49 protein-coding genes (1 of these 49 running past the window's edge) are annotated in these 57,671 nt (G+C 40.7%); 25 read left to right on the top strand and 24 right to left on the bottom strand.

Translation table 11 applies throughout. The features are described 5' to 3' along the window. The 4 genes in view from recC to HCZ11_RS15560 are tightly spaced (each overlapping or abutting the next) and all read left to right on the top strand, a layout consistent with a single transcriptional unit that may run on beyond the window. Window positions 1–739, top strand: partial view of an exodeoxyribonuclease V subunit gamma gene (recC, locus tag HCZ11_RS15575; protein WP_167658847.1) — the end only. The gene continues 2,585 nt to the left of window position 1, outside the view; the window shows 739 of its 3,324 coding nt (coding positions 2,586–3,324); the start codon falls outside the window, past its left edge; it ends in the stop codon at window positions 737–739. Continuing rightward, the gene (gene recB, locus HCZ11_RS15570; protein ID WP_167658846.1) at window positions 726–4,301 is read left to right on the top strand and encodes an exodeoxyribonuclease V subunit beta; all 3,576 of its coding nucleotides are present in this window, start codon (window positions 726–728) and stop codon (window positions 4,299–4,301) included. The genes recC and recB overlap by 14 nt, the downstream gene beginning before the upstream one ends. Beyond that, window positions 4,298–6,400 carry an exodeoxyribonuclease V subunit alpha gene (gene recD, locus HCZ11_RS15565; RefSeq protein WP_254869164.1) on the top strand — a complete coding sequence of 701 codons (2,103 nt, stop codon included), beginning with the start codon at window positions 4,298–4,300 and terminating at the stop codon, window positions 6,398–6,400. Before recB ends, recD begins: the two co-directional genes overlap by 4 nt. Beyond that, entirely contained in the window at window positions 6,387–6,842 is a 456-nt protein-coding gene (locus HCZ11_RS15560; RefSeq protein WP_167658845.1) for an N-acetyltransferase, read from the top strand. Before recD ends, HCZ11_RS15560 begins: the two co-directional genes overlap by 14 nt. Here HCZ11_RS15560 and HCZ11_RS15555 read toward each other — a convergent pair. Continuing rightward, window positions 6,839–7,468, bottom strand: coding sequence for a trimeric intracellular cation channel family protein (locus tag HCZ11_RS15555; protein ID WP_130051689.1), 630 nt, complete (start codon window positions 7,466–7,468; stop codon window positions 6,839–6,841). The two genes, HCZ11_RS15560 and HCZ11_RS15555, sit on opposite strands and share 4 nt — an antisense overlap. Before the next feature lie 117 nt (window positions 7,469–7,585). Further along, window positions 7,586–8,875, bottom strand: a complete 1,290-nt coding sequence (locus tag HCZ11_RS15550; protein WP_167658844.1) for an amidohydrolase — start codon at window positions 8,873–8,875, stop codon at window positions 7,586–7,588. Window positions 8,876–9,192: 317 nt separating this feature from the next. On the opposite strand from HCZ11_RS15550, the gene HCZ11_RS15545 reads away from it, so the two are divergent. The 6 genes from HCZ11_RS15545 to HCZ11_RS15520 all read left to right on the top strand — a co-directional run bounded on the left by HCZ11_RS15545 (window position 9,193) and on the right by HCZ11_RS15520 (window position 15,234). Beyond that, window positions 9,193–9,855 (top strand): Crp/Fnr family transcriptional regulator, encoded by a 663-nt coding sequence (locus tag HCZ11_RS15545; protein ID WP_167658843.1) that lies wholly within the window; start codon window positions 9,193–9,195, stop codon window positions 9,853–9,855. Between the two features lie 54 nt (window positions 9,856–9,909). Next, complete coding sequence (locus tag HCZ11_RS15540; protein WP_167658842.1) at window positions 9,910–10,314, top strand: hypothetical protein; 405 nt, start codon at window positions 9,910–9,912, stop codon at window positions 10,312–10,314. A 105-nt stretch (window positions 10,315–10,419) separates the two neighbouring features. Then, window positions 10,420–10,923 (top strand): DUF962 domain-containing protein, encoded by a 504-nt coding sequence (locus tag HCZ11_RS15535; RefSeq protein ID WP_167658841.1) that lies wholly within the window; start codon window positions 10,420–10,422, stop codon window positions 10,921–10,923. Window positions 10,924–10,944: 21 nt separating this feature from the next. Beyond that, a complete protein-coding gene (locus HCZ11_RS15530) occupies window positions 10,945–11,733 on the top strand; it encodes an SDR family oxidoreductase (protein WP_167658840.1) in 789 nt (262 codons plus the stop codon). Window positions 11,734–11,911: 178 nt separating this feature from the next. Then, window positions 11,912–12,913: a branched-chain amino acid aminotransferase gene (locus HCZ11_RS15525; RefSeq protein ID WP_256854557.1), complete on the top strand. Its 1,002-nt coding sequence runs from the start codon at window positions 11,912–11,914 to the stop codon at window positions 12,911–12,913. A 167-nt stretch (window positions 12,914–13,080) separates the two neighbouring features. After that, the gene (locus tag HCZ11_RS15520; RefSeq protein ID WP_167658839.1) at window positions 13,081–15,234 is read left to right on the top strand and encodes a prolyl oligopeptidase family protein; all 2,154 of its coding nucleotides are present in this window, start codon (window positions 13,081–13,083) and stop codon (window positions 15,232–15,234) included. A gap of 73 nt (window positions 15,235–15,307) precedes the next feature. On the opposite strand, the gene HCZ11_RS15515 is transcribed toward HCZ11_RS15520, so the two are convergent. Then, on the bottom strand, window positions 15,308–16,366 hold the full coding sequence (locus HCZ11_RS15515) for a DUF481 domain-containing protein (RefSeq protein WP_167658838.1): 1,059 nt from the start codon (window positions 16,364–16,366) through the stop codon (window positions 15,308–15,310). Window positions 16,367–16,500: 134 nt separating this feature from the next. After that, window positions 16,501–17,796, bottom strand: a complete 1,296-nt coding sequence (locus HCZ11_RS15510; protein WP_167658837.1) for an anti-phage deoxyguanosine triphosphatase — start codon at window positions 17,794–17,796, stop codon at window positions 16,501–16,503. A 214-nt stretch (window positions 17,797–18,010) separates the two neighbouring features. Here HCZ11_RS15510 and HCZ11_RS15505 point away from each other — a divergent pair, with 214 nt between their 5' ends. The 8 genes from HCZ11_RS15505 (at window position 18,011) to ttcA (ending at window position 23,842) form a co-directional block, all read left to right on the top strand. Continuing rightward, a complete protein-coding gene (locus HCZ11_RS15505) occupies window positions 18,011–18,829 on the top strand; it encodes a glucosaminidase domain-containing protein (protein WP_130051658.1) in 819 nt (272 codons plus the stop codon). After that, entirely contained in the window at window positions 18,822–19,490 is a 669-nt protein-coding gene (locus HCZ11_RS15500; protein WP_130051657.1) for a DUF2987 domain-containing protein, read from the top strand. The genes HCZ11_RS15505 and HCZ11_RS15500 overlap by 8 nt, the downstream gene beginning before the upstream one ends. A 498-nt stretch (window positions 19,491–19,988) precedes the next feature. Next, window positions 19,989–20,882: a polyphosphate kinase 2 gene (gene ppk2, locus HCZ11_RS15495; RefSeq protein ID WP_167658836.1), complete on the top strand. Its 894-nt coding sequence runs from the start codon at window positions 19,989–19,991 to the stop codon at window positions 20,880–20,882. A gap of 11 nt (window positions 20,883–20,893) precedes the next feature. Next, window positions 20,894–21,205, top strand: coding sequence for a hypothetical protein (locus HCZ11_RS15490; RefSeq protein ID WP_167658835.1), 312 nt, complete (start codon window positions 20,894–20,896; stop codon window positions 21,203–21,205). 119 nt (window positions 21,206–21,324) lie between these two features. Further along, on the top strand, window positions 21,325–21,747 hold the full coding sequence (locus tag HCZ11_RS15485; protein ID WP_167658834.1) for a hypothetical protein: 423 nt from the start codon (window positions 21,325–21,327) through the stop codon (window positions 21,745–21,747). Between the two features lies 1 nt (window position 21,748). After that, complete coding sequence (locus HCZ11_RS15480; RefSeq protein ID WP_167658833.1) at window positions 21,749–22,264, top strand: demethoxyubiquinone hydroxylase family protein; 516 nt, start codon at window positions 21,749–21,751, stop codon at window positions 22,262–22,264. A 21-nt stretch (window positions 22,265–22,285) separates the two neighbouring features. Next, a complete protein-coding gene (locus tag HCZ11_RS15475; protein ID WP_167658832.1) occupies window positions 22,286–22,699 on the top strand; it encodes a hypothetical protein in 414 nt (137 codons plus the stop codon). A 249-nt stretch (window positions 22,700–22,948) separates the two neighbouring features. Beyond that, window positions 22,949–23,842 carry a tRNA 2-thiocytidine(32) synthetase TtcA gene (ttcA, locus tag HCZ11_RS15470; protein ID WP_130051653.1) on the top strand — a complete coding sequence of 298 codons (894 nt, stop codon included), beginning with the start codon at window positions 22,949–22,951 and terminating at the stop codon, window positions 23,840–23,842. A gap of 43 nt (window positions 23,843–23,885) precedes the next feature. On the opposite strand, the gene uspE is transcribed toward ttcA, so the two are convergent. The 10 genes from uspE to ccoN all read right to left on the bottom strand — a co-directional run bounded on the left by uspE (window position 23,886) and on the right by ccoN (window position 32,812). Further along, complete coding sequence (gene uspE, locus HCZ11_RS15465; protein WP_130051652.1) at window positions 23,886–24,809, bottom strand: universal stress protein UspE; 924 nt, start codon at window positions 24,807–24,809, stop codon at window positions 23,886–23,888. A gap of 102 nt (window positions 24,810–24,911) precedes the next feature. Then, a complete protein-coding gene (locus HCZ11_RS15460) occupies window positions 24,912–25,646 on the bottom strand; it encodes an FNR family transcription factor (protein ID WP_130051651.1) in 735 nt (244 codons plus the stop codon). 38 nt (window positions 25,647–25,684) lie between these two features. Beyond that, window positions 25,685–26,356 carry a sulfite exporter TauE/SafE family protein gene (locus HCZ11_RS15455; protein ID WP_167658831.1) on the bottom strand — a complete coding sequence of 224 codons (672 nt, stop codon included), beginning with the start codon at window positions 26,354–26,356 and terminating at the stop codon, window positions 25,685–25,687. Continuing rightward, window positions 26,349–26,516, bottom strand: coding sequence for a cbb3-type cytochrome oxidase assembly protein CcoS (gene ccoS / locus HCZ11_RS15450; RefSeq protein ID WP_058551123.1), 168 nt, complete (start codon window positions 26,514–26,516; stop codon window positions 26,349–26,351). The genes HCZ11_RS15455 and ccoS overlap by 8 nt, the downstream gene beginning before the upstream one ends. Beyond that, complete coding sequence (locus HCZ11_RS15445; protein WP_167658830.1) at window positions 26,513–28,888, bottom strand: heavy metal translocating P-type ATPase; 2,376 nt, start codon at window positions 28,886–28,888, stop codon at window positions 26,513–26,515. The genes ccoS and HCZ11_RS15445 overlap by 4 nt, the downstream gene beginning before the upstream one ends. A gap of 9 nt (window positions 28,889–28,897) precedes the next feature. After that, window positions 28,898–29,389 (bottom strand): FixH family protein, encoded by a 492-nt coding sequence (locus HCZ11_RS15440; RefSeq protein ID WP_130051648.1) that lies wholly within the window; start codon window positions 29,387–29,389, stop codon window positions 28,898–28,900. Between the two features lie 149 nt (window positions 29,390–29,538). Further along, window positions 29,539–30,504: a cytochrome-c oxidase, cbb3-type subunit III gene (ccoP, locus tag HCZ11_RS15435; RefSeq protein ID WP_130051647.1), complete on the bottom strand. Its 966-nt coding sequence runs from the start codon at window positions 30,502–30,504 to the stop codon at window positions 29,539–29,541. Then, complete coding sequence (locus HCZ11_RS15430) at window positions 30,501–30,686, bottom strand: cbb3-type cytochrome c oxidase subunit 3 (protein WP_062569269.1); 186 nt, start codon at window positions 30,684–30,686, stop codon at window positions 30,501–30,503. Before HCZ11_RS15430 ends, ccoP begins: the two co-directional genes overlap by 4 nt. A 5-nt stretch (window positions 30,687–30,691) precedes the next feature. After that, window positions 30,692–31,366: a cytochrome-c oxidase, cbb3-type subunit II gene (ccoO, locus tag HCZ11_RS15425; protein ID WP_130051646.1), complete on the bottom strand. Its 675-nt coding sequence runs from the start codon at window positions 31,364–31,366 to the stop codon at window positions 30,692–30,694. Window positions 31,367–31,378: 12 nt separating this feature from the next. Continuing rightward, the gene (ccoN, locus tag HCZ11_RS15420) at window positions 31,379–32,812 is read right to left on the bottom strand and encodes a cytochrome-c oxidase, cbb3-type subunit I (protein ID WP_130051645.1); all 1,434 of its coding nucleotides are present in this window, start codon (window positions 32,810–32,812) and stop codon (window positions 31,379–31,381) included. A gap of 345 nt (window positions 32,813–33,157) precedes the next feature. On the opposite strand from ccoN, the gene HCZ11_RS15415 reads away from it, so the two are divergent. From HCZ11_RS15415 to HCZ11_RS15405, 3 genes are all read left to right on the top strand, one after another. Next, a complete protein-coding gene (locus HCZ11_RS15415; protein ID WP_167658829.1) occupies window positions 33,158–33,577 on the top strand; it encodes a hypothetical protein in 420 nt (139 codons plus the stop codon). Between the two features lie 591 nt (window positions 33,578–34,168). Continuing rightward, window positions 34,169–36,760: a TonB-dependent siderophore receptor gene (locus HCZ11_RS15410; protein WP_130051643.1), complete on the top strand. Its 2,592-nt coding sequence runs from the start codon at window positions 34,169–34,171 to the stop codon at window positions 36,758–36,760. Window positions 36,761–36,868: 108 nt separating this feature from the next. Then, the gene (locus HCZ11_RS15405) at window positions 36,869–38,254 is read left to right on the top strand and encodes a hypothetical protein (protein WP_130051642.1); all 1,386 of its coding nucleotides are present in this window, start codon (window positions 36,869–36,871) and stop codon (window positions 38,252–38,254) included. A gap of 33 nt (window positions 38,255–38,287) precedes the next feature. Here the strand turns inward: HCZ11_RS15405 and HCZ11_RS15400 are convergent, their stop codons facing one another. From HCZ11_RS15400 to HCZ11_RS15365, 8 genes are all read right to left on the bottom strand, one after another. Further along, complete coding sequence (locus tag HCZ11_RS15400) at window positions 38,288–38,551, bottom strand: DUF3862 domain-containing protein (RefSeq protein WP_130051641.1); 264 nt, start codon at window positions 38,549–38,551, stop codon at window positions 38,288–38,290. A gap of 11 nt (window positions 38,552–38,562) precedes the next feature. After that, window positions 38,563–39,396 (bottom strand): CsiV family protein, encoded by an 834-nt coding sequence (locus HCZ11_RS15395; RefSeq protein WP_130051640.1) that lies wholly within the window; start codon window positions 39,394–39,396, stop codon window positions 38,563–38,565. Then, window positions 39,396–42,869 carry a transcription-repair coupling factor gene (mfd, locus tag HCZ11_RS15390; protein ID WP_167658828.1) on the bottom strand — a complete coding sequence of 1,158 codons (3,474 nt, stop codon included), beginning with the start codon at window positions 42,867–42,869 and terminating at the stop codon, window positions 39,396–39,398. Before mfd ends, HCZ11_RS15395 begins: the two co-directional genes overlap by 1 nt. A 29-nt stretch (window positions 42,870–42,898) precedes the next feature. After that, complete coding sequence (locus HCZ11_RS15385; RefSeq protein WP_130051638.1) at window positions 42,899–43,792, bottom strand: carbon-nitrogen hydrolase; 894 nt, start codon at window positions 43,790–43,792, stop codon at window positions 42,899–42,901. Further along, window positions 43,785–44,843, bottom strand: a complete 1,059-nt coding sequence (locus tag HCZ11_RS15380) for an agmatine/peptidylarginine deiminase (RefSeq protein ID WP_167658827.1) — start codon at window positions 44,841–44,843, stop codon at window positions 43,785–43,787. Before HCZ11_RS15380 ends, HCZ11_RS15385 begins: the two co-directional genes overlap by 8 nt. Window positions 44,844–44,927: 84 nt before the next feature. Further along, window positions 44,928–45,521, bottom strand: coding sequence for a PilZ domain-containing protein (locus tag HCZ11_RS15375; protein WP_167658826.1), 594 nt, complete (start codon window positions 45,519–45,521; stop codon window positions 44,928–44,930). Window positions 45,522–45,625: 104 nt separating this feature from the next. Beyond that, the gene (locus HCZ11_RS15370) at window positions 45,626–48,799 is read right to left on the bottom strand and encodes an efflux RND transporter permease subunit (RefSeq protein ID WP_130051635.1); all 3,174 of its coding nucleotides are present in this window, start codon (window positions 48,797–48,799) and stop codon (window positions 45,626–45,628) included. A 14-nt stretch (window positions 48,800–48,813) separates the two neighbouring features. After that, the gene (locus HCZ11_RS15365; RefSeq protein ID WP_130051634.1) at window positions 48,814–50,019 is read right to left on the bottom strand and encodes an efflux RND transporter periplasmic adaptor subunit; all 1,206 of its coding nucleotides are present in this window, start codon (window positions 50,017–50,019) and stop codon (window positions 48,814–48,816) included. A gap of 437 nt (window positions 50,020–50,456) precedes the next feature. Here HCZ11_RS15365 and HCZ11_RS15360 point away from each other — a divergent pair, with 437 nt between their 5' ends. Genes HCZ11_RS15360 through HCZ11_RS15350 form a run of 3 tightly spaced genes read left to right on the top strand, consistent with a single transcriptional unit; the run spans window position 50,457 to window position 55,116 of the window. Beyond that, a complete protein-coding gene (locus tag HCZ11_RS15360) occupies window positions 50,457–51,017 on the top strand; it encodes an RNA polymerase sigma factor (protein ID WP_130051633.1) in 561 nt (186 codons plus the stop codon). Next, a complete protein-coding gene (locus HCZ11_RS15355) occupies window positions 51,014–52,084 on the top strand; it encodes a FecR family protein (protein ID WP_130051632.1) in 1,071 nt (356 codons plus the stop codon). Before HCZ11_RS15360 ends, HCZ11_RS15355 begins: the two co-directional genes overlap by 4 nt. A gap of 8 nt (window positions 52,085–52,092) precedes the next feature. Next, complete coding sequence (locus HCZ11_RS15350) at window positions 52,093–55,116, top strand: TonB-dependent siderophore receptor (protein WP_167658825.1); 3,024 nt, start codon at window positions 52,093–52,095, stop codon at window positions 55,114–55,116. 59 nt (window positions 55,117–55,175) lie between these two features. Here HCZ11_RS15350 and HCZ11_RS15345 read toward each other — a convergent pair whose 3' ends face one another. Then, the gene (locus HCZ11_RS15345) at window positions 55,176–55,574 is read right to left on the bottom strand and encodes a biopolymer transporter ExbD (protein ID WP_167658824.1); all 399 of its coding nucleotides are present in this window, start codon (window positions 55,572–55,574) and stop codon (window positions 55,176–55,178) included. A 289-nt stretch (window positions 55,575–55,863) separates the two neighbouring features. Between HCZ11_RS15345 and HCZ11_RS15340 the strand changes: the two genes are divergently transcribed. After that, window positions 55,864–56,841 carry a catalase family peroxidase gene (locus tag HCZ11_RS15340; protein WP_167658823.1) on the top strand — a complete coding sequence of 326 codons (978 nt, stop codon included), beginning with the start codon at window positions 55,864–55,866 and terminating at the stop codon, window positions 56,839–56,841. A 224-nt stretch (window positions 56,842–57,065) separates the two neighbouring features. Here HCZ11_RS15340 and HCZ11_RS15335 read toward each other — a convergent pair whose 3' ends face one another. Then, window positions 57,066–57,551 carry a VOC family protein gene (locus HCZ11_RS15335; RefSeq protein ID WP_254869163.1) on the bottom strand — a complete coding sequence of 162 codons (486 nt, stop codon included), beginning with the start codon at window positions 57,549–57,551 and terminating at the stop codon, window positions 57,066–57,068. Window positions 57,552–57,671 lie beyond the last annotated feature (120 nt).

The raw sequence follows: 57,671 nt of genomic DNA, 5'->3' as shown, positions 1-57,671 counted from the left end.
AGATGAAGAGCCGTTTAGCTTAGACGCGTTACGTCGCTACTTTTATCTAGACGAAATTCTCGAAGCCAGTATTCAAGAAATGCCCCTAAACCAAGCGCAAATTATGCAGCGTGGTGAATTACCGCAAGCACACGTTGGTGACTTAGTGTTCGAAAGTATGCAGCACCGAGTCGATGCTCTTGCAGGGCAAGTAAAAGCGCATATTCAAGGTGATGAAGCATTACCCGTTGAAGTAAATATTAAAATTGCCAACACCAGATTAGAAGGTTGGTTAAATCATATATATGGTCAAAAACAGGTGTTTTATCGCACCGCCAGTATTAAAGCAAAAGATGTTATTAGGGGCTTTGTGCATCATTTAGCGGCGCAAATAATGGGTCAGTCAGTTGAAACCCTTATTCTTGGTTTAGACAAGCAAATTAGTTTTTCACCTTTGTCAGAAGACGATGCCCGCAAGTATTTAAACGATTGGTTCTCGCTCTATGAAACGCTTTTAACTCGCCCAGTGGCGTTTTTCCCAGTCAGTGGCTACGAGTATATAAAAACAGATAAAGATATGGTCAAAGCAAACAATAAATTCGCGCCGCAATACATAGGCATGGGTGAAGGCGAAAACCCGTATATTCGTTTAACCATAAAGAGCCTAAAAGACTGTGAAGAGGAGTTTATTAAATGGAGCGAGCTGCTGTTATCGCCACTAGTTGAATTAGCACAGGAGGCAGATCATGCAAACGCTTAATCCAATGAGTATGGCGCTGTGTGGGCAAAGCCTTATTGAAGCCAGTGCTGGTACGGGTAAAACTTACACCATCACTGGTTTGTATTTACGGTATTTGTTGGGCTTACAAAAAGCGACCGGTGAAGATGAACAATTAAATACGCCGCTGAGTGTTGAGCAAATACTGGTGGTGACCTTCACAGAGGCCGCAACGCAAGAAATTAAAGACCGTGTGCGGGCGCGTATAATCAATGCCAGAGATGCTCTGCTTGGTAAAAAGCCCGATGATGAGCTGATTGAGCAAGTAATTAATGAGGTGACTGATAAACACGCGGCATTTGATTTGTTAGACGCCGCGGCAAAGTCGATGGATGAAGCCGCTATATTCACTATTCATGGCTTTTGTCAACGAATGCTGAAACAACATGCTTTTGAATCAGGTGTGGCGTTTAACTTAGAGTTTATTTTAGATGAGCGTGAGCTTATTCAAGAAACCCTCAATGACTTTTGGCGTGCCTTTGTCTACCCACAATCAAAAGAGCGCACGCAAGCAATTACCGATATTTTCCCAGTGCCTGCATCACTGTATTCACAGGTAGTGAGTTTACTAAACAAGCAAGGGGCAACAATCACCCCTGAGTACGACCTTGACGATATATGGCAAGCGCGCGACAACTTTGTGGCAAAAGTACCGGCATTTAAAAAGGCGTGCCTTGAGAGTGAGTTTATTAATGCAGTAAAAGCATCTGATTTAAGTGGCTCAAAAACCCCAGGTCGAAAAAACAGCCTTGCAGCGCTTGAAGAATACCTAAACAATGATGAGTTGTTTTTTGTATTTGGTACCAGTAAATACTCGTTTGAAGTATGGGGCTCTGATAATTTAAACGATCCTGCAAATTACAAGAAAAACGGTAGTTTACTTAGTCATGCAATGGTGGCTCAGTTTGATGAAATGGCCAAACTGAGTAGCCTTATCAACAACGGATTGAATATTGCGATAGTGCAATATGCTGCTAAATGGGTGGCAAATGCATTAGTTAAACGTAAGCAAGAGCAAGGCGTGATCACCCCTGATGACTTATTAAGTAACTTGCATCAGGCGCTTTTAAGTGAGCAAGGCAAAGCGTTAAGTGAAAAAATTGCCGCCTTGTTTCCGGTTGCCATGATAGACGAATTCCAAGATACCGACCCCGTTCAATATGGCATTTTTAGCCGCATTTATGGCATTAAAAACACCACCCTTGCCATGATAGGCGACCCTAAACAGGCTATTTATGGTTTCCGTGGTGCAGATATTTTTACTTATATAGGCGCAAAACAAGCTGTTTCAGAGGACAAACAATACACCCTAGACACCAACTACCGCTCAAGTGAAGGGGTTGTTGATAGCGTAAACCGCTTATTTGCTAAAAATGACAATAGCTTTATTTACAACGACGCAATCCCATTTCAAAAGGTTAATGCAAAAGGAAAACAGCAAGACAAAGCGTTTTTAATAAACGGTGAAATGCCCAGTGCGTTTGAATTTTCGGTTTTTGTTGATGAATACGCAGAAGCGAACAACAAGCCAACTAGCAAAGGGGTGGCTCAACAGGCATTAGCTTTGCAGTATACGAAAAAAATCACTGAGCTACTCAAGCAAGCTGATGCAGGCGATGCGACTATTGCAGGAAAACCACTTACTGCTTCCGATATCTGTGTGTTAGTGCGAGATCGAAACGAAGCACAGCTGATGAAAGCCGCACTTGCAGAAGCTACCATTGCCAGCGTGTATTTGTCGCGTGATAGTGTGTTTAACCAAGAGCTTAGTCACCATTTACTTAACTTTTTAACAGCATTACATGGTCAGTATGATGAGTCATTACTGCGTGGTGTACTTGCCGGGCCATTGTTTTGCTTAAGCTACAACCGCATTTATGAACTTCACGAAAATGAAAGTGCATGGCAAGAGCATCTAAACTTTTTTGCTCAGCTTGCCCATATTTGGCATAAACAAGGCGCCATGGCGATGCTCGAGCGTTTATTAAGCCATAATCAACTCGCAGCGCGTTGGCAAGGCTTAGGTTACAATGTTGAACGCTGGCTTACCGATTTCCGCCATTTAGGGGAAATTTTACAGCAAAAGCAAATTGAGCTTGAGGGAACCCATAGATTGCTGCGTTGGTTTGCGCAAAAAGTCAGTCAACAAGATGGTGAAGCGGTGCAAGTACGCCTAGAAAGCGATGCTAATTTGGTGAAAATTGTCACCATGCACGCCTCAAAAGGCTTAGAGTACCCGATTGTATTCATGCCGTTTGCCTGTGGTTATCGCGAAAGCAAAGAAGCCCTTTATCATAAAGACGGTAAGTTGATTTATGATCTTGCTAAAAGTGATGATGCAATGCAAAAAGCAGAGCAAGAGCGCTTGGCCGAAGATTTACGATTGCTCTATGTGGCGCTGACTCGTGCCGTGCATTTTTGCTCAGTGGGGATGTATAACATTGCGCAAGGTCGCAGTGCTCGTCCGGGCATTCAAAGTACTAGCATTGGCCACGTATTATTTGCAGGGTTAGATGTTAAATCGGGCGATGAATGGCGAGCATTGTTACAAGAATTTTGTAATGGCTCAGCGCACATGCACTATGAGGTATTTACCCAAGCAGATGAGCTTGAAAAGCTAAGATTAGGCAGTTCTGACAGAGAACCAGTCTATAAAGTAAATACTGTTAAAGCAGAGATCCAGCGTGATTGGCGCTCAACCAGCTTTAGTAGCTTAACGCTGAAAAAGCATACTGACCACATTGAACTTGGGCGCAGTGATGAAGACCACGCAAAAGATGAGTTTTTAGCCCAAAATGCAAATGCTATAACACCTTACAGCTTTCCTAAAGGCGCAAAGCCGGGTAGTTGTTTACATGAAATATTTGAGCAATTGGACTTTACCGACCCTTATGCGTTAAAGCGTCCAGCCACTGAGCAAGACGACCATGCACTTGATAAAGTGATCAAAAAATTATTTGAAAAATACCATATTGATGATAGCTGGCAGGAAATGACAGAGCAGTGGATCCTAGCAGCATTGAACTGCCCATTAAACGATAAAGGGCTTAGTTTATCAGTACTTGAACCTGATACGTGTTTGGTCGAAATGGAATTTAATTTACCGTTGTTATCGCTTTCAAGCGATAAGCTTAATCAAGTGTTGGTGCAACATTTTAAATTACCAGGACAGCTTGATTTTAGTGAGGTGCAAGGCTTACTAAAAGGCTTCATAGATTTAATATTTTGCTGGCAGGGTAAGTATTATATTCTTGATTATAAATCGAACTTTTTAGGTAATAGTGCGGCTGACTACCAACATGAGCAACTAGAGCAAGCTATGACCAGTCATCAGTATCATTTGCAGTATTTAATTTATACCGTGGCACTACACCGTTTATTAAAGCAACGTATTCAAGATTACGATAGCGACACGCATTTAGGCGGTGTTTACTACACCTTCTTACGTGGTATGAGCGAAGGGCAAGGGGTGTACTTTAATCAGCTAACGAAACAGCAAATAACTGAGCTTGATAGCTTATTCGCACAAGGAGCCATGCTATGAGTCAAATGACATTCGGCTTTGATGATCATGAACCCCACGAGCCTATGAATAAGCAATCAAACAGTAATGAACAGGCTAGTAAAAATCAACAAGTAGAACAATCAACGAAACATGTTGAAAACGATTCAGCGTTGCCTGCTATAGAAGTTAAAACTCAGCCTCTATTGAGTTATTTGCTTGAGGCAAAACGTATTCGCTTGGTTGATGTTAAGCTCGCAGAGCTTTTAACCGGTTCACAAACACTGATAGAGAATAACGATACAGCGCACAGTGAGGTTTTTTACCTGATTTTATTGCTTGCGGCAGCGCAGCAAAGTCAGCACAGCTGTTTAGAGCTGGCTAATATAAACTGGCAAAATCCGTTTGAAATTAAACAGCAAAGCTTAGCTGATGCCAGTATCGCAGCCCCTGAGGTTTTAACGCCGTTTGATATGGAATTTGGTCTTACTGAGGCCGTTAATAGACTAATGCATGCTGAGTGCGTAGGGGACGACAAGCCACTGCTATTGTTTGCTAATAAACTTTACTTTGCCCGTTTGGCAGAGTACGAAACCACACTGGCATCGCGTTTACATCATTTAGCAACGAAAGAGCTCACCCTTGATGAAGCTGCATTAAAGGCATTACTTGAGGTGTATTTTCCAAACAGTGAACATACAACCAACCCAAGCGATCCTATTAAAACATTAAACTGGCAAAAAGTAGCCTGTGCGATAGCTGCAACAAAAGGCTTTAGTGTGATCACTGGCGGCCCGGGTACCGGTAAAACCACCACGGTAACTAAGCTACTAGCCATATTACAATCTTTGTATGCCAGTGCACCGCTAACAATAAAGCTGGTTGCACCGACAGGTAAAGCGGCAGCTCGTTTAACCGAGTCGATTTTAGGGGCGAAGCAAAAGCTCAGTATGATCCCTGAGAATATCGCGCCACTTATTCCAGACAGTGCGCAAACGATTCACCGCTTACTTGGCGTTATTCCGCATACTAATAAGTTTCGCCATAACAAGCGTAACCCGCTGCATTTAGATGTTCTGATTATTGATGAAGCATCGATGGTTGATTTGTCGCTTATGGCAAAACTAATCGAAGCACTACCTAGTCATGCAAGGCTTATTTTACTTGGCGATAAAGACCAATTAGCTTCGGTTGATACGGGCAGTATTCTAAGTGACCTATGCCAAGGGTTAGAGCTTGGCAAAATGCCTGATTACAGCAGTGAAAGAGCTGCGCAGCTTAATCGCGTTTGTTTTAATAATCAGAGCGCTATACCCGCGGCGAGCAGCCATTTTGTACTTAACGATTGTATTGCGTTTTTACAGCAAAGTTATCGTTTTGATGGCAGCAGCGGTATTGGTCAATTAGCACAAGCTGTAAATACCAATAACAGTGGGTTACTGGGCTACGTTGAGCAAACGATTAATCAAGGCGGTTTTAAAGACCTTAAACTTAATTACAGTGTAATCAGTAAACCTATTGAGTATTTTGTGCAGCAAGCGGCCTTGCAATACCACGATTATTTGCATCTTATCCAGCAAGGGGCAAGTGTTGCCAGTGTGCATAAAGCATTTGCGCACTATCAGTTACTAGCTGCCGTCAGAGAGGGAGATTATGGAGTAAATAGCCTTAATCAGCGTATTGAAAAAGCACTTACTCAACAAGGCTTAATTGCGCCATATCAAAGGCACTATGTGGGTATGCCAATAATGATCAGCCAAAACGACTATCAGTTAAAACTGTTTAATGGCGACATAGGTATTTTAATGCATGATGAGCAAGGTCAGTTAAAAGCCATGTTTATTGATGAACAAGAAAACATTCGTGCCTTTTCACCAGCACGTTTACCCGCTCACGATAAAGTATATGCAATGACTATTCATAAGTCGCAAGGCTCAGAGTTTGCTTACACCGCGATGATTTTACCGCCAATTAAACAGGCTAATCAGGGGATTAACAGACAGTTGGTTTACACGGGGATCACCCGCGCGAAAACCACATTTGAGCTGGTGGCCGATAAAAATGTATTGCTAATGGCAATGAATAAATCTGTTACTCGTGCATCAGGTTTATACGATAGGTTAAAACATGAAGCTCGTTAAAGTAACCGACGTCCAACTTAACCAGTTAATGGATTGGTTTAACACAGAGGCAGAACTGCGTATTTGGTCAGGGCCATTTTTTAACTATCCATTTGATACACAAAGCTTTAAAAAAGATTTAAACCTAGATGCGCTGAATTCCTACGCGTTGGTTAATGGCGATGGCCAGATGCTTGGGTTTGGTCAATACTATTTACGTGAAGGGCGTTGTCATTTAGGGCGGTTAGTTATCGCGCCAAGCGAGCGTGGCAAAGGTCTTGCAAAAGTGCTGATAAATTTACTGGGAGAGCAGGGTAAACAGCAGTTGCAGTGCGATAGCTTGTCTTTGTTTGTGTATACCCACAATACCCTTGCTAAAACGGCCTATGAGAAACTGGGTTTTATACAAACCCAGTACCCAGCTGACATGCCACTCGACGGGTGTATTTATATGACCTGCTAAGAGCGTTTAAAGCTGCTTTTACGAAACAGGTTAGGTTGCCAACCAAAATGGATGGCGCCTAATCTTAAAAATACCGTCACAGCAAATGCGCCAATAATGCACCAAATATAACTTACCTCAAGGGTGAATAAGGCAGCATAGGTTAACCCTCCCGATAAGCAAGCGGTTGAATAAAGCTCTTCACCCATAACTAGAGGCACTTCTCGGCAAATTACATCGCGCATCAAGCCACCAAAAATACCAGTGGTCATGCCCATAGTAATTGCAACAACCATATCAGCTCCTTCTATTAGTGCCTTTTCTATACCGATAATATTGAAAATTGCCATACCTACGGCATCCATTAACAACATGGTGGTGTTACTTAAATCGGGTAAATGACGAATCGATAAAATGGAGGCAAAAATGGCAATGTAAGTAGCATATAAATAATCTGGTTGGGCTATCCAAAAGACCGGCTTATTGAGCAAAATATCGCGTAATGTTCCACCTCCTATTGCTGTTACCGTGGCAACCACCACTACACCAAAACCACCGACACTTTTTTCATGACCTAGTAAGGTGCCAGAGATTGCAAAAAATGCTACACCGATAATGCTTAAAAAGTGAAAGTATTCTGATGTCATGAGGCTTCCTTACCTATTTGATAGTAAGTTAACCTTAGCAAAATGAACTTTATTGATGCTGAACAGATAAGAAAATAGGGCGGGTAATGATGTTACCCGCCGGTATGAGAGTATTGATTATTTAAGGTAATCAATCACTAATTGCGTCATTGCATTTACTCCAAGCTGTAAAGCTTTCTCGTCTGCAAAAAAGTGTGGTGAATGATTACTTGGCGCTGTAACAGCATCTTGACCTTTTGGTGTTACACCTAAGAAAAAGAACATTCCTGGTGTTTCTAAGGCGTAGTAACTAAAGTCTTCTGCACCTGTGATAAGTGGGGTTGTGATCAGGTTTTCTTTGCCAACCACACCTGCAAGTGTTGGGGCCATTTTCTTGGTAAGTTCAACATCGTTCACTGTTACTGGGTAACCATGGTCAATGTGAACATGCGCTTCTGCGCCACCAGATTCAGCCACCATCTCAGCGGTTTTAGCTAAACGTTTTTTAATGTCAGCGCGCATTTCTTGGTCAAAGGTACGAATTGTGCCAACCATTTCAACTTGATCTGGGATGATGTTGTTACGTATACCACCATTAATGGCACCAAATGAAACCACTGAAGGCGCTTTGGTTACATCAACTTGGCGTGAAGCAATGGTTTGAGTTGCCATAATAATTTGTGATGAAGCTACAATTGGGTCAACACCATTCCAAGGACGAGAACCGTGAGTTTGGCGGCCTTTTACTGTGATTGTAAATTTATCGGCGCTGGCCATTAACGGTCCTTCACGAAAACCAATTTGTCCGGTATTAAGTGAGCTGGTTACGTGTAAACCAAATACGGCTTCTGGCTTTTCTTTAAATAAGCCTTCTTTAAGCATAAGCTCAGCACCGCCTTCTTCGCCCTCTGGAGCACCTTCTTCAGCAGGTTGGAAGACAAATAGAATATCACCTGCTAGTTGGTCTTTAATTTTAAATAAAGACTCCGCTGCCGCCATTAAAATAGCCACATGGTTATCATGACCGCAGGCATGCATTACGCCAACTGTATTACCTTTGTATTCAGCTGTTTGAGTTGACGCGAATGGTAAATCTACTTGCTCTTTAACAGGTAATGCATCCATATCAGCACGCAGCGCAATAAGCGGACCTTTTTTACCACCTTTCAGTTTGGCAACGACACCTGTATGAGCAACACCTGTTTGTACTTCAAGGCCTAAAGAGCGTAAATGCTTAGCTACGTATTTGGCAGTTTCAAACTCACGGTTACTAAGTTCTGGGTTTTGGTGTAAATGACGGCGCCATTTAATGACTTTTTCGCTGACGCTTTTATTTGCAGATTTAAGTTCAGTATTAATATCACTAGCAAATGCAGGGGTAGAAATAGCACTGAGAAGTAGGCTGGTCGAAAGTAGTTTGTTTAACATCCCGTATCCTTTTATTATTTAGAAATCCAAACAACCTCAAAATACGAGTTTCAGTTGGAAATAAAAGCGGTTTAGGCAAGGCATTGATTGCAAGTAATAGATGTTCTATTGTTAAAATCAATAACGCAGTATAAATCGCTTTTAAACCAATCCTTTGGGCGCTTCGCAGGCACTTACTCTCATCGTTGTTACTTCTTAAAAGGAAATGCCATTCTTGCAAAGTAACGCCTTGATATTAAGCACCTGTGAAACGCTGAATTCTGCATTTTGAGGTGGCTTGGATATATGCACACTACACTAATGTAAAGGATAAACACTTGAATGAACAAGACCTTTCGGTTATTAACCAAGATAAATGGTTTAAAAATCGAACACAATTATTTAGGGACAAGCTAGTAAAAAATGCTAAATTAATCACCTTAAATGCCGGTGATGCATTGTTTTTGCGTGGTGATGAAAATAATGGTCTGTATTGTGTTATTAATGGCGTGCTTAGAGTTTCTGGCGTTAATAACCAAGGCAAAGAAGCTGTACTCAGTTTTGTAACCAGTGCAATGTGGTTTGGTGAAGTTGCTTTGTTTGATGGTGGTCAACGCACCCACGATGTGTATGCACAAACTACGGTAAGGCTTTTACACGTATCAGAACGGGCATTAACTCAGTTATTACAAGATCATCCCGCTTATTGGCATGATTTTGGGCTGTTGCTTACTAACAAAGTGCGAAATCTGTTTGATTCATTAGAAGATCACGCATTACTAACTGCAAAGCAAAAGGTGATTAAGCGCTTATACATGCTTTATCAGTCATCACTGCAAAACTGTTTGCCGCTTACCCAGCAACAACTTGCCGATATGACCTATCTAACACGGCAAACTGTTAATCAAATTTTGCAATCCCTGCAAGCTGATTCAATTATTAATCTTAAATATCAAACGATTGAAATAATTGATATCGATAAATTGCAATCTCAATGCTAATTTGGAACTAAAATTGCTACAAAGCTGTAATCAAGCTTAAACGGAAGACAACTTGTGGCAATTACGTTTCATAATCAATATAACCCTTATCACACTTCGGCTGCTACTAAGCTTTCGCAAACGGCCCGCCCTGAGGGTGTGAAGGCCATGCATACGCCTGCATCTTCAGCACACCAACTTTTACAAAAGCAGTCTGAGCCCAGTTCTTTTTTAGTACAGGCGCAAGAAGCCTTGGTTTATCAGCGACTCGGGGTTGATAAAGAGAAAATTGACGAAATAAAAGCGCAAATAGAAAAACTTGCCGAACAAATGCAGCAACAAGGTGCCGACACCAAAGCACTGCAAGAAAAAATGAATGAGCTGCAAGCGATGCTTGATGAAGAATATCAAAAAGGACGCGAACGCATGGATATGCAGCCAGAGGCCGACAAAGGCAAGATAATTGATGCGCTGATTTGATATGCGAGTTTAATAGAGCTAGTTAAAATGTCGGATAGTTGACATTCTTGCTAGTAAATTATCTGCTAATCTGAGTTTTGAACACAGTTTTGGCAGGAAAATATAATGAAAACATTAAAACAACAACTGACAAATTACGCCCTTTATCACCGTTCTAAACGCAATATTTACACCCACTTTATTGGCATTCCATTAATTGTGTTTGCAATTATTTGTTTATTGCAACGCGTCACGCTTATCTCTGAGCCTGTTGTCATCTCTTTAGCAACCGTGGTGATTGGGCTCACTTGTCTCTATTACTTAATGCTTAGTTTATCGATGGGGTTAATTATGGCTGTATGCTTAAGTGTGTTAAGCATTGCTGCTGAGCCTGTGGTGTCGCTTTCAACACAATTATGGCTAGCCTTAAGTATTGGCAGTTTCGTTGTTGGTTGGGTTTTTCAGTTTATTGGTCATTATTTTGAAGGTAAAAAGCCAGCCTTTGTTGACGATTTAATTGGTTTGATAATAGGGCCTTTATTTGTATTAGCCGAGTTCTTGATTATGCTTGGTTTTTATAAAGATATTGCTGATTATATCGAACAACATGCTGGGCCTAACAAAGCATAACAACAATAATAAGGAACACATATGCAATTAAATGGTAAAAAAGTTTGGGTAACTGGGGCATCTTCTGGAATTGGTGAAGCACTTTGTGAGCAACTGGCGGCAAAAGGGGCAACGCTAATATTGTCTGCCCGCAATGAAGATAAACTCAATAAGCTAAATAAACGACTCGGTGGTAATCATCACGTAGTCCCCCTTGATTTGGCAAAACCCGAAACCTTACTTGAAGATATGCCTGCGGTGATAGAGCGACTTGGACAAGTTGATGTGCTTATCAATAACGGTGGGGTGTCGCAGCGTAGCTTATTTTTAGAAAATGAATTTACGGTTTATCGCCAACTGATGGAAGTGAATTACTTTGGTTTAATTGCCTTAACTAAGGCGGTCGTACCGCAAATGGTGAAGCAAGGTATGGGGATGGTGGTCTCAATTAGCAGTGTCGCAGGTAAAGTTGGTTCGAAGTTTAGAACTGGTTATTCGGGCTCTAAGTATGCGGTAGTCGGCTTCATGGATTGCTTAAGAGCAGAATTAGCTGATAAAAACATTAATTGCCTGACCATTTGCCCAGGTTCAATTAAAACAGCCATTGCACATAACTCATTAGATGGCCAAGGTAAGCCACAAAATAAGCCAGAGCATTCAATTGAGAACGGCATGGATGTCGCTAAAGCCGCTGCAAAAATGATTAAAGCCATTGAAGCTGAAAAAGATGAGGTTGTAATTGGTGAAGGCATAAGTGGTTTAGCACCGACCATTAAGCGCTTCTTTCCGAGCTTCTTTAATCGGCTAACGGCAAAAATGAATTACCGATAATTCGCTATTATTTATTAGTAAATGATTCTCAGTAAACAATGTGCAACTTGGCTTGCACATTTTTTGTACCAAACGGTCGAATTATTATCACTATAATCTATAAAAGGCACTAGTTTGCTATGGTTAAACGGGGATAGATTAGCTTACAATGGGGTAAAAGTAGTCCAAACAAGAGAGAATAACAATGGCCGCATTTGGTACTGTATTTATGCCACAAATGATCCAAGCACGTTTTGCTGATAACTCATGGAGTGAAAGCGCGCTGGTCCCATCTGATAAAATCGAATTACATGCGGGTGCTCACGTATTACATTACTCAAGCACCTGTTTTGAAGGATTAAAAGCATTTCGTCACGAAGATGGCTCGGTCTATATCTTTCGTATGGATGCTAACATTGCTCGTATGAAACAAAGCTCTAAGTTACTAAACTTACCTGACTTTGAAGAAAGCATGCTCGAGCAAATGATCAAAGACATTGTAAAAGAGTACGCAGACGAAACACCAACACCTCCGGGTTCTATGTATATTCGCCCAACTCACATTGGTACAGAAGCAGCAATTGGTAAAGCCGCTGCACCGTCAATGAGCTCACTTCTTTATGTATTACTTTCGCCAGTGGGTGATTATTTTTCAGGTGGTGCAACGGCATTACGCGTATTACTTGAAGAAGACGGCATGCGCTGTGCTCCACACATGGGTATGGTTAAAAGTGGTGGTAACTACGCAAGTGCATTAGGCCCAATCTTAGAGGCTCGTTCAGAACATCAAGCAGACCAAATTTTGTTCTGCCCAGGTGGCGATGTTCAAGAGACTGGTGCTGCAAACTTTATTCTAATTGATGGTGATGAAATCATCACAAAAGCGCTTGATAGCACATTCTTACACGGCGTGACGCGTAATAGTATTTTAACGATTGCGAAAGATTTAGGTATGACGGTATCTGAGCGTAATTTTACCGTTTCTGAGTTGCTTGAAAGAGCTGCTAAGCCAGGAACTGAAGCAGCGTTATCGGGTACTGCTGCGGTACTTACTTCGGTTGGTACGCTTATTCATAACGACCAAGAGTTTAAAGTAGGTTCGGGTGAGCCGGGTGAGAAAGTCGCTAAATTACGTCAAGCACTGAATGATATTCAATGGGGTAAATCAGCAGATACACATGGTTGGTTAACAAAAGTATAATCTCAAGAGTGTTTACTTGTGTAAGTTTATAAGAGCCACGCCAATGCGTGGCTTTTTGTTTTTACATTGGTTTACAGCGCATTTCGTGATTAACCGCAAATAACTAGACATTCTAATGTATTAATTTTACTTTCATTTCATTAACAATAACTAAAAGTAAAGTGATTATGATTAAGAAAACATTAGCATGTGCAATTGTTGTTGCATTGGCGGGTTGCGGTGAGTCTACCCCTACAAAAACAGAACAAACAGTAAAAACTGCAGAGGTTAAAGCTGCTGTGAATTATCCAGAAACTAAAAAAGGCAATGTTGTCGACGAATACTTCGGTGAGAAAGTAGCCGATCCATATCGTTGGTTAGAAGACGATATGAGCGACGAAACTGCACAGTGGGTAAAAGCCGAAAATGACGTTACTTTTTCTTATCTAAAAAATATTCCTTATCGCGATGAACTTAAAACTACACTCGAAAAGTTAATGAATTATGAAAAAGTGACAGCCCCATTCAAAGAAGGTGAGTACACTTATTTTTATAAAAACGATGGCCTGCAAAATCAGTACGTGGTGTATCGTAAAAAAGGTGACTCAGAAGCTGAAGTTTTCTTAGATCCTAATACCTTCAGTGCTGATGGAACAACATCAATGTCGGGCTTAACTTTTACAGAAGACGGCACCTTAGCTGCCTATCAAATTTCTGAAGGTGGTAGTGACTGGCGTAAAATCATTATTATTGATACGGCAACAAAACAGCCTATTGAAGAGGCATTAGTCGATGTTAAATTCAGCGGTATCTCTTGGTTTGGTAATGAAGGCTTCTATTACTCAAGCTACGATAAGCCAAAAGGAAGTGAGCTTTCTGCAAAAACGGATCAACATAAAGTTTATTATCACAAATTAGGCACAGCGCAAGCTGATGACCAATTAATTTATGGTGGCACAGAAGCACAGAAACATCGCTATATTGGTGCTGAGGTTACTCGTGACAATCGCTATTTAATTATTGCTGCAAGCACTTCGACATCAGGTAATAAGTTATTTATCAAAGATTTAACTAAGCCTGATAGCAAGTTAGTGACAATTTTAGATAATACAGACTCAGATACATCAATTATAGATAATGACGGTACAAAGCTTTATTTAGTGACTAACTTAAACGCACCAAATAAGCGTGTTGTTACTGTGGATGCTGCTGATCCAAGTCCTGACAACTGGCAAGATTTAATCCCTGAAACTGAGAATGTATTGAGCATTTCAAAGGGCGGTAATTACTTCTTTGCTAAGTATATGGTTGATGCTATATCGCAAGTAAAGCAATACGATAAATCAGGTAAACTTGTGCGTGATATCAGCTTACCAGGTGTGGGTACCGCGTATGGCTTTAGCGGTAAACATGATGCACCAACACTGTATTATTCATTCACTAATTACACCACTCCAGGCAACATTTACTCGTTTAATGTTGAGTCTGGCGAGTCTGATGTGTATCGCAAGTCAGGCGCTAAATTTAACAGCGAAGAATATACTTCAGAACAAGTGTTCTACACATCGAAAGATGGCACTAAAGTTCCGATGATTATTTCGTACAAGAAAGGCACCGAGCTTAATGGTAAAAATCCAACTATCTTATATGGCTACGGTGGTTTTAATGTAAGCTTAACGCCAAGTTACAGCCCGACAGTTGCTGCATGGCTTGAGCATGGTGGTGTTTATGCTGTTGCTAATATTCGTGGTGGTGGCGAATACGGTAAAGAATGGCATGTAAATGGCACACAGCTTAAGAAACAAAATGTATTTGATGACTTTATTGCTGCGGCTGAGTACTTAAACGAAAAACAATACAGCTCACCTGATTATCTGGCGGTACGTGGTGGCTCTAATGGTGGCTTGTTAGTTGGTGCGGTTATGACACAGCGCCCTGAGTTATTTAAAGTCGCGTTACCTGCTGTAGGTGTTTTAGATATGCTCCGTTACCACACCTTTACAGCGGGTGCTGGTTGGGCGTATGACTACGGCACCAGTGAGCAAAGTAAAGAAATGTTCGAGTACTTAAAAGGCTACTCGCCAGTTCACAATGTTAAAGCGGGTGTTAGCTACCCAGCAACCTTAGTGACAACAGGGGATCATGATGACCGTGTAGTGCCTGCGCATTCATTTAAGTTTGCTGCTGAACTGCAAGAAAAAGGTGCGAAACAAAACCCATATCTTATTCGCATTGAAACAAATGCAGGGCATGGTGCAGGTACGCCAACAAGTAAGATCATCGACCAATATGCTGATATTTATGGTTTTACCCTCTATAACATGGGTATTAAATCGCTATAAGGAAGTGTTTGCTTAACAAACATTGAAAACGCCGAGCTTAAGCTCGGCGTTTATATATCCATCAAATTAACTTTTATAAATCTATTCCCAGTGCGAAAATCATTTTGTAATCTTCTTTTTCTGGTACCACACCGTTTTCATCGGCAATAGGGTCGGCTAAGTAATCCCATACTAATGACATGTCAAAATCGATATCATCTGTGATCTCAAATTCAAACGCAGCCATTGCATATTGTGAATCACCCCCGGCGTCACTATTAGCCGTCAAATAACGATAATTAAGTGAAAAATCAATTTTCTTGGTTACTTCTAATTCATAATTTGTAGATATGAACCAAGACATTGATGAGTTGCTTTCATCTTCGCCTTCAGCAACAGTGTCAAATTGCGTTTTTTGGTATGCTGGCCCTGCTGTAAAATCCCATTCTGTTTTATCTGTATCCATTACATAGTAACCAACACCTGCGCCTACAGTGTATTTATTAGCGATATTTTGGAACGGATCACGATAGTACTCAAAGAAAATAGGGCGGTAATACATTTTTTGTGTATAAAACCAGTCATAAGTGCCGTTAGCACGAATGTTGTTTTTAGTAACTTGATTATCGCTAGTAGTCCGGTAGCCCAAAATTTCAGATAAAAAACGACTAGATGCAGTACGGCGTTTGATATCAGCTTTAACAGAATACTCAGTTTGGTCTGTATTACCGCGAGCTAAATCTGCACCCATCGACAATTTTATAGTCCATGCACTAAGTTCACTTTCTACTGAAGGAGCAATAGAGACTAAATCGCGATAACGGTACTTAGCAGGTTGTTCACCCACTTTGATAAAACCACCGGATATATTAAGTGCGCCGCTTAGCTCCTTCCCATCGTTAAAACGAACTGTATGGTGGCGGTCAGAGATAATCATGTAGACATCTTCACGATCGATTATTAATGTGTCGAGCACATCACTATCGAACTCGATCTCTTTATCATACATTGAGACAAGTTCACCTTTAAGCCACTCACCAGAGTTTAGTCGTATCCAATCAAATCGAGAGGCATCTTTAATTATTAAATTTCGCTCTTCAAGTAACGGATCAGGAAGTTGTTCTGCGCTATAGCAGGTAAATGTACTTACCATTATAGCGCTTAAAAGTAGGTGTTTTTTGAGCATCATTTCAATCCCTGTTAAATAGAATGCATCCAAAGAGGAGTGGTTATTTTCTAATAACCTGTTTAATTTTAGAACAGTTTTCAGCTGTATTCAAAAACTAGTCAAGAAGTAGGTAAAAACAACCTCTGATATGTTTTATAGGCATATTCATCACTCATCCCAGCCAAGTAATCACAAATTATACGCATAGCATTATCTTCTTGCTGATGAGCGTTAAGCCACATGTCTTGGGTTGTTTCAGGTAATAAACGCATGGGGTCACTAGCAAAGGCACTAAATAATTCAATTAGCAGATTTTGCCCTTTAAACTCAACTTGCTGCATTTTTGGCTCGCGAATTAACCGTTTAAAAACAAAATGCTTTAGCACGTTGAGAATTTCAGCAAATTCATCAGGTAAACTTACAGTGTACTGTAATATTTCAGATTCAAAATCAGCATTTTGTACAATTAATTTGGCATTAATTATAAAGGTGTTAACCAACTCACCAATGGCGTCCTTTCTTTCATATTCATGATGGGAAAACAGTCTAGCTGTAATCGAACTTAAGTGTGTTGTTAACCAAGCAGAGTCTAATTCTTGTAATTGTACTAAGGCATGGTTTTGCCAATCTGCAAGGGTTAAAACTTCAGTGGCTATGGCGTCTTCTAAATCGTGTACGGCATAAGCAATATCGTCAGCCAATTCCATAATTGCTGAATCTATTGATTTATAGTGAGTTTTAGCTCTAAATTCATCAACCTTATAGTGACTACTCAGCAGTTGTTTATCATTATTCGACAGTGGGTCAATAATCCAATCGAAAATATCTTTATCATCTTGATACAGACCTTTAGCTGGTCGCCAATGGTCGGCTTTGATAAAGCTACGCTGTTCACTTTTTGGTGGAATGGTGTGCCACAAGTCATCAATAAAGGCTGGGTATTTAATAAAGCCAAGCAAGGTGCGTCTGGTTAGATTCATGCCATATCCATTAGAATAAGGCTCAAGTTTAGAAACTATTCTCAGGGTTTGGGCATTACCTTCAAAACCACCATGATCGCGCATCATGTAGTTTAATGCTATTTCACCACCATGACCGAAAGGTGGATGACCGATATCATGAGCAAGACATAAGGTTTCAAGTAAACTACCACTCGGAAAATTCGTAAATTCAGGGTGTTGCTTTTTTAAGTGGCGTAATAATCCACTACCAATTTGTGCAACTTCTAAAGAATGAGTAAGGCGAGTTCGGTAAAAATCATTTAAGCCAATACCCATAATTTGGGTTTTAGCCTGCAGACGCCTAAATGCTGCAGCATGTATGATACGAGAGCGGTCAACTTGCCAAGCTGAGCGGTTATCGTTGGGACGATATTTTTGCTGATCAATAATGCGAGCTTGCCAAGATTGGCACATAAAAATAACCTTCCTATTTCTCGTTTGGTTGCATTTAAGTATACGCAAGCGCTTGAAAATTGCGAGTAAATTGGCGGTTCATAACGCTTCTTTAGTTATACTTTAAGATACTATCTCAGGGCTAATTCGCCAAAAAATGTCTGCTTTGGTATACTTCGCCATTGTGTGTGCGTGAAGTTACCGCATATTAGTAAAAGTTTATTTGAGAGAATACATGCTGAATTACGTTTTTAGAGCTTTACTGGCCGCTTTTTTTGCATGGGCGTTGTTGTCGCCATTTATGGATAAAGATACTCTGGATGAGGGGGATGAACAGTCACAGACAACACCTATTGGCACTCAGCGCGTAATCAAAAAAGAAAAGCCATTACATAATGTAAAACTGCCTGATTTTGCAGCGTTTACTGATGTGAAAGAAAAGAAACATGCATTTTTTGACTTTATCCGTCCTCATGTTGAGGCTGAGAATAAAAAGATCCTACAGCAACGTGCGCTCATAGAAATTGCACGCATGATGCTTGAGTATAATGAGCCGCTAAGTAGTAAACAGCAATCAGATATTAAGAAAATACTGACCAGCTACAAGTTACCAACCACTATTGATACCTTATCACTGACCCAAGCTCTGCGCCGTGTAGATATCATTCCAAAAGAACTTGCGCTTATGCAGGCGGCTAACGAATCAGCATGGGGTACGTCACGTTTTGCTCGAATTGGCTTAAACTTTTTCGGCCAGTGGTGTTATAAAAAAGGCTGTGGCATGGTACCACGTCGTCGAGCCAACGAAGCCGCTCATGAAGTGACTGCTTTTAAATCGGTACGTGCTGCTGTAAGCTCATATTTTAAAAATATTAATACTCACGCAGCGTATAAAGATTTACGATCAATTCGAGCCGATTTACGTCGCCAGCAAAAGCCAATTGATGCTACTAAGCTAACACAGGGCTTGTTGTCGTATTCTGAGCGCGGTGAAGCGTACATAGAAGAATTAAATAAAATGATAAATCAAAACAGAGCTTACTTTGATGAATAAATTCCTTCCGTGGTTAAAATTTACAACCATTGCGGTTGCACTAGGTGCAGTTGCCTCTAAGGCCGCTGCTACTGAATTTGTTGTTGCATACGATGGTTTTTATGATCGTTTGAAAGTCGTTAATAAAGGCGAATTTCAATACGCTCAAGTTAATTTTTATTTGTCTGATATTGCTACTAACGAAGTATGTACAATCAAATCAGGTAAAATAATTACAGAGAAACAAGAATTTGACTTAACTTATACAGATAAAGCTCAATTGCTTTTACCTTTTGATAAGCAGCTAGATACAGATAAAGCCGTTATTGTTGTTCAACCAGAAAATCCAAAACATGATTGTCAATTAAGGTTGCAAATTGAAGCAACTGATCTGGCTGATTTTGAGCTTAGTAAAGCAAACTTGTATACGTTAAATGAAGAATTTGACGAGCTACTATCTGATTTGTCGGGCTTTTTCGTTAGCAAATTAATGTGGTTTTTGCTGCCTGAACAACAAGGTGTTGTACTAAAATTTAACGGCCAAGATGCTATCTCGGCAAACGGTGTTAGCTGTAAGGAGCAACGTTGCTCAATTAAGGTTTCTGATGACTGGCAAGATGATGAAACGGTATTAAGCAGTCATGCTAAGCTTATTAGCGCCACGCCTTGGATCGTTAAATAACCACTATACATCGGCTAAAATCGTTTAAATATCGACAAAAGGGATCTTATTAAGGCCCCTTTTTCAATGTTGAGAAGATAGTTCTTGTGTCTCTTTTTTTAAAAGTTTATCTCGTTACTTTGGTTTAGTATCAAAATTGAAAATTCAATATAAATAAAGCAATTTATATAACAGCTTCTCTTGTCTAGTTTATTCCCTCATTTAATTTTTTTTCTAATTACTTGTATTGCAGCGCAGTTTAAGTAACAGCTTGTATTTAGATATGAAAACGGTATGAAGATATAGGTTTTATCTGATTGTTTTTTACTATAGAAAAAGGGCTTGATTTTACTTTTATAGGCTTATTTTTAATTAGCTATAAAGTGCTAACTTTATATTTTTTAATGATTTTTCAAGAAATAAAAATATAGATTTAGATCAAGTTACTTAGCAATAACTGGCTTAAAGTAAAACTATAAAGATCTCAATATAGGTACTTATAGTTTAAAAGGAGTCGTTATGCAGACAGTCAATGTCGAACCTGTATCAGTTAAAAAACAGAAATTAGCCGAAGCCAATGCGAAACAGGATGTAATTTTTGATTTAAATGTTAAAAACCCAAGCCTAAAGTGGAATGCAGACGGTAAATATCCATATAAACGCAAAATGGACCTGGTTGAATACGAGCGCCATAAACACGAACTGCAAATTGAACTTTTGAAAATGCAAGGTTGGGTAAAAGAGACCAATCAACAAATAGTGGTTTTATTTGAAGGTCGAGATGCGGCGGGTAAAGGAGGCACTATTAAACGCTTTATGGAGCATTTAAATCCGCGTGGTGCGCACGTAGTGGCTTTAGAAAAACCAACTTCAAGAGAGCGAGAACAATGGTACTTTCAGCGTTACATTAATCACCTGCCAAGCAAAGGTGAAATTATACTATTTGATCGCTCTTGGTATAACCGAGCCGGTGTAGAGAAGGTAATGGGCTTTTGTGATGATCACGAATATTTAGAGTTTATGCGTCAAACACCACAACTTGAACGTATGTTGGTGAATAGCGGTATTAAGCTATTTAAATATTGGTTTTCGGTCAGTAGAGAAGAGCAATTCAGACGCTTTAAATCACGTCAAAACGACCCGCTTAAGCAATGGAAGCTGAGTCCGGTTGATATGGCATCATTGGCTAAATGGCATGATTATAGTGACGCGAAAGATGCGATGATGTTTCATACCCATACAAAAGATGCGCCTTGGACACAAATTCGCTCTGATGATAAAAAACGGGGTCGTATCAACTGTATGCGTCATTTCTTAAGTTGTTTGGATTACCCAGAAAAAGATCAGGATATAGTCAATCGGGTTGACCCGCTTATTGTCACTGAACCTACCCGCATGTCTACGCGTCAGTAAAGGAGAATACAATGAAAAATTCAGAGTCAATATTTGATAAGCGCCTTGCAAAGCTCGAAAAAGTTCTCGAAAAAAGTAAAAAAGAGGTGGCCAGAACCTCAGAAATTGCAAAAGATGCAGCACTTAAAGCACAAGCCGCTGTAGAGTGTGCCAGCGAAGCAGAGAGCCTGGCTAAAAATGCTAAAAAGCGGTTGAAAGAAGCCAAAAAGCAGTTAAAAGAAGCTAAAGTGTTAAAAATAGCGCAGAAAAATGCTTCTAAAAAATCGGCAATAAAACGGGCTAAACGAATGGCCAAAAATAAGACAAAAACTAAAAACACTTAAGGTTAACAAGGGGCGCATGGCTCATGTGCCCTTTGTTTTTGTATTAAGCTTATTGCTGGACATTTTTACGATTCTCGTTATGCTAAACGTCAACTTTTCAGGGACTTAAAAGCATACTTATGAAAATTATACCGGCATTTTTTGTTATTTTACTGCTATGTTCAGCTTGTAGCAGTTATTCACCTATCAACCAAGAAATGCAAACTAAGTTACAAGGCTCATGGCAGTCTACAAATAGCCCAGTTTGTGAAGCTAATTTTCATACTATAGCGTTTAAAAACAAAACATTAAAAATCTCTTATGACGAGCAGGGCTATATTTCTGAGACTGAAGCAAGAAAAACCTTTGTTTATACTATTTTATCGACAGAGAAAAATTTAATTCGAGTGCAGCTTGAAAATGAAACTCGCTTAGATAAAAAAGGTAAACCTGTAGTTTGGCACCTAAAACCACTTAGAAATGATAAATACTGCTGGGGCAGAGATGATTGGCCTGATCTTGCTTGTACAGCTTCGCGTTATAAATGCACAGTGAGCAATTAAGGTGATCCCGAAAGAAGTCGCAAGAATTGTACGTGTTGATCATGCTGGTGAATTCGGAGCGATAAGCATTTATATCGCGCAGTTACTTGTCGCTAAGTTTTTATATCGAGATATCACTGTACAGCTGAAAGAAATGCTAAGTCATGAAATCGAGCATTTTGAAACTTTTGATTGTTGGCTAAAAGAACATATAGTAAGACATTGCTACGCAATCTGGTTTTGGTCTTTGGGTGGTTATTGTTTAGGTTTGATTACCGCTTTATGTGGTCGCAAAGCAATTTGGGTATGTACAGAAGCCGTTGAATCAACTGTTCTTCATCATCTAGAATGGCAATTAAGCTATTTAGAGAAAAATAATAAAAGTGCATATCAAGCGGTATTAAGTATTCAAAAAGATGAAAGAGAACACCAGAACTTAGGTAAAGTAAACGGTTCAAGTTCATTTTACTATTCACCAATCAGATTAGTCGTTAAGCACTCTACCAAATTTGCTATTTGGCTCTCTACTAAGTTGTAAAACTAAAAAAAGGATAAATAAATGAGATTTTGTTTGCTGATTTTGTTTTCTTTGCCATTTATGGTGTGTTCGGCTCAGTCTGAGCCAAATGCGGAATTAGAATTTGAGCGATTCTATAATGCATTGAAAATGGATGAAATTTTCAATGGCCTTGGTGGTAATGTAGAGGTCGATACAAAGCAAATATTAGCAGATACACTAAAAGATTTACCGGAAAGTCAAAAGCAATTTTTGATAAATGCGATGGGGAGTGCTGTATTGGCAGAGCCATCAGACATGAGTGCCGCCAAGATGGCTTTTAAGCTTAAAATTCTTAGTTTATTATCACCACAAGAGCTCAAAATAGCAGCAGATTTTTATTCAACAAATATTGGTTTAAAAGCGCATAGAGCCATAATCGAGGCGGAAGTAGCAGCTTCAAACGTTTTAGATTAATTTGGACTAAATGTTGTTTTCTACAAATTATGAAGTATATCCAGAAAATATCGTTTAGCCTGTTATGAATATATATCCTGAATCGATACCTTTATTCCCAAAGCGCTTTGCTTTACGTGCTACCTTCTTCAGTGAAGCGCTTTAATTATCCCACGCTAATCATTTCAACTCGCTCAAAAAGTCCGTATAATCCACGCCGAACTTTTTACTATGAAACATGGCTTAGTAAAGCCTGTATGAGCAGAGCAAATGAATCAAACTGATACTAGAAAAGAAACTCTTGAATTTAATAAACTTCAAAAGCGTCTAAGAAGGCATGTTGGTAATGCGATTACTGATTACAACATGATTGAAGACGGCGATGTTGTTATGGCATGTATCAGTGGTGGTAAAGATTCATTCGCAATGCTTGATATTTTGCTTAATTTACAAAAAGCTGCGCCAATTAAATTTGAAGTGATTGCCGTAAACCTTGATCAAAAGCAGCCTGGTTTTCCTGAGCATATTTTGCCTGATTACTTTGAAACGCTAAATATCCCGTATTACATCGTTGATAAAGATACTTACTCAGTAGTAAAAGAAAAAGTACCAGAGGGCAAAACAACCTGCGGTCTGTGTTCACGACTTCGTCGCGGTACACTTTACTCATTTGCAGAAAAAATTGGTGCGACCAAACTAGCACTAGGTCATCACTTGGATGACATCGTCGAAACTATGTTTTTAAATATGTTCCATGGTTCACGATTAAAAGCGATGCCACCAAAATTACGTTCAGATGATGAACGTAACGTAGTTATTCGTCCGTTATCATATTGTCGTGAAAAAGATTTAATTAAATACGCTGAGCACAAAGATTTCCCGATCATTCCATGTAACCTATGCGGTTCTCAAGAAAATCTACAGCGTCAATCAATTAAAGCGATGCTGACAGAGTGGGATAAGAAAACTCCAGGTCGCGTTGAGAGTATCTTTAAGTCTTTACAGAATGTCAGCCCAAGCCAGCTTGCTGATAGAAACTTGTTTGATTTTGAAAACTTACCACTTGATAGAGAAGGCAATCGTGAAAGCTATGACTTTAGCGAGGCGGTGGTCTCATCAACAAACATTGATGAATCACTGTTCATTGATGTAACAAATATATAAAAAAAGCCCCAAACTGGGGCTTTTTTAATACATATTCTGGTTGTTACTTAGCGAGTGGGCTCACATAGCCATCAGGTTTTAGGGCTAAGACATCGCAATCAAGACTATCAATAACGTGCTCTGCAGTATTACCAACTAGCGCAGCACTCAAGCCAGTGCGACCAACAGTACCAATCACTACTAACTCGCTGTTAAGGCGTGCAGCAACATCTGGAATGACATCTTCTGGTAAACCTTCCTCTATGTAGCATTGAGCTTGGTCAATATCAAACCCTTTAGCTAAAGAGAGCGTTGATTCAAAGTGATGTTTTTTAACTGATTCGTTATAAACGCCAGGATTAAACTCTGGGATTTCTATTGCAATATTAACCGGTGTTGCTGGGTACGCATTTACAATATTAAGCGTGGCATTGGCTAAGTCACAAATGAAGCGGGCATCATTAATAATACGCTTGTTAAGTTCAAGGTGTTGCTCATTTTCACTCACCGCGTTCACAGCTGCTAGAATATTCCCCTGAGCTGGCCATTCTTTTTCTTTAACAAGTAACACTGGAGCAGGGCACTTACGAATAAGGTGCCAGTCGGTAGGTGTGAAAATAACCGATTTTAGTGTGTCGTGTTGATGAGTGCCTTTAACAACAAGATCAAAGCCATCGTTGATCACGGTGTTAATAATAGCTTCGTAAGGACGGTTATGCCAAACCACACAACTATCAATAGTGAGTTCTGGATAAAGTGCAATTTGTTCATTTAACCATTCTTGGCGGTCTTTTATCACGGCTTCTCGCATTGCTTCACGCTCATCAGCTGAAAGCATAGTTGTCATTTCATAAGAGAAGTCGTAGATACTGAGGAAAGCGGTGATGGTCGCGCCAGATTTTTTGGCTAGATCGATTGAGCGGCTTAAACTGTGTTGCTGCTCTTTAGTTGGGTCTATAACTGCTAAAATTCGTTTAATTGCGTCCATGTGCTGCTCCTTAACTGTTCCGCAAAAAGTAGTACTTTGAGTGTAACCTAAATTTAGAACAGTTAAAGGGGTAAACAGTATAAAGTTGCGTTAAATCAAACTCTATTTACATTTAATTGCCGCTGTTGTAGCAAGTGCCTGCTGGTCCAAAATGGTGATAAACTTGCCCTCAACCTTAATAAAACCAGCCTTTTGAAAGCGACTTAAAAGGCGGCTAATTGTTTCAACAGTTAGGCCCAAGTAGTTACCGATTTCACCACGCGTCATAGTTAAACGGAATTCTTTACGTGAAAAACCACGCTCACCAAAGCGTTCAGCCAAGTTGTAAATAAAACTTGCAAGGCGCTCTTCAGCTGATTTTTTGTTGAGTAACAACAGCATTTCTTGGTCGTAGTTAATTTCATTACTCATTAAACGCATAATTTGTTGGCGCAATTTTGGTAATTTACCGGCTAATTCATCAAGCGTATCGAATGGAATTTCACACACCATAGATGTTTCAAGGGCTTGAGAAAAACTTTGATGTGCCATTTTGTTGATTGCATCGAAACCGACTAAATCGCCAGCTAAATGGAAACCGGTAATTTGCTCGTCACCTTGTTCAGATAGAGTGTAAGATTTAAACGAACCTGAGCGCACAGCATAAATGGCATTTAAGCTTTCACCAGATTCAAATAAATAATCACCTTTATGCAGTGGTTTTTTACGTTCGATGATTTCATCTAGACGATCCATTTCTTGACCGTTTAATGAAAATGGTAAACATAGCTGGCTGATACTGCAATTATTACAGCTAATTGTGCATAAGCCTTTTGACTTGTTTTGTGAGAAGTCCATACATCAAATCCATTCAAATAAGTTAACAACCGCTAAGATTAATGAATTAGCTTATCGGTTGCTATAATTAATAAGTATATACCGTACCATATTATTACGCTGCCTAGAATAACCCTAATCCAAACATGGTTGAAAATAGTGTTTATTTTTTGACTGACTAGACCAATACTAATCATTGCAGGAAATGTCCCTAAGGCAAAAAATAACATTACCCCAGCACCGTGAAGGGCAGAAGGGCTGGTAAGTGCCCAAGTTAGTGCCGAATAAACTAATCCACACGGCAGCCATCCCCATAAAGCGCCATACAACAGGGCCTTTGGCGTTGTATCGACAGGTAGTAAATAACGATTCAGTTTAGATAAATGCTGCCATACTAGCGTTTTTCCTAATTTTTCTAGCCACTGTAGGGTGGGCGCTAGGCGCATGATATAAATCCCAACAAGTAGCATAAAAATACCACTTAGAAACGATAAACCTACTGAGATAGAGGTATTTTGTGCAGCGAAGCGACTACTAATACCAGCTACTAGAGCACCGGCAAGCATGTAACTGAGCGCTCTGCCAAGGTTATAAGCAACAGAAAAGCGAACTGCACGATTTTTGCTAGCGGCAAGTTGTAAACTACTGGAAATACCACCACACATAGCCAGACAGTGACCACTGCCTAACAAGCCCATTACAAATGCACTAATAAACTGCGGATCAATCATTACTTTTGTTGTGCTGCTCTTTATCGTCTTCAAACAGGATACTGTGGCCCTGTTTGTTTAAATCAGAAAATTGTTCGCTTTTTACAGCCCAAAAGAACACACCAATAGCAATTAGCACAAATAAAATGGCAATTGGGATGAGGATGTAGATGATACTCATAGTTTTAATAACCTTAATGAGTTGGTAATAACCAAAATGGAGCTTGCAGACATACCAATAACGGCCATCCAAGGAGCTACAAGTCCTAGTGCTGCAAGTGGTAAAATCGAACCATTGTAAATAAGTGATAATGCCAAGTTTTGCTTAACAATACGGCGAGTCTTCTTCGAGACAGTAAGCAAATGTTCAATGGCGGTTAGATCACTATTGAGTAATACCACATCGGCACTATTTTTGGAAATATCGGCGCCAGTTTCCATCGCAATAGATAAATGGGCACTTGCAAATACCGGGCTATCATTCACACCATCACCAACCATAGCAACAATGGCACCTTTGCTAGCCAATGCTTCAACATGGGTTTGTTTGTCACGAGGGCTACATGCTGCATGTACAGTATCTAAATTTAACTGCTTTGCAATTTGCTCACCACTGTTTGAAGCATCACCAGTTAACATATGACAATTGAGCTGCTGTGAATGCAGTTTAGTAATCAATTTTTCTGCGTTGTTACGTAAGCTATCGGCTAGGTAAAAGCGCGCAACTACTTGTTTATTGATATACAAGGTTGCTTGAGCATCTGCTTTATCAGTATCGAACCAGCCACTTTTACCTATCGCATAGTGCTGATTATTAAGTTCTGCTGTAATGCCTTTACCCGGTTCGATTGTAACATTCTCAATTGGGTTCACTGTATCGTTGAAACCAGCGAATGCATTAGCAATCGGGTGCTCAGAGAAACTTTCAAGTTGCGCTGCTAGTCGTAATGCGTCAGCTTCACTATACTGGCTGTTTACTAGTTCAACTCGCTCTATAGTGAAACGACCTTGGGTAAGGGTGCCTGTTTTATCAAAGGCAATATCGGTTAGTTGCGGTAGCGTTTCTAATACATGGGCTTGTTTAATTAAAATTCCACGCTTTGTCAGGCTTGCTACTGCACACGTAAGGGCGGTAGGAATCGCTAAGCTCAGTGCGCAAGGGCAGGTTGCAACAAGCACCGAAATAGTAATCCAAAAAGCATGCTCAGGGTCTATTTGATACCAGCCAATCGCTGTAATTGACGCAAACACTAATAAACACGCTACAAACCACTGAGCCACCTTATCAGTTATTTCAACTAATCTTGGGCGTTTAGTTAAAGCTGTGTGTTGTAACTTTATAATTTGATTAAGTAAGGTATTTTGACCGATTTTGTTGATCTCAATACGGATCACACCATCGTGGTTAATAGTCCCTGCGTATACTTGATGGTTAATAAACTTATTAACTGGCTGATGCTCACCTGTCATCATGGCTTCATCAACAGTTGTTTGACCTTGTATAACGATACCGTCAGCAGGAATTGTTTCGCCTGCTTTAATTAATACAACATTACCTAGTCTTAGCTTTTTAGCTGCGATAATTGATTCTTGATTGTTTTCATCGATGATACGGGCTGTAAGGGGCAGTAACTTTTGCAAGTTAGCAGTAAACTCACTGGCTTTTAAGCGAGCTCTAAATTCTAAATATTTACCTAGTAATAATAAAAAGGTAAACATACAGATAGATTCAAAATAAACTTCGCCAACAGACATTAAAGTGGCATAACAACTTGCCCCATAAGCACCAAAAATTGCTAAAGATACGGGTAGGTCCATATTTAGCTGTTTTGCTTTTAAACCATTAATCGCATTAGTTAAGAATGGTAGGGCACTATAGAGAATTACCGGTGAAGCAAGCACAAGGCTTATCCAGCGGAAATACTGTTCGAAGTTTTCTTCCATGCCCGAGAACATGCCAAAATACATGGCAAAAGCGAACATCATTACTTGCATGGTCATTAGACCCGCAACACCTAAACGGCGGATATAGGCTTTAGCAGCTTGCTGTTTTTGACTGGCCTCAAGGTCTGCCTGAAACGGATAAGCTTTATAGCCGATTTCGTGTAATGAGGTAATAATTTGGCTAAGCGGAGTAACCGATTTATCCCATTGGATCATGGCACGGTTGGTCGATGTATTTACATCAACGCGTTTTATCGCTTTTAGATTGAGTAATTGTTTTTCGATTAACCACGCACAAGCAGCACAGGTTATGCCTTCAACCGTTAGTAGCACCTCGGATAAATTATTAGAGGCAGAAATAAACTCGTCTTGAATATCTTCGTTATCGTAACTTTTGATCAACTCGAGTTGCTCTGGAACAAGTTGTTCAACTTTACCAGAGCGTACGGTTCTAAATTTATAGTAATCGGTCATGCCTTGGGCGACGATATTTTCTGCAACCGTTTGGCAACCAATACAACACATAGGTTGTGCCTTACCGTCTATTTCGACAGTCGCATTAAAGCCTTTTGGCACACTTTCAAGACAATGAAAGCAATTATCGGACATTAGAGTTTACTACTTATATTCAGGGCTAATCGAAATTGTTTTATCAGTTGGTAAAATGATGTCTTCTTTGAGTTTCCAACTGTTATCTATTGGTTCAATAAACACTGTATATGCGCCGTCAACATGAGCGTCGAGTAGGGCTGTAAAATCGCCATGGGCGTTTTTCATTAAGCTCACATCAAAGTCATTTGCCTTAATGGTGCGGTGATAAAATGACATTTTTAAAGAGTGGACATTGCTTGCATCACCTTTAGTGAAGGTGAATGCAACTTTGTCGTTAGTAACATTTAAATCGCCATGTAAATAAAGCGCTTTTGCTTTATTAAATTTGCTGAGTTCAAGGTTAATTGCTTTACCTTTTTTATAGTAATCATCAACAACCATATCTGGGCCGTTACCAATTGCCATATAAATAAGACCAGCGCAGCCAATGATCGCTGCAAGAGGAAAAGAGATTAAAAACCATGGCCAAAAGTTTTTATACCAAGGAGTGGGTTTCATAGTACTTATACCTTTAAAAACGTTGTAAGCATTTTATCGGATTTAAAAGCAAAAGACTAAAAAAAAGCCTCTAGATAGAGGCTTTTTTGATCTTAATTAATCTATTGAATTAAATGATTAATTGTTTATACATTTTTTTAACCGCGTGGTTATTTATCTTGCGATAAGCTGTAAACGTAAGCAGTTAGTAGGTGTACTTTATCTTCACCTAAAATGTCTTTCCATGCTGGCATTACACCTGCGCGGCCATTGGTTAGTGTTTCTTCAACAGCACGTTTTGAACCACCATATAACCAGATGTTATCTGTTAGATTAGGTGCACCAAATGGTAAGTTGTGCGCAACCGAACCTTTACCGTCAGCACCGTGACACGCAGCACACATTGCAAACTTAGCAGCACCTGCAGCAGCGTCTTTTTGGTTAACTGTACGGCCTGAAAGGCTAAGTACGTGAGCAGTCATTTCTTTAATGCCTTGCTCGCCAAGCGCATCACCCCATGGTGGCATCGCAGCTACACGACCATAAAGAAGTGTTTCTTTGATTTTGTCTGGTGTGCCACCATATAACCAATCGTTATCCGTTAGGTTAGGGAAGCCTTGACCACCACGTGCATCTGAACCATGACATTGTGCACAGTTTTGTGAGAACAAACGTTGACCAATCTCAAGCGCTTTTTCATCTTTAACTAGTGTTTCAATATCTTGTTTTGCAAATGACTCAAAGATTGGGCCAAAACGCTCATCAGCGGCAATAAATTCTTGGTCTAATTGAACGTTCTCACCATTAGCTAATGCTTGTTCAGTCGCTTCTTTAGACTCAGCTAGAGAAGTAATACCTTGGTTAGAACTTGTCCATTTACCTAAACCTTCCCAGTTACCTAAACCAGGGTAGGCTGCAAGATAGTATACAGACCAAATAAATGTTGCGAAGAACATGTAAGTCCACCATTTTGGAAGTGGGTTATTTAGTTCTTCAATGCCGTCAAACTCGTGACCACAGCTTTCGCCTTCTTTAACACCTGTGTAGTTTTTCAAGTTCCACAGAAGTAGGCCGAAGATGATAGCAAGACACGCTAGGGTTAATACAATAACCCATATACTCCAAAAGCTAGTCATTTCTCAGACTCCTTTTCCTCGTTAGAGATTGTGTTGTTGTGTTTTTTTTCATCTTCAAATATGGCATTAGCAGCGTCATCAAATCGGCTTTTGCTACGCTTGCTGTATGCCCATACAACAATCACAATAAACAGTACTAAAATTACCAGAGTCAAAATGCCTCTGTATGTTCCGTAATCCATAATAATTACTTCAAGTGTGTGCCAAGCTGTTGTAAGTAAGCGATTAGAGCTTGCATTTCAGTTGCGCCTTTACCATCGTTCATGGCTTCGATTTTCGCAATGTCAGCTTGTAGCTCTTCGTCACTACCATAACCTTTACCGTCGTAACGGTCGCTAGCTTTGTCAATTCCGAAGCTATCACGGAATATTTGAAGCTTTTTAAGTGTATGGGTCGTATCGACTCTGTTTTCGTCTAACCAAGGAAACGCTGGCATGTTTGACTCAGGAACCACTGCACGTGGATCCATTAAGTGAGCATGGTGCCAATCGTCTGAGTAACGCTCACCAACACGAGCTAGGTCAGGACCAGTACGTTTAGAACCCCATTGGAATGGGTGATCCCATACTGACTCACCAGCTACAGAGTAGTGACCATAACGCTCAACCTCGTCACGGAAAGGGCGAATCATTTGTGAGTGACAGTTGTAACAACCTTCACGCACGTAGATGTCACGGCCTTCCATTTCTAATGCTGTAAGAGGGCGTAGGCCATCAACAGGTTTAGTCGTATCATCTTGGAACATTAGTGGAGTAATCTCAACTAGTGCACCAAAGCTGATTGCAAAGACAGTCAAGATAGCCATAAGGCCAACGTTCTTTTCGACTATTTCGTGTTTGTTTTGTGAATTATTATTGCTCATCGTGCTACTCCATTATGCCAATTGTGCGTCAGCGTCTAGTTGAAGCGAATCTTTCTTCGCAGCAATAGTACGATAAACGTTGTAAGCCATAATTAGCATACCTGTTACGATGAATACACCGCCTAGGAAACGCATAACATAGAACGGATACGAAGCTTCTAATGACTGTACAAAGCTGTACATTAACGTACCGTCTGAGTTTACTGCACGCCACATTAGACCTTGCATAACACCTGAGATCCACATTGCTACGATGTATAAAACAACACCAACAGTGTGTAACCAGAAGTGCGTGTTAACTAGTTTAACACTGTACATACGGCCTTGTGAGAATAGTGCAGGGATTAGGTGATAGATAGCACCGATAGAAATCATTGCAACCCAACCTAGTGCACCTGAGTGTACGTGACCTACAGTCCAGTCAGTGTAGTGAGAAAGCGCGTTTACTGACTTGATAGCCATCATTGGGCCTTCGAACGTAGACATACCGTAGAAAGATAGAGAAACAACTAAGAAACGTAGTACTGGGTCAGTACGTAGTTTATGCCATGCACCTGATAACGTCATGATACCGTTGATCATACCACCCCAAGATGGAACGAATAGGATAACTGACATAACCATACCTAAGCTTTGCGTCCAATCTGGAAGCGCAGTGTAATGTAGGTGGTGAGGACCTGCCCAGATGTACAAAGAAACAAGAGCCCAGAAGTGAACTACCGATAGACGGTATGAATAAACAGGGCGGCCTGCTTGTTTTGGTACGAAGTAGTACATCATACCTAAGAAACCAGCAGTTAATAAGAAACCAACAGCGTTGTGACCGTACCACCACTGAACCATTGCATCTACAGCACCTGCGTAGATAGAGTATGATTTAGTTAGTGAAACTGGAATTGCCATGCTGTTTACAATGTGTAAAACGGCAACAGTAATGATGAAACCAGCGTAGAACCAGTTCGCAACATAGATGTGCGATACTTTACGCTTGATTAACGTACCAAAGAATACAACTGCGTAAGTCACCCAAACAACGGCGATAAGAATATCGATTGGCCATTCAAGTTCTGCGTATTCTTTAGAGCTTGTGATACCTAATGGTAAGGTAATCGCTGCTAGTACGATAACAAGTTGCCAACCCCAGAAGGTGAAGGCTGCTAGTTTATCTGAGAAAAGGCGCGTTTGACATGTACGTTGTACGACGTAATAAGACGTCGCAAAAAGTGCACTTGTACCAAATGCGAAAATTACTGCGTTCGTGTGTAACGGACGTAGTCGAGAGTAAGTTAACCATGGTGTATCAAAGTTAAGTGCTGGCCAAGCTAATTGGGCAGCAATCAGAACCCCAACACTCATGCCAACGATGCCCCAAATCACTGTCATAATAGCGAATTGGCGTACAACTTTATAATTGTACTCAGTTTGTGATGCTACTGTTTGGCTCATTTTCTGGCTTCCGCTGCAATTAATGCGTTTTAGAAATGAATTACCCACTTTATTAAAAGTGGGGCCTACTATTACTTCACAAGCGTGTTACCTAAAGCCAACTTAGAGGTGCTAGCTTCAGAAAACAAACTCGAGAAACCCTTATTTTTGCGATGGAAATGATAAAATTTTTGACCTTAAAAAGATAGGTCAATTGCATAAAATTATGACATCAATCAAATTTTAGCGCTTTGTTGGTTATTTTTTGTCAGAGTTTGTATTTTTATTAGCTTATTCCATCTAGCATGGTTGTCTTTTCGCGGGTAGCTAATTAGTATCCGCTTTTATTTTATACAGGCAAATAGAGTGCGAACTAGTTTATTCACCGTGTTCCTTTTTAGTGTATTTTTAGCTGCATGTGATAGCCAAAGTATAGAAGAGGACAGCACAAGTACAAGTTGTGAGAACAATCGTCATTGTTATTACCCAAATAATGCAGAAGCTTGGCTGAGTAACCCAGACATCAGCCCGGAAACGCCTTTTGCAATTAACCTAAAGCTGCCAAACGAGGCCAAAAATCTAGCTGCAAAACTTGAAGGTGTCACTATGTATATGGGATTCATCCCACTACAGTTTAAACGCAAAGGGCAGGTTTGGGTTGCTGACACTATGGTCGGAGCGTGTTCTGAACCTGTTATGACTTGGAAAATGACGCTTACTTATAACACTGTTGATAATCAGCCTCGTACTTTGTTTTATTATTTCGATTCAATTCAAACTCGCTAACACCAACCTCTATTTTTATTACTCACAGCTTCGAATTTCGCTGAAGCTGTGAGTAACGTCATTACCTTGTCATTTATTTATACTTTAATGCTCTTCATTAAACGTATTTTTATACGTTAGTTTCAAACTGATGGAACAAAAGTAAAAAATCATCCTCTAATTCACTGTTTAACAGGCTAACTTTGTCTATTTAGTTAATTTTAGTGAATAAGTATGGTTAGCAGTCTTACCAAGCTTTTACGGTTTTTATAACGTGGTGTGATCAACTTGTAAAAATTTCATTTGTAGCACTAATTGGGCTTTAGTTACACTTGATTACAAAGTGCGTGCAATTGATTTCAATCATGTTTTTTTTGCTACTAAAGAATCTTACCTTTCTGATATAGAAGTGTTTTTTTCTGTTAACATTGATACATCATGAAACCTTATTACCTGAAATGGGTCCGTCATTTTTGTGGTGTTTTTTATTTAATCTTCCATTCAGTTTTCGTTCAGTTAACTGAGCCTAAGTTGCCCTCCGCTGACTCGTGATTCTAATAATAACGAGCGCTACCTGATTAAAGGTAAATTTCCAACAAGTAGGGTTTTCACATGAAAAAATCAATTCTTGGTTTAGCTGTTGTTTCAGCAATCCCAATGTTTTCAAGCATGCAAGTTTTAGCTGCTGATGATGCAGCAGAGTCTATTGAAAAAATTCAAGTTACAGGTTCTCGCATTAAGCGTACCGATATGGAGACGTCTAGTCCTGTAACTTTAATCGGCGCAGATGACATCAAAGCAATGGGTGCATCAAGCATCGATGGCGTTCTACAAAAAATGACTGCAGCAAGCGGTGCGATGACTAACCCTGCTGTTAACAACGGTTCAGGCGGTAACGCACGTGTTGACCTACGTGGTTTAGGCGCACAACGTACTCTAGTACTAGTTAATGGTCGTCGTATGATCAACTCTGGTACTGGTGCAGCATCTACTGTTGACTTAAACACAATCCCAGTATCAATGATTAAGCAAGTTGAAGTACTAAAAGATGGCGCATCTGCTGTATACGGTACTGACGCGGTAGCTGGTGTTGTTAACATCATCTTAAAAGACGACTTCGAAGGTCTAGACATGAACCTTAACGGTGCTATCACTGGTGAAGGCGATGCAGACGAAACGTCTTTCGATATCACAATGGGTTCAAGCTTTGACCGTGGTAACGTTGTAATTGGTTTACAATACACTGACCGTGGCGATGCTTCTCAAGCAGACCGTGATTTCTCTGATTGTCCAATCGAAGAAGATTACGATAACGGTAGCTTCTACTGTGGTGGTTCTTCTTACACGCCTTTCGGTCACGTTTGGGCTGAAAATGCAAGCTTACAAGGTCAAGCAGACGGCGAGTGGCACGACTTCACTTCAGCAGGTGATGCTTACAACTACTCAGCAACAAGCTACCTTTACACGCCAATGCGTCGTTTAAACCTAACAGGTATCGGCCACTTTGACGTAACTGATGAAACGCGTTTAGTTTCTGAGTTCACTTACTCTAAGCGTTGGTCAACTCAACAAATGGCTCCACAGCCAGTATGGTTTGACTTCACTTATGATGCAGAAACAATGGGTGATTCACTTCTTTCTCACGGTGTAGCTGACGGTGAAGACATCTCTTACGGTCGTCGTATGACTGATGTTGGTCCTCGTGGTTATGAGCAAGTTGTTGACACAGTTCGCGCAGTAATCGGTCTTGACGGTGCATTCGACAATGGTTGGGGCTGGGATACTTCAGTAGTATTCGGTCGTAACGACTCAGTTGACCGCGCAACTAACCTACTAAACATGGGTTCAATCCAAGACGCAATCGAAGAGGGTGACTTTAACCCACTTGATCAAGCTGATTGGTCAGGTAGCAACCTTGCACAGTACAACTACACTGAAAACAATTCAGGTGGTAGCCAATTATTAGTTCTTTCTGCTGGCCTTAACGGTGAAGTAATGGAACTTCCTGCTGGTTACGTTGGTTTCGCTGCTGGTATCGAACGTCGTGAAGAAAAAGCATGGTACGTTCCAGATTCACTAACTTCACAAGGTCTTGCAAATGACCCACGTGTTGAGCCAACTGGTGGTCGTTTTGACGTAAACGAAGCTTACGTAGAATTCGCTGTTCCACTTCTAGCTGATGCACCATTTGCACAAATGGTTGACTTAAGCGCTGCTGTTCGTGCATTCGATTACAGCACATTTGGTTCAGATGAGACTTGGAAACTAGGTCTAACTTGGCGTGTAAATGACGAACTAATGCTACGTGCTGTTCGTTCAACTGCATTCCGTGCTCCTACAGTATCTGAGCTTTACCAAGGTAAATCACCTTCATTCGAACAAGTAAACTTCCCTGGTGCACAAGACCAAGCTGAAGTAACTGTTGGTGGTAACGACCAATTAACTCCAGAGCTTGCTGATACAGTAACAGCTGGTTTCGTATACGCTCCAGAGTGGTTAGATGGTTTCTCAATGACTGTTGACTACTACGAAATTGAAATCGAAAACTCAATTTCAAGCGTAAACAACCAATACATCGTTGAAAACTGTCTTGATGCTTCTACGGGCGCATACAAGAACCAAGATACTGCACTATGTCAGTCTTCTGCAATCAACTTCAACCAAAGCACTGGTCGCATTAGCTTCAATAACCAATTACAAAACATTGGTAACGAATCTACTAAAGGTTACGACGTAAACTTCAAGTATGCATTTGAAGCTGCAGGTCTTAACTGGCGCACAGGTCTTGATGTAACTATCCTTGATGAGTACATCGTTGATTCAGGCACAAGCACAATCGATTACACAGGTCTTGTAACTTCAGGTATCGGTAGCTACGCGAAAGTTAAGTCTAACTTCACTCTTAACGCGTCTGGCGACAACTGGGATGCACAATACCAAGCACGTATGATCGACGGCTTAGACAGCTATGCATGTCTTGCTGACGATAGCGAATGTCTAGTACCAAGTGTTGGTACTGTTGTATACCACGACATCAGTGGTTCATACATCCTGAACGACACAGTGTCATTCTCTGCAGGTGTTAACAACTTATTCGATAAGCAAGCACCTTACTACTCAGGTAACAATGACTCAAACACTGACCCGTACACATACGATGTACTAGGTCGTCGTTTCTTCGCTGGTATGAACGTTAAGTTCTAATCTAGTTTGAAATGATTACTAAGGCCCAGTTTTTACTGGGCCTTTTTTATTGTCTGAAAGTATATCAACGCGTAAACTATAAGGGTACTTTTAACAAACGAGGCGATATTGCTTAAACAAGACGAAAACTTATCTTTTATTATCGAGCCTGAGCTTAAACCACGCACAGAGCAACGACTCGACCTATATTTCTCCATTCCGAATGAAATGAGTGTTAATCCACAAACACTTAGTGAAGAATCATTCTTTAATAACAATTTTAAATCGCACCTTGCGTATAACGCTAACAACATTCACTTACCGTTAGTGAGAAGTCGCTTTGTTAGTAAAAATAAAGGTGAACAGCAAGATTATCGGCAAAACTTAAACTTGTATTGTTATCAAGTTCGACTAGCGCTGAATGCCGATATTAAAGACACCCTAAAACACCAAGAAGCCGAAGAGTTTTATCCTGCCGCTATCGAATTGTGCGAGCAAACCAAAGGCTTGTTGAAAAAGCTAAGGCGCTATACCCCAGATGATGAAAAGCTACTGCCGTTTTATAAAAACGCCGATAACTACTTAAGTTGGCATGTAGAGCAGTCATTTTTGAAACTACTAGATGAAGGGCCGCGCAGTAGTGATTTTGCAAAAGAGCGCAGCGAGCTTTTAGAGTTTTGTAAAGCAGAAAACAGTTACCGAGAAGAACAAGAGTATAACTCGCAATCAACACTTGAAGATGCAAATCGTATCACTAATAAAATGCGTTTATTACAACGTTTAATTGAGCATGGGGTAGTGCTTACTCGTAGCACCCGTCATTTAAACAGTTATTTAAAACGTATGGTAAAGGGTACCGTAACTGCTGTGATCATGGCATTTGTGATGTTAGTTGTATTAAATGCGCGTTCAAATTTTACCGAAGTAACAGCGACGTTGATTTTGATCTTAGGTGTGATTTATGGCCTTCGTGAAATATTCAAAGAAGATATTACACGGGTGATCTGGCGAGCGATTGTTAGAGGCCGACCAAAGTGGCGCTTTCAGTTTAAAAACAGTATTACTAAAGAGAAGATCGCAAGCCAATACATTTGGCTTGAATACACAAGCTTTAAACGTATTCCGAAAGCTGTGAGAAAAATCTTTTCTAAGCGCCGGCATCAAAATAAACAGGCTGCACAGTGGCTACATTTTGCAAGTGAAACACATGTCAGTGCCAAGGCGTTTTTACCCGGATATGATACGCTTCAACAAACCATGCAATTTAGCTTGGCACCGTTTGCTCGCTACTTAAAGCGAGGCGAAGGTAAGCTCTATCATCTTGATAGCAATAAAATCTCTAAGAAAGCGGTAGAGAGGCGTTATCAATTAAATGTTGTATTAGTGTTTACCCAGAGCGAAGACGAGACTTTGTATCAGCGTTACAAGATTACGTTAAATCGCAGCAAGATTGTCAATATTGAGCGGATTTACTCGCAAACAGATATTCTGAAAGAAAAGATAAATGATGAATGATGAAAAAGGGTGGCCTTGGCCACCCACTAGGGTTTATTTAGCGTCTAAACCTGTTTTGCTGTAAAGCGATACTTTGTCTGACACTAGGGTAATTTCAATGTTTTTGTCTTTGTTACCCCAAATACAGTTAGTGTGTAGTGTTTTTTCTTCACACTTATCAGCAGAGCCTAAAATAGCTTCAACTTCAGTTTTATCCATGCCAATTTCAATTTTTTCGTAGTTTTCTAGACTTACTTTTGAACAGCCAGCTAAAGTAAGTGCCGCAGCAGCTGCTGCAATTGCCATATATTTTTTCATAATTGTATCCATTAATGGTTGTAGCGTCTTATTTGCAAGATCATACCCATACGAGGGTGATCAAAATAATGTATCTCGTTACTGATCACACGTTTAAATTGTGAAAAACGTGCTTTTTCATAATCACCGTTTTCTAGACGCTGACTAATATCAAAATCTGCATTTATAAATAGGTAGTGACGAACATAAATTTTCATTAAACCGTCTAATTCCCACTCTGGCACGTTTTGTAGCTGGTCGGGAATAAAACGTTCAGTAGGATCGATCAAACTGATAAAATCGTTATTTTCATTTTCAAGTGATCTTGTGTTTTTTGCTAAGTGTTCTCCAGCAAATAAGCGGATGCTTGGTGCACTTCTTTCACTCATTTCAGGAAAACGCCATCCTGTATGCAAAATAGGAGATAAGCCCTTTTTATCAAGCTGGTCTTTTTGATCAACAAACTGTAATTGCTCTGGTGCAATTAGATATATTTCGTCAGTATCTTCACGCGGTTCAACAACGGGTGTAACAGGCAGTTGATTATAACTAGCTAAAAAATCAACACTGTCATCACACACATTAGAATGAGGGTTGGTATTGACTAAAGAGTCGGTAAACGAATCAGAGCGAAAGCGGTTATCACCTTCAATACAAGCCTGTTTCGCTTGTGCTGTGTACGCAGGAGATAATATATCTTTGCTACGCTTAGCCTTGATTTCATCGTGTTTTAGACTGAAATCTTCTTGTAAGTAAGGAGCTGGGCGCTGTTTATAAATAAGAACTTCAATTTCAAACCAACGTGTTGCATATGATGAGCTTGTAAATAAGCAACAAAGCAATATTAAACTATTTCTAAACAACATTAATGGCTAACCTTTTTCTCAAAATCTGCAATCATTGCAGTGACCATTTTTAAGCGTTCACGAGCGTTGGCTTCGCTAATTGCAAAGCGCAGTTTGTTTGCGCCATCCATTTTATACACCTGCGGTGCACTTTGTATCAAACCAATGATGAAGCTAGGGTTAACCTTTGTATGCTGGCTAAACTCAAAATAGCCACCTTTCGGGTTTGCTTCAATCTTCTTAATGCCAAGATTACTTGCTTGTAGTTTTAATTGCTGCAAACTGAATAAGTTTTTCGTAGCATCAGGCAGTAGGCCAAAACGGTCAATCAACTCTACTTGTAATTCGTCCATGTCATTGAGATTAGCACAGCTTGCAATGCGTTTATAGATACCTAATCGCGCATTTACATCATGAATATAATCATCGGGTAATAATGCAGGTAGCTTTAAGTCAACTTCAGTTTGCTGGCCAAGTAAGTTCTCTAGGGTTGGCTCTTTGCCTTCTTTTAGCGAGTTTACAGCTTGCTCAAGCATCTCCATATACAAGCTAAAGCCAATGGTTTGCATTTGACCTGATTGATCGTCACCTAGCAGCTCACCGGCACCACGAATTTCTAAGTCATGGGTTGCTAGAGCAAAACCGGCTCCAAGGTCTTCAAGTGATTCAATTGCTTCAAGGCGTTTAACGGCATCTTTACTGAGTGATTTAGGGTTACCAGTGAGAAGATAGGCATACGCTTGGTGATGGCTACGGCCAACACGACCACGTAATTGATGCAGCTGCGCAAGGCCAAGCTTATCTGCTCTATCCATAATAATAGTGTTGGCTGTCGGTACATCGATACCTGTTTCTATAATGGTGGTACATACAATCACGTTATATTTTTGGTGATAAAAATCACTCATAATTTGCTCAAGCTCACGCTCGCGCATTTGGCCATGTGCTGTTGTTACGCTAGCTTCAGGAACCCATTCACTTATTTCTTCAGCAACTCGGTCGATAGTTTCAACATTATTATGTAAGAAATACACCTGACCACCGCGTTTAATTTCACGCAGAATTGCTTCGCGAATAAGTTCTGCATCTCTTTGTCTAACAAAGGTTTTAACCGCTAAACGTTTCGCAGGCGGTGTGGCTATGATTGACAGGTCACGCATGCCACTCATCGCCATGTTTAATGTACGTGGAATAGGGGTCGCAGTGAGTGTTAAAATATCGACATCGGCACGTAATGCTTTGATTTTCTCTTTTTGACGCACACCAAAACGGTGCTCTTCATCAACAATCAATAAACCAAGATCTTTAAATTGAATATCTTGTTGGATCAGTTTATGAGTACCAATAACAATATCTAATTTGCCCTCAGCCATTTTTTCAAGCGTGTCTTTTTGCTCTTTTGTTGAGTTGAAGCGTGATAAAACGCCAACTTCAATAGGTAAATCGGCAAAACGGTCTTTAAAGTTTTCATAATGTTGCTGAGCAAGCAGTGTCGTTGGCACAAGTACAGCAACTTGCTTGTTATCATTTACGGCAACAAAAGCAGCCCGCATCGCCACTTCTGTTTTACCAAAGCCTACGTCACCACATACTAAACGATCCATTGCCTGTTTACTTTGCATATCTCCAAGCACAGATTCAATGGCATTACGTTGATCATCGGTTTCTTCAAATGGGAAGCTGTCGCTAAACTGACGGTAAGCACTGCCATCAAGCTTAAACTTATTACCTGGTTTAGCTTGGCGTTTAGCGTAAATATCTAATAATTCTGCGGCGACATCACGAACTTTTTCAGCGGCACGTTTCTTTGCTTTTTCCCACGCATCGGAGCCTAGTTTATGTAGTGGTGCAGAGGCTTCTTCGCCACCAGAATAACGGCTAAGCATATGTAACGCAGAAACAGGTACGTATAGTTTTGCCTCGTTGGCGTAGATGATCGTAACAAACTCAGTAATCACACCGGCAGCATCAATTGTTTCAAGCCCTTGGTAGCGACCTACACCATGATCAAGGTGAACAATTGGCTGGCCTTCACGCAGTTCAGCAAGATTACGAATAAGTGCATCTTGGCTGGCTTCGTATTTATGTTTACGACGTCTACGTTGCGATACTTTAATGCCTAATAATTCTTGTTCAGTGATAATGGTTAAACGCGGTTTACCGTCTAACACCACACTTTGTTCAAGTGGCGATACTATTAAGCCAACATCACTAGCACTATTTGTAAAATCGCTGAAAGACTCGAATTCTTTGAGCTTTAAACCACTTGGTTTTAATAGTGTCAGTAAAGATTCGCGACGTCCGTCAGATTCAACCGACAGCAGTACGCGGCCTTTTTGTTTTTTCTCACTAGCAACATAGTTAATTAAACCTTGGTAAGGCTCATGTAGCTTATGATCTATACGTACGTTTGGTAGCTCTTTACTGGCAAGGTTTGTATGGCCTGCTTTAGTGCCTAGTTTCGCTTGAGATAAACGAATACGTGCGTATTTACCAAACTCACCAAAGAGTTCATTAACGCTTTGATATAGCTTTACAGGTTCAAGTAATGGTCTAAGTGGATCAACACGGCGGTTTTCATAGCGAACATTTACATCATGCCAAAATTGATCAGCAGCATGTTCAATATCGCCAAAATGCATAAACGTCGTATTGCTAGGTAAGTAATCGAATATAGTTGCCAATTCATCAAAGAACAGAGGCATATAATATTCTATACCGGCAGGCCATGTACCTTTGGTGACCTGCATATAAATTGAGTCTTGCTCAGAGCTTGCGCCAAATTGCTCACGATAATTGATACGAAAACGCTCAATGTCAGAGTCGTTAGTTGGAAACTCATGAGCTGGTAATAGCTCAATTTTGTCTACTTTTTCATCTGAACGCTGGCTTTCAACATCAAATAAACGAATGCTGTCGAGCTCATCATCAAAAAAGTCTAAACGGAATGGGTGAGGGCTACCCATAGGATACAAGTCAACGATAGAGCCACGGATAGCATATTCACCATGCTCCATCACTTGTTGTACATGCAAATAGCCTGCTTGTTCAAGATTTTCACGTAGAGTGTGCGTATCTAAGGTATCACCCACTTTAAAGTTAAGGGTTGACCCATAAATAAATGATGCTGGCGCTGTACGAAGCATCAAAGTTGATACAGGTACGATTAAAACACTTTGTTGTTCTTTTTTTAATGTGTTTAACGTGGCTAAGCGTGCAGAAATAATATCTTGGTGTGGTGAAAAATGATCATAAGGCAGCGTTTCCCAGTCAGGAAAGACCATGACTGGGTTTTCAGGCAATAGAAATTCTAACTCAGTTTCAAGGCGTAGGGCGCTTGGCGTATCTGGGGTGACTATCACAACCAGCTCGTTGTGTTGTTTTACACCTTCTGCGATGGCGATGCTAAGTCCGCTACCAGTAAGTTGTCCCCATTGAATTTTATCTTTCTCAGATTTTACCCAAGGCAATGCTGCCCATTGCGCAAACGCCATTTACTACTCCTTTAAACTGTTTTTACTGCTTAGTCTCGATAAATCTTAGTTAGGTCTTGATAGTGGTCGATACGACGATCACGAAGGTAAGGCCAAATTCGACGTATGTTTTCACTACGTGCTTGGTCTAATTCAACAACTAACAATTGTTCATCGCTGTTGTTAGCCTCGGCTAGAATCTCACCCTGTGGGCCCGCGATAAAAGAGTTACCCCAAAACTGAATACCTTCGCTTTGGCCGCTTGGATCACTTTCGTGGCCAACACGGTTACAGCTGATCACAGGCACGCCATTGGCAACGGCATGAGCGCGTTGTGAAATAACCCACGCGTCTTTTTGACGTGTTTGTTCGTCTTTCTCATCGCGAGGGTCCCAGCCAATCGCAGTTGGGTAAATTAAAATCTCAGCCCCCGACATTGCCATTAATCGTGCGGCTTCAGGGAACCATTGATCCCAGCACACTAATACGCCTAATTTACCAACAGACGTTTGAATAGGCTGAAAACCTAAATCACCAGGTGTGAAGTAAAATTTCTCGTAAAAGCCAGGATCATCAGGAATATGCATTTTGCGGTATTTACCGGCAATGCTGCCGTCAGTTTCAAGCACCACAGCGGTATTGTGGTAAAGACCTGTCGCACGTTTTTCGAATAATGATGACACAATCACCACATTCAACTCTTTGGCAAGTGCGCCTAAGGTATCTGTACTTGGGCCCGGAATTGTTTCTGCTAAATCAAAAACGTCTACATCTTCGGTTTGGCAAAAATATAAACTACGGTGTAGCTCTTGAAGAACAATAAGCTTAGCGCCTTGGCTTGCTGCATCGCGTATACCTGCAATCGATTTTGCCATATTGTCTTGAGCATTATCGGTGTTTGATTGCTGAACAAGAGCAACCTTTAAATGCGTTGGTTTAGTCATTGTTTGTTCCTGCTAAAAAGCCGCGCGGTAATTGCATTGTAATACAGTGTAAGCTGCCAAATTGGTGAATAATTGGCAGGCAATTAATACCAACAACAGTGTGGTCTGGGTATGCTTTGGCAACCTGACCAAGTGCAAGTTGGTCGTTTTCGTCACCATAAATTGGCACTAAAACGGTTTTATTGATGATTAAATAATTAGCGTATGTGGCTGGTAGTCGCTCACCGTCTTCATTGAATACCGCTTTTGGCCAAGGTAAGGCAATAAGCTCATAGCTTTCACCGTTAGCGGTTTTAAATGATTGCAGTTGCTTTTCCATGGCATCAAGGGCAGCAAAATGTTCATCATTTTTATCATCACACTGCACATAAACTAGGGTGTTGTTTGGTGCAAAACGTACCAGCGTATCAATATGGCTATCGGTATCATCACCAGCAAGATAACCGTGATCAACCCAAAGGAAAGAAGTAGCCCCTAGTTGGTCAACAAGCGTTTGTTCTATATCCGCTTTTGTAAGTTCTGGGTTACGATTTGGGTTTAATAAGCATTCGCTGGTTGTGAGTAGCACGCCGTGTTCATTAATTTCAACGCCGCCGCCTTCAAGAACCAGCTCACTTTGCTGATAAGCATTTTTAGGATTAGCGACTTGCTTTACAAGCACTTGATTAATTTGGTTATCGAGATCACTTGCAAATTTATTGCCCCAGCCATTAAAAATAAAATCCATCACTTTTAATTGGGTTGCGTCATCAATATTCGCGCAGGTCAATGGGCCATGGTCACGTGCCCAGGTATCGTTACACGGTGTCACCACAAAGTGAATGCGACTTGCATCGACATCAGCTTTTGCAAGTAAAGCTGCAATATGTGTTTTTAGGGCATTATCATGGGCCACGATAACAACATCTTGTTGTTGGCTAATTGCTTGGCAAAGCGCTACATACACAGGCTCAACAGCGGTTAAATTTGCTGCCCAATCAGTGTCTAGATGAGGCCAAGTGAGCATAACGGCATCTTGCTCAGCCCATTCAGGTAAAAGTCTAAATTTCATGAAGGTAATAAACAAACTAAGGTGGGGCTAGTTTAGCATTTTAGCCATAGATGTCAGCTTTTTGTGCGCGATAAAGCGCGATTTTTAACTATCTTGCGGATTGTTTTCTTGTTGACGTTTTTTTAGTTGGCGTGTTTGTGCGTGTAAGGCCGCTCGAACGACTAAATCTTGGTCAGCATCACGAATAGCAGTAAACAATAACGTGTATTGATATTTATCATCATCGCATTTTTCAATCGCCACTAATTCGGTGTAGCAATAAATAGCTGACGCCTCATGTTGTAAAAACAACTTAGTGCGAAATGTTTGACCTAATTCATAGACCTCAGATGAGGTAAGCTTTACACCACCACCGCCGTAACTGTCGCAATAGTTTGCGTTATCGTCTGGTTGCTCAGAGGCTAAGATATGACTCATGATTAAATCGATTTTACGAGACTGCGCCTGTAAAAACGCTGCTAATTCTTGTGCAACATCACCTAGATTACGTAGTGGTCGTAAGCTCGTTTGCTCAAGCTCATTTACTTCGTTGGCAAGTTTGAATAAAGCAGGAATATCGGCCTCGAGCTCAGCATTGGTTGTTGGCACAGCACTTGGTTCAACCGGGTACAAATTGACACGGTTGCTCTCGTTAATTTGAAAAAATTGTTCAAATTCGGCTAATTTTTGATTATTCATGCTGCACTCCACACATCTTTCCTTAATACTAGCGTTCGAAGCTGCAAATTGCTAGTAATCAAATAAGCAAAAAAAGGGCAAACTCATTGTTTGCCCTTCATTTTTTAAAGATTACCCTCTTGGGTTTTGACATGTTCTTGTTGGTGATGGTGTGCTATTTCATCAGCAAGCTCTTGTCTTGAGCGTTTTTCAGTTAACTTACGTGCCGTTAACCAATAAAAGAACAGAGGTACAAAGAATACAGCTAAGAATGTGGCTGCCATCATACCGCCCATAACACCTGTACCAACACTATGACGGGCACCAGCGCCTGCACCAGAGCTAAGTACTAAAGGTACAACGCCTAAAATGAAAGCAAGTGAAGTCATGATGATTGGTCTAAAACGTAAACGTGCAGCCTCAAGTGCAGCAGTACTAGCGCTCCAGCCTTGTTGATGTTTCATTAAGGCGTATTCAACGATAAGAATCGCGTTTTTACTGGCAAGACCGAGTAGGGTGACAAGGCCAATTTGGAAATACACATCGTTTGTCATGCCAACCACCCAAACGGCTATTAGTGCACCAAAGGTACCAAATGGCAGGGCAAGCATTACAGACAGTGGTAATGACCAACGCTCGTAAAGGGCTGCTAAAATCAAAAACACCATGATCACTGCAAGTCCTAAGGCAATCCCTGTGGTACCCGAACTGCGTTTTTCTTGGAATGCAGAGCCCGTCCATTCGTAGGTCATATTTGGCGGTAAGACAGCTTCTGCAATACGTTCAACTTCAGCGATAGCTTGACCGGAACTGAAACCAGGTGCTGCATTACCCATTAGTTTAACTGCTGGTAAGTTGTTATAACGATTTAAGTTTTCAGGGCCACGGCTATACTCGATAGTGGTAAAGGCTGAAAGCGGCACCATAGTACCTTGGTTGTTTTTAACATAGATACGGCCAATGTCATCAGGTTTCATTCTAAATTCAGCATCTGCAGACATTAGGACTTGCCATGCGCGGCCAAATTTATTGAAGTCGTTGACGTAATAAGTACCTAAGTTACCTGCAAGGGCGGTGAACGCATCATCAATTTCTACACCCATGGCACGCGCTTGTTCTCGGTCAACATCAACACGAAGTTGCGGTGCATCAGGGCGCCAAAGAGTTTGCAGGCCGCTGATGATTGGGCTCTTTTGCGCTTCTGCTGTCATTAACTGCATCGCTTGTTGAAGTTTGTCTGGGTCACTATCACCTTTGTTTTGAATGTAAAATTCAAAACCACCAGTGTTACCTAAACCAAAGATAGCAGGTGGATTAAAGGCAAGTACGAGTGCTTCTTTAATACCCGCCGTTTTCATGAATAGCTCTTGCACAAGTGCTTTGGTATCAACTTCGCGTTCATCCCAATGCTTTTGTGTCACGAATAAAGTCGCAGCACTATTTTTGTAACCACCGCCGATAAAATCAAAGCCTGTAAACGCAACGACGTTTTCGTTAGCTGGGTTTGATTGTACTGCTTTTACAACTTGTTGCGTTACTTCCTCGGTACGCTCAAGTGATGAACCGTCAGGTAAAAAGATTGCAGAGATGTAATAACCTTGGTCTTCATCGGGTACAAGCGAGCCTGGGGTGTTTTGCCAAAGGCCAATCGTTGCAGCAATCATACCCGTCATTAAGATTACACCTAAAAGACCGCGGCGCACCATAAAACCAACAGCCCCCACATAACGGCCAGTTATCTTGGTAAACATAGCGTTAAACCATAAGAAGAAGCGGGCTGTTTGCTTGTGTTCTTGTTTTAAAATAAGTACACAAAGAGCAGGCGTCATCGTTAGGGCGACCACGCCCGATAAACTCACAGCAATCGAAATAGTAATAGCGAACTGACGGAATAACTCACCTGTTAAGCCACCTAAAAACGCAATTGGCACAAACACAGAACACAGAACCAGAACGATAGCTACAACAGGGCCACTTACTTCACTCATAGCTTTGACAGCTGCGTCTCTGGCACCGAGTCCTTCTTCATGCATAATACGTTCAACGTTTTCAAGTACCACGATGGCATCATCAACAACAATACCAATCGACAACACCATGCCGAATAAGGTGAGTGAGTTAATTGAATATCCCAGCATATACATGCCGGCAAACGTGCCAAGTAGCGATACTGGCACTGCAAGGGTAGGTATTAGGGTAGCGCGCCAGTTTTGTAAGAATAAATACACCACTAAGAATACCAATACCATGGCTTCAAGTAGTGTTTTTACTACTTCACGAATTGATACTTCAACAAAACGGGTTGTGTCGTACGAAGTTAAATGTGCAAGTCCAGTAGGGAATTGGCTTTTCATTTCTTCGATAACACTATTTACTTCTTCAGCTACATCAAGAGCATTGGCACCCGGTTGCAAGAAGATACCTAATAGTACTGCTTCTTTACCGTTAATTGTCCCTTTGAAGTTATAATCTTTCGAACCTAGCTCAACGCGTGCTACGTCTTTTAAGCGTAAGCTACTGCCATCGGTATTTGAACGAATAATGATATTTTCAAACTGTTCAGGCTCAGACAAACGACCTTGTGCAGTCACACTGTAAACGAGCTCTTGTGGAGATTGAGTAGTTGGTGTCGCACCAATTTTACCTGCAGCATATTGCGAGTTTTGTACTCGGATTGCCCCTGCTATTTCTTCAACAGTAACCCCTAGCTGGCTCATTACATCAGGGCGTAGCCAAATACGCATCGCGTAATCTTTAGCACCAAAAATTTGCACACTGGTGGTGCCCGGAATACGTTTAACACGGTCAAGCACGTTCATGGTGACATAGTTTGAAGTCCATAAACTCGAGCGTGTACCGTCAGGAGAGTAAAAGGCATGCACTTGTAAAAAGCTAGAAGAGCCTTTTTGGACAACTACACCTTGGCGACGAGTTTCTTCAGGTAAACGCGCTTCAACCTGCTTTACACGGTTATTCACGTTTACAGCTGCTTGGTCCACATCAGTACCAATTTCGAAGGTTACTTCGATGGTGGTCGAGCCTGCACTGGTTGAAGTCGATGACATGTACATCATACCTTCAACACCAGTAATGGCATTTTCTATCGGTGTGGCAACCGTTTGCTCAAGTACACTGGCGGATGCACCCGGATAGGCTGCGGTCACTTGTACAACCGGAGGCGCAATTTCAGGATATTGCGCTACAGGTAAACTGCGCATCGCAGCAAGGCCCGCAAGCACAATAACAATAGATATAACAAACGCAAAAATGGGTCTGTCTATAAAGTAACGAGAAAACATAAGACTCCCTGTGCTTATTCTGCGTGGCTTGAGTTAGCGGCTGGCTTGCCAACATTTACTGGCATACCCGGGAAGAAAATACGCGCCATGCCATCAACAATAACTTGGTCGCCTTCTTTTAACCCACTGCGAATTAACCAAAAGTTTTGGTATTGCTCGTTTTCTGGTTTTTTGATCCATTCACCCACAGTGACAGGGGCAGGTAACGCGACATCCATACCTTGCTCGTTTTTACTTACAACATAAACGAACTTACCCGTGCCGTTATCGAGCACTGCACGTTGCGGAACGATGAAAGCGTTTTTACGTACTGCACCACTTAACTCAACGCGAACGAATTGGCCTGGGCGAAGTTGAAAATCTGGGTTAGGAATAATTGCCTGAAACTCACTGGTACCTGTGTTTGGATTAATACGCACATCAGAGAAGTTAACTTCACCGGTTTGTCCGTATAAAGAGCCGTCTTGGAGTTTAATTTGTGTTTTCCAGTGACCTTGTTCAGGTAACGTCAGTGAGCCATTTTTAACATCTTGACGCATTTGCAGTTGTTCACGCTCAGATAAGCCAAAACGAATACGAATAGGGTCAAACTGAGTCATTTGAGTCAGTAGTAAATCTGGGCCAGAAACATAAGTTCCTTCCGAGACAAACTCACGTCCCATTACACCTGCGACAGGGGCTTTCACTTGCGCATATTCAAGATTAAGTTGGGCTTCTTTTAACGCAACCTTTGCAGCGGCTAAATCAGTTTTTGCAATATCATTAGCTGAACTAGCGTTATCGTAATCGCGTTGTGAAACAGATTTTTCGGCACGTAGTTTAGCTAATCGTTTAACGTCACGATCAGCTTGAACAAGCGCTGCTTTTGCACCATCAAGTGCAGCTTGCGCACGATCAACCGCAAGTTGGTAAGGTTCAAGATCAATAGTAAACAGAGATTGGCCTTGTTCGACACGCTGACCTTCTTCAAAGTTACGTGATTCAAGGATTCCGGTAACACGGGCTCGAACTTCAACTTCTTTTGAACCAGACAGCGTTGCTGGCAGCTCAATAGTAAAAGGTGCATCGTGTGTTTCCATAGTCATAGTAGCGACAGCTGCTGGGTGCATTTGACCCTGTTGCTGCTCTGGCGCTTCAGAACAACCTTGCAGTAGCAAGGGTGCAGACACAAGTAACAACGCAGATAATGATAATTTGGCAGGTGCGAAAGGCAGACGCATGTTTACTCCACAGTCCAATTGTTAAGTAGGTATGCATAGAAATAGTCAAACAAACACGAAAGACGAAATTATGCATATTCATTTGTCGTTTAGTTTATACCCAAAAAAGAAAAAGGTACACCCTGTAGTTTACTTTTTATTTAAAACCAAAAGATGACTTAATTTAGCCCATCACTAAGTCGCTTAATGTATTCAAACTAAAAACCGATTTAGGAGGTGGAAGTTAATAAAAAATATAGCCAAATAGTGAGTCGAGGTGGATGAAGTAGCATGATTTTTGAAACAGTAGAGCAAGCTTATGACGCTTAAAACAGAAAATTTTAATGAGTTTATAAAATCTTTGTTTACCAAGGGTACAAAAAATTAACAAATGGCTTGTAATTAAAATGAAATCTCGTACCCTAAAGCAATAAAAATATAATAAAGGTGAGTTAAGGATGACAGATCAAACTGGGGTTATCACCGCTTTTACTGAGATATCGAGCAAACTTAGGCGCTTTGTATCACGTATTGTCAGCCCTGATGATGTAGAAGATATTGTGCAAGAGACGTTTATAAAAAGTTATGAAGCTGATCTTAAACAAAATATCGAATATACTCACAGTTACATGCTGAAAACGGCTAAACATTTGGCACTAAATCACATTGCTAAATGGGACAATAAATACAAAGAATCGTTAGATGAACAACAACAGGTTGAGCATCACATGCGTTCAATGGCACTTGAAGATGAAGTGACCTCAAAAGAACGTTTTTTGTTTTTTTGCCGAGTGACTAACGAATTAAGCCCTCAAATTAAAAAATGTTTTATCTTAAAAAAAGTCTATGGCTTAAGCCAAAAGGAAATTGCAGCTAAAATGGAACTCAGCGAAAGTACTGTTGAAAAACATATAGCCAAAGGCTTATTACATGTTCACCGAGCAATGAAATCACACGACGTACAACCCCAGACATTTAACCCAACCACTGAGTTCACTGCAAAAGAGGTGAACAAATGAGTAATGTCCATCCATTTTCATCAAAAGAAATGATTCAAGAGCAGGCGAGTCAATGGATAAGTGCAATTGATCGCGGTTTATCTAAAGACGAAGTGAGACAATTGCACATGTGGGCTCATCAAAGCACAGCTCATCAAGAAGCATTGTTTGAACTTGCGACTTTATGGGATGAAATGAGCGTGCTCAATGAGTTAAGTAGTATGTTCCCTTATAAAGCACCGCAAAAACAACCTGCAGTGTTTGGTATGGCAACTGCTGCGAGCTTTTTAGTAGTGATGCTGCTTGGTTGTATTATGCTTATCTATTCAAGCTACTGGCAAAGTGAAGAAAACGACTATGCCAAATTTACCAAAATTTATCGCACTAAAGTCGGCGAGCAAGCTGAATTTGTTCTGCCAGACAGCACTATTGTGCAGCTCAATACCAATACTAAACTTGAAGTTGCTTACTCAGGCGATCGTCGTCAGTTGATCCTGAGCCGTGGTGAAGGGCGTTTTAATGTTGCTAAAGATCCTAGTCGTCCGTTTACCGTAATTGCTGGTGATAAATCTTTTACTGCACTTGGCACAGTATTTAATGTTCAGCGAAACTCTGCCTCAGACTTAGAGTTAGTTGTGACTGAGGGCAAAGTGATGATTACTGATCCGAGTACTCAGGTTGATGCCAGTGATTTTAATCGTTTAAAAGATGCTTCAGATAACAGCGCAGATATAAAAGCACTTAAAGCGAATGTGGTTGTATCAGGCGAGAAGGCACTAATAAAACAAAGTAAAACAGCGCCAATTAAGCAGTTATCTGTTGATGACGTCCAACGCGACTTGGCATGGCAACAAGAAATGTTAATTTTTAATGGTGAGTCTCTAGACGAAGCTCTGCAAGAGGTGAGTCGTTATACAGCCACGCGTTTTGAGCTAAATGACCCAGAACTTGCCTCTTTGAAAGTAGCTGGGGTGTTTAAAACAGGCGACATTAAAGGTTTGCTTGACTCATTACAGGCCAACTTAGGTGTAGAACATCAACGTTTAGGTGAACATCGTGTTAGCTTAACGATCGCTGCAAAAGGTTAGTTCTGCCTATGAGAATACGCAATTATAATGATGTTAATTATGCGCCACCTTCTCGTCACAAAAAATTAATTAAAAAAAAGTTAAATTTACATAGCGGATTTTTCTTCCTCACTTGTTTGTTTAAATTGCGCAGTAAGCAATTGCGGTTGTTACCTGCCTCTTTTGTTATTTATGGCCTCACTACAGGCCAAGTAGCAATAGCGGCTGAAAAACAAATGCTGCAATTTGACATCAAAGCGCAACGAGCTGATTTGGCGTTAATCGAATTTGCAAAGCAAACAGATCAAACAGTCATTTTTTCTTTCGAACTAGCGAAGCAATATCAAGCGCAATCTGTGTTTGGTTTTTACACCAAACTTGATGCACTCAATGCGATGCTCGAAGGCACTGAGCTCGATGCGGTTGTTGATCATCAAGGCTTGCTGAGTATAAAACTCAAACAAGTAGATAGGATAGATAATAACATGATCAAAGTATCAGGGGTCAGCGCTGCAGTCGTGCCATTACTGCTTGCCGCCAATACGCAAGCGTTAGCAGAAGATCAATCAGCAGAAAAAAACATCGAAAAAATTGCCGTTGTCGGTAGCCGTGTAGCAGGACGCTCGGTTGAAGATTTACCGGTTCCGGTTGATATTTTAAGTGCCGAAGCACTAGAGAATACAGGCCAAACAGAAGTAGGCCGTATGCTTCAGGCTATTGCACCGTCTTTTAACTTTTCAAGCTCGTCTATCAGTGATGGTACTGATGCACTTCGCCCTGCAACACTACGCGGTTTAGGGCCCGATCAAACCTTAGTTCTTATCAATGGCAAGCGCCGCCACCAAGCAAGCCTTATTCACATTAATACCTCTGTGGGTCGTGGTACGGCAGGGACTGACATGAATGCTATCCCTGCGGCTTCTATTAAACGCATTGAAGTATTACGTGATGGTGCTGCTGCGCAATATGGTTCAGATGCCATTGCAGGTGTTATTAATATCGTATTAAAAGACGCTGAAGAGGGCGGTAAAGCGGCCATCAACTACGGTGAGTATTCAGAAGGTGATGGTGAAACAGTAAATGTTGATTTCAATAAAGGTTTTGCACTAGGTGATGATGGGTATTTAAATACCACAATTAACTACCGTGATCGTGCGCCAACAAACCGTGCAGGTCTTCATGGCTCATGTCAATTTTACGGCTGTACTGAACTTGATGACGGGACGCTATTAGCAGGCGACCCGCGTGAGTTAACCGCACCTCGTGATACGTTTAGAATTGGTGATGCAGATTCACAGCAATTTGCTTTAACTATCAACACTGGCTATGAACTTGCTGGTGGTGAGTTATATGGTTTTATCACCTATTCAAATCGTGAAAATGAATCAGCTGCGTTTTTCCGTCACAACGCAAATGCCAATGGTAACCCTGTATTACAAGATGGTGATGCAACCATTCCTATGGGATTCTTACCGAAAATTAATACCGTTATTGATGACGTGTCTTACAATGTTGGCTTTAAAAAGTCGTTCGATAATGATTCAAGCATTGATTTATCGTACACCTATGGCGAAAACAGCATTGATTACACAACAAGTGACACTATCAATGGCTCATACGCTAACTACCTTCGTTATAACCAAGGTTTAAGCGCGGCAGAAATTCGTGCCACTATCCCCCGTTCAGCATATGCATATGGCCTTGAATTATCACTTCAAACACTTAACCTTGATTACACCAAAGACTACGATAATTTCTCATTAGCACTGGGTGCAGAGCTTCGTACTGATGAGTTCCGTATTCTTGAAGGTAGCGAATACGCATACCGTGATTACGACACTCTTGATGGTATGAGCATCTACTCAGGTTTAAATGGTGGGGTAGGTAGTGTTGATGCTGCAAGTGGTACGCAAGGTTTTGGTGGTTCAGATCCGGCATCATCTGTTGATGAGTCACGCGATGTGATCTCATTCTATATGGATGCAGAAACCTATGTTATTGATGATGTGATTATCTCAGGTGCGGTACGTTACGATAACTACAAAGGCTTTGGTGATACCGTAAACTTTAAGTTAGCGGGTAACTGGTCTGTGACTGAAGATGTGTCGTTACGTGGTGCACTAAGCACAGGTTTTAGAGCGCCTTCTATGCAACAGCTTTACTTTAATAACGTAAGTACACAGTTTGTTGTAGGTGATGATGGCAGCTTAGTGGCTGAGCAAGTAGGTACATTCAGAAACGACAGTACCTTAGCGCAATCAATTGGTATTCCTAAGTTAAAAGAAGAGAAATCACAAAACCGTAGTTTAGGTATTGTGTATAACGTAACCGACAATATCAATTTAACCATTGATTACTACTCGATTGATATCGACGACCGTATCGTTATCTCTAACCGTTTAGGTAAAGGTTTATCAGATACGCTAGATGCTGCACTTGTAAGTTCAGGCGCAGGTGCGGGTCAGTTCTTCTTAAATGGTGCCGATACTGAAACCGAAGGTGTTGATTTAGTTGCCACATGGAACACAGAAGGCCTTGGCGGTACGCTAGATTTCACCTTTGCTGCTAACTTCACTAAAACAGATGTAGTTGATTTATTCACGCCATCAGGCAGTGGTCTTGAGACTATTCCGGTAGAAGATGTGTTTTCTGCACAAGAAACGTCAATTATCGAAGAATGGCAACCAGAAGACCGCATTAACTTAAGTGCGCTTTACCGTTTAGAAGATTGGACTGTAAACCTATCTCTAAATCGTTACGGCGAATACACAGTTGAAGATGGTGGTCGTCAAACATACGGTGCTGAAATCTTAACTGATGTTAAAGTTAACTACTTCTTTAACGAAAACCTGTCATTTAACATTGGTGCAAATAACTTATTTGATGTTTACCCAGATAAGAACACTATTGGTAATTCACGCTCGGGTACGATTGTTGATGCAAGTGGCAACACCATTGTTTCAAGTCCGGGTGTCTTCACTTATTCACGTCGTTCTGCACCATTTGGTTTTAACGGTGCGTACTACTACGTAGGTGCAGAGTACAAGTTCTAAACTCCCTTTAGATTCCTTTATTATTTAACTTTGCAAAGGGCCGTTAGGCCCTTTTTTAGTTATAAAGATGTGCTTATAGATATAGGAACATCTTGATATTGTTTTATTTTATCAAGCAAAGTAACCAAGGTTTTGTGGCTGCTTTGCTCACTTGCTGTTACTTGCACATTGGTCATTTCAAACTGAGCGGCAAATAGCGCAAGGTTAGCGATTATTTGCTCTGGTGTTATAAGTCTATTTGCAAAATAAATACTGTCGTTTTCAGTGATAGTAAATTGCGCTTGTTTTTTGGGATTATCAAGACTTGGTTTTGCTAAAGGGCGATTGACTTCGATAGCGCGGTCTTTAACAAACGAGGTTGTTACGATAAAAAATATTAGCAAGATAAACACAATATCAAGCATAGGGGTCATATCTACATCAGCGTTTGCAGTGGTTTTTTTATGTTGTTTCACCATAATTAGGTCCTTGTTGTTTTTGACCAAGCCACAAAATTTACAATTAAGTGGATTAGCCATAGTCGTGCTAAGAACACGGATTATTTTTAAAATGCTGGGCGCCACAGCAGTTTTTAGGATCCTAAATTTAAAGTTAGCAGCTTTTAAAAATACTGTAGTTAAATAAATATTCTAAGTTTATTAAATGTTTGTAGCGTTTTTGTTGGTAAAAATATTTATTAACTTTGATGAAATCATTATGAAGTTAGTCAGGTCATCTGTGTTGGAACTAAGTTTAAAGGATGGATAAATGCTAAAAATTAAGTCTTTAGTTTGTGCCATGTGCCTTGTTTTACCAACAGCAAGTTTTGCTGAGCAACCAGTAAACGGGCAAGATTTTATTAATTTATTTGAGAAGCTTTCAGGTAAGCAGCCTGGTATTAGGAAAGGTCACGCCAAAGGTGTGTGCGCTGTCGGCACATTTACACCTAATCAAGCAGCAAAACAGTATTCAATCAGCCCTTTATTTAACGCACCGTCAAAAGCGAATATTCGCTTTTCTATGGGCGGTGGTAACCCTCATGCTGATGAAACATCACGCTCGCCGCGAGGAATGGGGGTGCAGTTTATGCTAGAAAATGGTGATGTACACAATATTGCAGGGCTAACTACGCCAGTGTTTGCTGGTAACAGCCCAGAAGCGTTTTTTGGTTTGCTAAGTACCTTATTACCTGACGAGAAAACAGGGAAAATCGATTTTGCGAAAGTGAAAGCATACAGAGAGCAAAACCCGAGTACGTTAGGGCTGTTTAATTGGCTACAAAGCCATAACCCGCCAGCGTCGTATGTGTCTTCGCGGTATTTTGGTGTGCATACCTTTTACATGGTTGATGAAAAGGGCGCTAAGCATGCCTTTAGATGGACTATGGTGCCAGAAGAGCCAGAACAGGTGCTAACAGAAGAGCAAATGAAAACCTTACCAAAATCATTTCTGGCTAAGCGACTTGAAGAGGAATTAGCGAAAGGCAAGGTTCATTATCGTTTTCAAGCTGAACTAGCCGAGCCCGGTGATGCGTTAACGGATCCTTCAGTTCGTTGGCCCGCTGATCGCAAAACAATTAATTTAGGAAAGCTCACCATAGAATCCACAGGTGAATCAGGTTGTGACCTCACTAATTATGACCCAAATCTATTGTCTAAAGGGTTTAAGCCAAGTGATGACAAAGTACTTAAATTACGCTCAACAGCTTATGCGATTTCATTTGCAAAGCGTTTAACGGGGCAATAAGTCTTAAGTGTATCTGTCAGGTTTGATTAAAAGGAATTAATAAACTTGACAGGTGTGTATGAGTTAATAGCAGACTGTCGGGTAAACTCGTTTTTGGACAAAAGCGCGTTATAGTATTCATTCGGTATCGCCCGCCTAAGCGGTGCAAATTGCTTGGCTAAAATTAGCGAGGAACGAGCGCAAGCCAAGCTGTTTGCATTCGTTCTTGAGGCGTTTGTTAGGCATTATTCTCCAACCGGAGGCTCCCAAAGCTCTACCTTATTTCCCTCAGGGTCTATTACCCAACCGAATTTGCCAAATTCTGATTCGTCGGTTTCATCCAGAACATTACAACCTTCGTCGCGAAGTGCGGTTAATAGCTTACTTAAGTTGGCAACTCGATAATTAACCATAAAAGATGAGTTGCTGGGCTTAAAGTTTTCGCCGTTTCCAATCATCCAAGCTGTCGTTCCAGCGTAGGGCTTTCCTTCGCCGTCAACCCACTTAAAGGATGTTCCTCCCCAAACCTGAACATCTATACCAAGATGTTTTTTGTACCAAGTTTGGAGCATCTCTGGGTTTTTGGCTTTTATAAAAATACCACCGATTCCTGTTACTCTCGTCATGTTATCACTCTCAGTTTTAATCCTATTGTTCGTCAATTCTTCCGCATTTGAAAAAGCCGAAATCACGAATATTGAAATCACACAAAGCAATATTTTGTTCTTCATTAAATCCATCTCCAGAAAGTTGCGGACTATTCATTGACTGCCTAACGCCCTAATAATGGGCTAAAAATAGTTTGCTAAAATGTTGAGGAACGAAAACAGTAAACTGTTTTTAGTCCTGAT

It is taken from the genome of Pseudoalteromonas sp. HF66 (assembly GCF_011806445.1).
GTDB classification, from domain to species: domain Bacteria; phylum Pseudomonadota; class Gammaproteobacteria; order Enterobacterales; family Alteromonadaceae; genus Pseudoalteromonas; species Pseudoalteromonas apostichopi.
This window is presented reverse-complemented; position numbering and strand designations above follow the sequence as displayed.

Excerpts from the sequence above, each read along its gene's own strand:
- recB (WP_167658846.1), top strand. The coding sequence starts at position 726 with ATGCAAACGCTTAATCCAATGAGTATGGCGCTGTGTGGGCAAAGCCTT.
- recD (WP_254869164.1), top strand. The coding sequence starts at position 4,298 with ATGAGTCAAATGACATTCGGCTTTGATGATCATGAACCCCACGAGCCT.
- HCZ11_RS15560 (WP_167658845.1), top strand. The coding sequence starts at position 6,387 with ATGAAGCTCGTTAAAGTAACCGACGTCCAACTTAACCAGTTAATGGAT.
- HCZ11_RS15555 (WP_130051689.1), bottom strand. The coding sequence starts at position 7,468 with ATGACATCAGAATACTTTCACTTTTTAAGCATTATCGGTGTAGCATTT.
- HCZ11_RS15550 (WP_167658844.1), bottom strand. The coding sequence starts at position 8,875 with ATGTTAAACAAACTACTTTCGACCAGCCTACTTCTCAGTGCTATTTCT.
- HCZ11_RS15535 (WP_167658841.1), top strand. The coding sequence starts at position 10,420 with ATGAAAACATTAAAACAACAACTGACAAATTACGCCCTTTATCACCGT.
- HCZ11_RS15530 (WP_167658840.1), top strand. The coding sequence starts at position 10,945 with ATGCAATTAAATGGTAAAAAAGTTTGGGTAACTGGGGCATCTTCTGGA.
- HCZ11_RS15520 (WP_167658839.1), top strand. The coding sequence starts at position 13,081 with ATGATTAAGAAAACATTAGCATGTGCAATTGTTGTTGCATTGGCGGGT.
- HCZ11_RS15515 (WP_167658838.1), bottom strand. The coding sequence starts at position 16,366 with ATGGTAAGTACATTTACCTGCTATAGCGCAGAACAACTTCCTGATCCG.
- HCZ11_RS15510 (WP_167658837.1), bottom strand. The coding sequence starts at position 17,796 with ATGTGCCAATCTTGGCAAGCTCGCATTATTGATCAGCAAAAATATCGT.
- HCZ11_RS15505 (WP_130051658.1), top strand. The coding sequence starts at position 18,011 with ATGCTGAATTACGTTTTTAGAGCTTTACTGGCCGCTTTTTTTGCATGG.
- HCZ11_RS15500 (WP_130051657.1), top strand. The coding sequence starts at position 18,822 with ATGAATAAATTCCTTCCGTGGTTAAAATTTACAACCATTGCGGTTGCA.
- ppk2 (WP_167658836.1), top strand. The coding sequence starts at position 19,989 with ATGCAGACAGTCAATGTCGAACCTGTATCAGTTAAAAAACAGAAATTA.
- HCZ11_RS15490 (WP_167658835.1), top strand. The coding sequence starts at position 20,894 with ATGAAAAATTCAGAGTCAATATTTGATAAGCGCCTTGCAAAGCTCGAA.
- HCZ11_RS15485 (WP_167658834.1), top strand. The coding sequence starts at position 21,325 with ATGAAAATTATACCGGCATTTTTTGTTATTTTACTGCTATGTTCAGCT.
- HCZ11_RS15475 (WP_167658832.1), top strand. The coding sequence starts at position 22,286 with ATGAGATTTTGTTTGCTGATTTTGTTTTCTTTGCCATTTATGGTGTGT.
- ttcA (WP_130051653.1), top strand. The coding sequence starts at position 22,949 with ATGAATCAAACTGATACTAGAAAAGAAACTCTTGAATTTAATAAACTT.
- uspE (WP_130051652.1), bottom strand. The coding sequence starts at position 24,809 with ATGGACGCAATTAAACGAATTTTAGCAGTTATAGACCCAACTAAAGAG.
- HCZ11_RS15460 (WP_130051651.1), bottom strand. The coding sequence starts at position 25,646 with ATGGACTTCTCACAAAACAAGTCAAAAGGCTTATGCACAATTAGCTGT.
- HCZ11_RS15455 (WP_167658831.1), bottom strand. The coding sequence starts at position 26,356 with ATGATTGATCCGCAGTTTATTAGTGCATTTGTAATGGGCTTGTTAGGC.
- ccoS (WP_058551123.1), bottom strand. The coding sequence starts at position 26,516 with ATGAGTATCATCTACATCCTCATCCCAATTGCCATTTTATTTGTGCTA.
- HCZ11_RS15445 (WP_167658830.1), bottom strand. The coding sequence starts at position 28,888 with ATGTCCGATAATTGCTTTCATTGTCTTGAAAGTGTGCCAAAAGGCTTT.
- HCZ11_RS15440 (WP_130051648.1), bottom strand. The coding sequence starts at position 29,389 with ATGAAACCCACTCCTTGGTATAAAAACTTTTGGCCATGGTTTTTAATC.
- ccoP (WP_130051647.1), bottom strand. The coding sequence starts at position 30,504 with ATGACTAGCTTTTGGAGTATATGGGTTATTGTATTAACCCTAGCGTGT.
- HCZ11_RS15430 (WP_062569269.1), bottom strand. The coding sequence starts at position 30,686 with ATGGATTACGGAACATACAGAGGCATTTTGACTCTGGTAATTTTAGTA.
- ccoO (WP_130051646.1), bottom strand. The coding sequence starts at position 31,366 with ATGAGCAATAATAATTCACAAAACAAACACGAAATAGTCGAAAAGAAC.
- ccoN (WP_130051645.1), bottom strand. The coding sequence starts at position 32,812 with ATGAGCCAAACAGTAGCATCACAAACTGAGTACAATTATAAAGTTGTA.
- HCZ11_RS15410 (WP_130051643.1), top strand. The coding sequence starts at position 34,169 with ATGAAAAAATCAATTCTTGGTTTAGCTGTTGTTTCAGCAATCCCAATG.
- HCZ11_RS15400 (WP_130051641.1), bottom strand. The coding sequence starts at position 38,551 with ATGAAAAAATATATGGCAATTGCAGCAGCTGCTGCGGCACTTACTTTA.
- HCZ11_RS15395 (WP_130051640.1), bottom strand. The coding sequence starts at position 39,396 with ATGTTGTTTAGAAATAGTTTAATATTGCTTTGTTGCTTATTTACAAGC.
- mfd (WP_167658828.1), bottom strand. The coding sequence starts at position 42,869 with ATGGCGTTTGCGCAATGGGCAGCATTGCCTTGGGTAAAATCTGAGAAA.
- HCZ11_RS15385 (WP_130051638.1), bottom strand. The coding sequence starts at position 43,792 with ATGACTAAACCAACGCATTTAAAGGTTGCTCTTGTTCAGCAATCAAAC.
- HCZ11_RS15380 (WP_167658827.1), bottom strand. The coding sequence starts at position 44,843 with ATGAAATTTAGACTTTTACCTGAATGGGCTGAGCAAGATGCCGTTATG.
- HCZ11_RS15375 (WP_167658826.1), bottom strand. The coding sequence starts at position 45,521 with ATGAATAATCAAAAATTAGCCGAATTTGAACAATTTTTTCAAATTAAC.
- HCZ11_RS15370 (WP_130051635.1), bottom strand. The coding sequence starts at position 48,799 with ATGTTTTCTCGTTACTTTATAGACAGACCCATTTTTGCGTTTGTTATA.
- HCZ11_RS15365 (WP_130051634.1), bottom strand. The coding sequence starts at position 50,019 with ATGCGTCTGCCTTTCGCACCTGCCAAATTATCATTATCTGCGTTGTTA.
- HCZ11_RS15360 (WP_130051633.1), top strand. The coding sequence starts at position 50,457 with ATGACAGATCAAACTGGGGTTATCACCGCTTTTACTGAGATATCGAGC.
- HCZ11_RS15355 (WP_130051632.1), top strand. The coding sequence starts at position 51,014 with ATGAGTAATGTCCATCCATTTTCATCAAAAGAAATGATTCAAGAGCAG.
- HCZ11_RS15350 (WP_167658825.1), top strand. The coding sequence starts at position 52,093 with ATGAGAATACGCAATTATAATGATGTTAATTATGCGCCACCTTCTCGT.
- HCZ11_RS15345 (WP_167658824.1), bottom strand. The coding sequence starts at position 55,574 with ATGGTGAAACAACATAAAAAAACCACTGCAAACGCTGATGTAGATATG.
- HCZ11_RS15340 (WP_167658823.1), top strand. The coding sequence starts at position 55,864 with ATGCTAAAAATTAAGTCTTTAGTTTGTGCCATGTGCCTTGTTTTACCA.
- HCZ11_RS15335 (WP_254869163.1), bottom strand. The coding sequence starts at position 57,551 with ATGAAGAACAAAATATTGCTTTGTGTGATTTCAATATTCGTGATTTCG.